50 protein-coding genes and 3 pseudogenes (2 of these 53 running past the window's edge) are annotated in these 56,990 nt (G+C 67.5%); 33 read left to right on the top strand and 20 right to left on the bottom strand.

What is annotated here, in order from left to right:
* The 4 genes from F0U60_RS50520 to F0U60_RS50505 form a co-directional block, all read left to right on the top strand.
* On the top strand, positions 1–3,917 hold the 3' portion of the coding sequence (locus F0U60_RS50520; RefSeq protein WP_395825803.1) for an AAA family ATPase. 1,390 nt of this gene lie to the left of the window's left edge; 3,917 of the gene's 5,307 nt are visible here — the last part of the coding sequence; its start codon lies beyond the left edge, outside the window; its stop codon occupies positions 3,915–3,917.
* Positions 3,918–4,046: 129 nt separating this feature from the next.
* The gene (locus F0U60_RS50515) at positions 4,047–4,538 is read left to right on the top strand and encodes a hypothetical protein (protein WP_395811706.1); all 492 of its coding nucleotides are present in this window, start codon (positions 4,047–4,049) and stop codon (positions 4,536–4,538) included.
* Positions 4,535–5,359 (top strand): hypothetical protein, encoded by an 825-nt coding sequence (locus F0U60_RS50510; protein ID WP_395811705.1) that lies wholly within the window; start codon positions 4,535–4,537, stop codon positions 5,357–5,359. The genes F0U60_RS50515 and F0U60_RS50510 overlap by 4 nt, the downstream gene beginning before the upstream one ends.
* A 50-nt stretch (positions 5,360–5,409) precedes the next feature.
* Positions 5,410–6,291, top strand: a complete 882-nt coding sequence (locus F0U60_RS50505) for a GNAT family N-acetyltransferase (RefSeq protein WP_395811704.1) — start codon at positions 5,410–5,412, stop codon at positions 6,289–6,291.
* Between the two features lie 15 nt (positions 6,292–6,306).
* On the opposite strand, the gene F0U60_RS50500 is transcribed toward F0U60_RS50505, so the two are convergent.
* Positions 6,307–6,957 (bottom strand): cytochrome P450, encoded by a 651-nt coding sequence (locus F0U60_RS50500; RefSeq protein WP_395811703.1) that lies wholly within the window; start codon positions 6,955–6,957, stop codon positions 6,307–6,309.
* A gap of 232 nt (positions 6,958–7,189) precedes the next feature.
* Here F0U60_RS50500 and F0U60_RS50495 point away from each other — a divergent pair, with 232 nt between their 5' ends.
* Positions 7,190–8,125 (top strand): class I SAM-dependent methyltransferase, encoded by a 936-nt coding sequence (locus F0U60_RS50495; RefSeq protein ID WP_395811702.1) that lies wholly within the window; start codon positions 7,190–7,192, stop codon positions 8,123–8,125.
* 297 nt (positions 8,126–8,422) lie between these two features.
* Positions 8,423–9,430, top strand: a complete 1,008-nt coding sequence (locus tag F0U60_RS50490; RefSeq protein ID WP_395811701.1) for an isoaspartyl peptidase/L-asparaginase family protein — start codon at positions 8,423–8,425, stop codon at positions 9,428–9,430.
* A gap of 22 nt (positions 9,431–9,452) precedes the next feature.
* On the opposite strand, the gene F0U60_RS50485 is transcribed toward F0U60_RS50490, so the two are convergent.
* A complete protein-coding gene (locus tag F0U60_RS50485; RefSeq protein ID WP_395811700.1) occupies positions 9,453–9,902 on the bottom strand; it encodes a thioredoxin family protein in 450 nt (149 codons plus the stop codon).
* Positions 9,903–10,180: 278 nt separating this feature from the next.
* Between F0U60_RS50485 and F0U60_RS50480 the strand changes: the two genes are divergently transcribed.
* From F0U60_RS50480 to F0U60_RS50455, 6 genes are all read left to right on the top strand, one after another.
* On the top strand, positions 10,181–11,479 hold the full coding sequence (locus F0U60_RS50480; protein WP_395811699.1) for a universal stress protein: 1,299 nt from the start codon (positions 10,181–10,183) through the stop codon (positions 11,477–11,479).
* Between the two features lie 19 nt (positions 11,480–11,498).
* Positions 11,499–12,350 carry a helix-turn-helix domain-containing protein gene (locus F0U60_RS50475; RefSeq protein WP_395811698.1) on the top strand — a complete coding sequence of 284 codons (852 nt, stop codon included), beginning with the start codon at positions 11,499–11,501 and terminating at the stop codon, positions 12,348–12,350.
* 51 nt (positions 12,351–12,401) lie between these two features.
* The gene (locus tag F0U60_RS50470) at positions 12,402–13,166 is read left to right on the top strand and encodes a hypothetical protein (protein ID WP_395811697.1); all 765 of its coding nucleotides are present in this window, start codon (positions 12,402–12,404) and stop codon (positions 13,164–13,166) included.
* A 1,842-nt stretch (positions 13,167–15,008) separates the two neighbouring features.
* Positions 15,009–15,242 (top strand): hypothetical protein, encoded by a 234-nt coding sequence (locus F0U60_RS50465; protein ID WP_395811696.1) that lies wholly within the window; start codon positions 15,009–15,011, stop codon positions 15,240–15,242.
* Positions 15,243–15,556: 314 nt separating this feature from the next.
* On the top strand, positions 15,557–16,270 hold the full coding sequence (locus tag F0U60_RS50460; protein WP_395811695.1) for a hypothetical protein: 714 nt from the start codon (positions 15,557–15,559) through the stop codon (positions 16,268–16,270).
* A gap of 225 nt (positions 16,271–16,495) precedes the next feature.
* Entirely contained in the window at positions 16,496–16,978 is a 483-nt protein-coding gene (locus F0U60_RS50455) for a VOC family protein (RefSeq protein WP_395811694.1), read from the top strand.
* Positions 16,979–17,218: 240 nt separating this feature from the next.
* On the opposite strand, the gene F0U60_RS50450 is transcribed toward F0U60_RS50455, so the two are convergent.
* Entirely contained in the window at positions 17,219–17,710 is a 492-nt protein-coding gene (locus F0U60_RS50450) for a hypothetical protein (protein ID WP_395811693.1), read from the bottom strand.
* Positions 17,711–18,047: 337 nt separating this feature from the next.
* Between F0U60_RS50450 and F0U60_RS50445 the strand changes: the two genes are divergently transcribed.
* Both F0U60_RS50445 and F0U60_RS50440 read left to right on the top strand, forming a co-directional pair.
* Positions 18,048–19,055 carry a hypothetical protein gene (locus F0U60_RS50445; protein ID WP_395811691.1) on the top strand — a complete coding sequence of 336 codons (1,008 nt, stop codon included), beginning with the start codon at positions 18,048–18,050 and terminating at the stop codon, positions 19,053–19,055.
* Between the two features lie 401 nt (positions 19,056–19,456).
* Positions 19,457–19,924, top strand: a complete 468-nt coding sequence (locus tag F0U60_RS50440) for a rhodanese-like domain-containing protein (protein WP_395811689.1) — start codon at positions 19,457–19,459, stop codon at positions 19,922–19,924.
* 25 nt (positions 19,925–19,949) lie between these two features.
* On the opposite strand, the pseudogene F0U60_RS50435 reads toward F0U60_RS50440, so the two are convergent.
* Positions 19,950–20,423: pseudogene (locus F0U60_RS50435) on the bottom strand (transposase); the annotation flags it as partial.
* A pseudogene (locus F0U60_RS50430) lies at positions 20,422–20,774 on the bottom strand (ISAzo13 family transposase); the annotation flags it as partial. The pseudogenes F0U60_RS50430 and F0U60_RS50435, both read right to left, overlap by 2 nt.
* On the opposite strand from F0U60_RS50430, the gene F0U60_RS50425 reads away from it, so the two are divergent.
* The 3 genes from F0U60_RS50425 (at position 20,717) to F0U60_RS50415 (ending at position 24,393) form a co-directional block, all read left to right on the top strand.
* A complete protein-coding gene (locus F0U60_RS50425; RefSeq protein ID WP_395811687.1) occupies positions 20,717–20,974 on the top strand; it encodes a hypothetical protein in 258 nt (85 codons plus the stop codon). The pseudogene F0U60_RS50430 and the gene F0U60_RS50425 overlap by 58 nt on opposite strands.
* Before the next feature lie 1,040 nt (positions 20,975–22,014).
* On the top strand, positions 22,015–22,605 hold the full coding sequence (locus tag F0U60_RS50420) for a hypothetical protein (protein ID WP_395811685.1): 591 nt from the start codon (positions 22,015–22,017) through the stop codon (positions 22,603–22,605).
* A gap of 657 nt (positions 22,606–23,262) precedes the next feature.
* The gene (locus F0U60_RS50415; protein ID WP_395811683.1) at positions 23,263–24,393 is read left to right on the top strand and encodes a hypothetical protein; all 1,131 of its coding nucleotides are present in this window, start codon (positions 23,263–23,265) and stop codon (positions 24,391–24,393) included.
* A gap of 247 nt (positions 24,394–24,640) precedes the next feature.
* Here F0U60_RS50415 and F0U60_RS50410 read toward each other — a convergent pair whose 3' ends face one another.
* The 7 genes and pseudogenes from F0U60_RS50410 to F0U60_RS50380 form a co-directional block, all read right to left on the bottom strand.
* Entirely contained in the window at positions 24,641–24,859 is a 219-nt protein-coding gene (locus F0U60_RS50410; protein ID WP_395811681.1) for an ATP-dependent helicase HrpA, read from the bottom strand.
* 46 nt (positions 24,860–24,905) lie between these two features.
* Positions 24,906–25,375: pseudogene (locus F0U60_RS50405) on the bottom strand (NUDIX hydrolase).
* Positions 25,376–25,418: 43 nt separating this feature from the next.
* The gene (locus tag F0U60_RS50400; protein ID WP_395811679.1) at positions 25,419–26,885 is read right to left on the bottom strand and encodes a DUF2380 domain-containing protein; all 1,467 of its coding nucleotides are present in this window, start codon (positions 26,883–26,885) and stop codon (positions 25,419–25,421) included.
* 180 nt (positions 26,886–27,065) lie between these two features.
* Positions 27,066–27,611, bottom strand: coding sequence for a hypothetical protein (locus F0U60_RS50395; RefSeq protein ID WP_395811677.1), 546 nt, complete (start codon positions 27,609–27,611; stop codon positions 27,066–27,068).
* A 9-nt stretch (positions 27,612–27,620) separates the two neighbouring features.
* Positions 27,621–28,238, bottom strand: coding sequence for a hypothetical protein (locus F0U60_RS50390; protein WP_395811675.1), 618 nt, complete (start codon positions 28,236–28,238; stop codon positions 27,621–27,623).
* 169 nt (positions 28,239–28,407) lie between these two features.
* Complete coding sequence (locus F0U60_RS50385) at positions 28,408–29,067, bottom strand: metallophosphoesterase (RefSeq protein ID WP_395811673.1); 660 nt, start codon at positions 29,065–29,067, stop codon at positions 28,408–28,410.
* A gap of 72 nt (positions 29,068–29,139) precedes the next feature.
* A complete protein-coding gene (locus F0U60_RS50380; RefSeq protein ID WP_395811671.1) occupies positions 29,140–30,138 on the bottom strand; it encodes a lysophospholipid acyltransferase family protein in 999 nt (332 codons plus the stop codon).
* 95 nt (positions 30,139–30,233) lie between these two features.
* On the opposite strand from F0U60_RS50380, the gene F0U60_RS50375 reads away from it, so the two are divergent.
* Positions 30,234–32,972, top strand: coding sequence for a M1 family metallopeptidase (locus F0U60_RS50375; protein ID WP_395811669.1), 2,739 nt, complete (start codon positions 30,234–30,236; stop codon positions 32,970–32,972).
* Between the two features lie 146 nt (positions 32,973–33,118).
* Positions 33,119–33,316 carry a hypothetical protein gene (locus F0U60_RS50370; RefSeq protein ID WP_395811667.1) on the top strand — a complete coding sequence of 66 codons (198 nt, stop codon included), beginning with the start codon at positions 33,119–33,121 and terminating at the stop codon, positions 33,314–33,316.
* Between the two features lie 13 nt (positions 33,317–33,329).
* Here the strand turns inward: F0U60_RS50370 and F0U60_RS50365 are convergent, their stop codons facing one another.
* Positions 33,330–34,079, bottom strand: coding sequence for an enoyl-CoA hydratase (locus tag F0U60_RS50365; RefSeq protein WP_395811665.1), 750 nt, complete (start codon positions 34,077–34,079; stop codon positions 33,330–33,332).
* 201 nt (positions 34,080–34,280) lie between these two features.
* Here F0U60_RS50365 and F0U60_RS50360 point away from each other — a divergent pair, with 201 nt between their 5' ends.
* Positions 34,281–34,979 carry a DUF1361 domain-containing protein gene (locus F0U60_RS50360; RefSeq protein ID WP_395811663.1) on the top strand — a complete coding sequence of 233 codons (699 nt, stop codon included), beginning with the start codon at positions 34,281–34,283 and terminating at the stop codon, positions 34,977–34,979.
* A gap of 75 nt (positions 34,980–35,054) precedes the next feature.
* Positions 35,055–36,554, top strand: a complete 1,500-nt coding sequence (locus F0U60_RS50355) for an ATP-binding protein (protein WP_395811661.1) — start codon at positions 35,055–35,057, stop codon at positions 36,552–36,554.
* A gap of 101 nt (positions 36,555–36,655) precedes the next feature.
* On the opposite strand, the gene F0U60_RS50350 is transcribed toward F0U60_RS50355, so the two are convergent.
* Positions 36,656–37,570: a ribose-phosphate diphosphokinase gene (locus F0U60_RS50350; RefSeq protein WP_395811658.1), complete on the bottom strand. Its 915-nt coding sequence runs from the start codon at positions 37,568–37,570 to the stop codon at positions 36,656–36,658.
* A gap of 166 nt (positions 37,571–37,736) precedes the next feature.
* Here F0U60_RS50350 and F0U60_RS50345 point away from each other — a divergent pair, with 166 nt between their 5' ends.
* From F0U60_RS50345 to orn, 4 genes are read left to right on the top strand one after another with little or no spacing between them, the layout of a single operon-like run.
* Positions 37,737–38,432 (top strand): phosphoribosyltransferase, encoded by a 696-nt coding sequence (locus F0U60_RS50345; RefSeq protein WP_395811656.1) that lies wholly within the window; start codon positions 37,737–37,739, stop codon positions 38,430–38,432.
* Between the two features lie 19 nt (positions 38,433–38,451).
* Complete coding sequence (locus tag F0U60_RS50340; protein WP_395811654.1) at positions 38,452–39,126, top strand: dienelactone hydrolase family protein; 675 nt, start codon at positions 38,452–38,454, stop codon at positions 39,124–39,126.
* Positions 39,127–39,163: 37 nt separating this feature from the next.
* Positions 39,164–40,420, top strand: coding sequence for an alpha/beta fold hydrolase (locus F0U60_RS50335; RefSeq protein ID WP_395811652.1), 1,257 nt, complete (start codon positions 39,164–39,166; stop codon positions 40,418–40,420).
* Positions 40,421–40,466: 46 nt separating this feature from the next.
* Complete coding sequence (gene orn, locus F0U60_RS50330) at positions 40,467–41,039, top strand: oligoribonuclease (protein WP_395811650.1); 573 nt, start codon at positions 40,467–40,469, stop codon at positions 41,037–41,039.
* Positions 41,040–41,102: 63 nt separating this feature from the next.
* Here orn and F0U60_RS50325 read toward each other — a convergent pair whose 3' ends face one another.
* The 3 genes from F0U60_RS50325 to F0U60_RS50315 all read right to left on the bottom strand — a co-directional run bounded on the left by F0U60_RS50325 (position 41,103) and on the right by F0U60_RS50315 (position 44,642).
* Positions 41,103–41,459 (bottom strand): PleD family two-component system response regulator, encoded by a 357-nt coding sequence (locus F0U60_RS50325; RefSeq protein WP_395811648.1) that lies wholly within the window; start codon positions 41,457–41,459, stop codon positions 41,103–41,105.
* Positions 41,456–42,988, bottom strand: coding sequence for an RAD55 family ATPase (locus F0U60_RS50320; protein WP_395811646.1), 1,533 nt, complete (start codon positions 42,986–42,988; stop codon positions 41,456–41,458). Before F0U60_RS50320 ends, F0U60_RS50325 begins: the two co-directional genes overlap by 4 nt.
* 91 nt (positions 42,989–43,079) lie before the next feature.
* Positions 43,080–44,642, bottom strand: a complete 1,563-nt coding sequence (locus F0U60_RS50315) for an AMP-binding protein (protein ID WP_395811644.1) — start codon at positions 44,640–44,642, stop codon at positions 43,080–43,082.
* A 96-nt stretch (positions 44,643–44,738) separates the two neighbouring features.
* Between F0U60_RS50315 and F0U60_RS50310 the strand changes: the two genes are divergently transcribed.
* The 4 genes from F0U60_RS50310 (at position 44,739) to F0U60_RS50295 (ending at position 47,189) form a co-directional block, all read left to right on the top strand.
* Complete coding sequence (locus F0U60_RS50310) at positions 44,739–44,954, top strand: DUF3185 family protein (RefSeq protein WP_395811642.1); 216 nt, start codon at positions 44,739–44,741, stop codon at positions 44,952–44,954.
* Between the two features lie 142 nt (positions 44,955–45,096).
* Positions 45,097–46,188, top strand: coding sequence for a GRAS family protein (locus tag F0U60_RS50305; RefSeq protein WP_395811640.1), 1,092 nt, complete (start codon positions 45,097–45,099; stop codon positions 46,186–46,188).
* Positions 46,185–46,679 (top strand): CinA family protein, encoded by a 495-nt coding sequence (locus F0U60_RS50300; RefSeq protein WP_395811638.1) that lies wholly within the window; start codon positions 46,185–46,187, stop codon positions 46,677–46,679. Before F0U60_RS50305 ends, F0U60_RS50300 begins: the two co-directional genes overlap by 4 nt.
* A 120-nt stretch (positions 46,680–46,799) precedes the next feature.
* Positions 46,800–47,189: a hypothetical protein gene (locus tag F0U60_RS50295; protein WP_395811636.1), complete on the top strand. Its 390-nt coding sequence runs from the start codon at positions 46,800–46,802 to the stop codon at positions 47,187–47,189.
* 78 nt (positions 47,190–47,267) lie between these two features.
* Here F0U60_RS50295 and F0U60_RS50290 read toward each other — a convergent pair whose 3' ends face one another.
* From F0U60_RS50290 to F0U60_RS50280, 3 genes are all read right to left on the bottom strand, one after another.
* Positions 47,268–48,839, bottom strand: coding sequence for a S8 family peptidase (locus F0U60_RS50290; RefSeq protein ID WP_395811634.1), 1,572 nt, complete (start codon positions 48,837–48,839; stop codon positions 47,268–47,270).
* A gap of 262 nt (positions 48,840–49,101) precedes the next feature.
* Positions 49,102–49,737, bottom strand: coding sequence for a hypothetical protein (locus F0U60_RS50285; protein WP_395825800.1), 636 nt, complete (start codon positions 49,735–49,737; stop codon positions 49,102–49,104).
* Positions 49,737–50,624 (bottom strand): fatty acid desaturase family protein, encoded by an 888-nt coding sequence (locus tag F0U60_RS50280; RefSeq protein WP_395811632.1) that lies wholly within the window; start codon positions 50,622–50,624, stop codon positions 49,737–49,739. The genes F0U60_RS50285 and F0U60_RS50280 overlap by 1 nt, the downstream gene beginning before the upstream one ends.
* 179 nt (positions 50,625–50,803) lie before the next feature.
* On the opposite strand from F0U60_RS50280, the gene F0U60_RS50275 reads away from it, so the two are divergent.
* The 4 genes from F0U60_RS50275 to F0U60_RS50260 form a co-directional block, all read left to right on the top strand.
* Entirely contained in the window at positions 50,804–53,656 is a 2,853-nt protein-coding gene (locus tag F0U60_RS50275) for an FG-GAP-like repeat-containing protein (RefSeq protein ID WP_395811630.1), read from the top strand.
* An 8-nt stretch (positions 53,657–53,664) separates the two neighbouring features.
* Positions 53,665–54,438 carry a hypothetical protein gene (locus F0U60_RS50270; protein WP_395811628.1) on the top strand — a complete coding sequence of 258 codons (774 nt, stop codon included), beginning with the start codon at positions 53,665–53,667 and terminating at the stop codon, positions 54,436–54,438.
* 79 nt (positions 54,439–54,517) lie between these two features.
* Positions 54,518–56,212 carry a GH3 auxin-responsive promoter family protein gene (locus F0U60_RS50265; protein ID WP_395811626.1) on the top strand — a complete coding sequence of 565 codons (1,695 nt, stop codon included), beginning with the start codon at positions 54,518–54,520 and terminating at the stop codon, positions 56,210–56,212.
* Positions 56,209–56,990: the 5' portion of a Rieske 2Fe-2S domain-containing protein gene (locus F0U60_RS50260; protein WP_395811624.1), read on the top strand. Its footprint extends 406 nt past the window's final position; the window shows 782 of its 1,188 coding nt (coding positions 1–782); its start codon is at positions 56,209–56,211; its stop codon lies off the right edge, out of view. Before F0U60_RS50265 ends, F0U60_RS50260 begins: the two co-directional genes overlap by 4 nt.

Here is a 56,990-nt window from a genome sequence, read left to right as displayed (position 1 = left end):
CGGCCAGTCTGCAATTGTTGCAGCACCTGCTCACTCACTCGGAGGCGCCGCCCCTGTTGCTCATTGGGGCCTACCGGGACAACGAGGTCAGCCTCTCCCATCCGCTGATGCTGTCCCTGGAGGCGGTGCGCAAGGCCGGCGCACAGGTGACGGACATCCTGCTGGAGCCGCTGAGCCAGGAGCAGGTGGAGCAGCTGGTGGCGGATACGCTGCCGGGAGCGGGACGGGAGGTGGTGGAGCCGTTGTCAGAGCTGGTGCGGGAGAAGACGGGCGGCAACCCGTTCTTCCTCAACCAGCTCCTGCTGGCGCTGGACCAGGACGGGCTGCTGGTGCGCACGGCGGAGGGAGGGTGGCGGTGGGACGCGGAGGGTGTCCGGGCGATGGGGTACTCGGACAACGTGGTGGACTTCCTGGTGGGCAAGCTGCGCCAACTCCCCAGGGAGGCGCAGCGCCTGCTGCACCTGGCCGCGTGCGTGGGCAACGTCTTCTCCCTGTCCATGTTGAGCACCCTCTCGGAGCTGGGGGACGTGGGGGCGGTGGAGCTGGGATTGGGGCCCGCGCTGCAGGAGGGCCTGGTGATGCGGGGAGGCCCGGAGCAGTACCGCTTCCTGCATGATCGCATCCATCAGGCGGCCCATGCGCTCATCTCGGAGGAGGAGCAGAAGGCCATCCACCTGCGCATCGGCCGGGTGATGCTGGAGAGCCTGACAGCCGAAGAGCTGAGGGAGAAGCTCTTCGACGTGGTGAGCCAGCTCAACGCCGGGGCGGAGCTGATGAAGGAGCCGGAGGAGCGCCACCGGCTGGCGAGGCTGAACGCGGAGGCGGGAGCGAAGGCGATGGCGTCCATCGCGCATCGGCCCGCCATCACCTACTTCACGAAGGCGTTCTCACTCATCCCAGGAGACCCGTGGGAGACGGACGAGGCCCTGGCCTTCAAGGTGAGGCTCGACCAGGCGACGTGCGAGCTGATGAGCGGCAATGCCCCCGAGGCGGGTCGTCTGGCCGAGGAGCTACGCCCCCGAGCCCGTACCCGCGCGGACATGGTGGCCGCCTACCGCCTGAAGAATGACATCTGCTTTGGAATGGGCCGGATCCTGGAGGCCCGCGACTGCTCGCTGGAATGCCTGGCGCTGCTGGGCATTCCGATTCCCGTGAATCCCTCGCAAGAGGAGGCGACGGCCGCCTATGAGGAGGTGCGGGCGCTGATCGGGGACCGGCCCATCGAGAGCTTCATCGACCTTCCGCCCATGACGGATCCGGACGTGAAGCTGGCGATGCTCACCCTGGCCGGACTCTACTCGTCGGCGTTCTTCACCAGTCCCCATCTGTTCACCATCGCCCTGTGCCGGATGGTGTCCCTCACCCTGCGTCATGGCTTCACGGCGGAATCCGTGACCGGCTTCGGCTGGCTGGGGGTGATGTTCGGCCCCTTCTTCAAGCGGTACCGGGAGGGCTATGCGCTGAGCCGGCTCGCTCGCGAGCTCGTCGAGCGTTACAACCTGACCCATCGGCGGCCCAACGCCCTCTACAGCATGCAGTACGTCTGTTATTGGAGCCAGCCCTTCTCCGTCACGCAGGAGGTCATCCTCAGCGCCTTCCACCATTCGGTGCAGATCAGTGACGTCCTGACGGCTTGTTACTGCGTCATGTCCATCATCCAGAACCGCATCGCCAAGGGGGATGACCTGGATGATGTCTACCGGGACACGGTGCAGCGAGCCGACTTCGCGCGCAGGGCTGGGAGCGTGGACGCGCCGGACATCATCCTCCTCCATCAGCGCTACGTGCAGCTGCTGCGCGGGTGCACGCTCTCGTTTGACACGCTGAACGGGGAGGGGTTCGACGAGCGCGCCTTCGAGGCGAGCCTGACGTCCGCGCGCATGAGCTCCCTGCGAAGCACCTATTGGCTCATCCGGCTCAAGTCCCGCTTCATGTGTGGCGCCTTCTCGGAGGCGATCGAGGCGGCGGACAAGGCGACCGGGATGATGTGGGTCATGAAGTTCAGCATCAGCATGCTGGACTTCCACTTCTACCGTGCCCTGGCGTTGGCCGCGTGCTGTGAGGGACAGGGGGCGGAGGCACGGGCGAAGTCGCTCGAGGCCCTCCAGCAGCACCACGCGCAGCTCGCGGAGTGGGCGGAGAGCTGTCCCGAGACCTTCCGCGCCCCGGAGCGGATGGTGTTCGCGGAGCGGGCCCGGCTCGAGGGGCGCTCGGAGGATGCGACCCGCGCGTATGAAGAGGCCATCCGTCTGGCCCGTGAGAATGGTTTCATCCATTTCGTCGGCATCGCGGCGGAGCTCGCGGCGAACTTCTGGCGGACGCGGCAGGCGCCGACGGTGGCCCTCGCCTTCGCGCGTGATGCCCGGGCGGCGTACCTGCAGTGGGGCGCCCGGGGCAAGGTCCAGCACCTGGAGGCCCGGTGGGAGGGTCTGGCACCCTCGCGAGACGCCGAGGAGCACTCGACCTCCACCACGGACTCGACGCAAATCGACGCGCTCTCGGTGGTGAAGGCGCAGCAGGCCATCTCCCGGGAGATCGTCCTGGAGCGGCTGGCGAACACCCTGATGCAGGTGGCCATTGAGAACGCCGGAGCCCAGCGGGGCGCCCTGCTGCTGCCGAGCGGGGACACGCTCTCGATCGCGGCCGTCTCGAGCGCCTCGCCGGAAGGTGCCGTCTTTCCGTTGGGAGAGGGCGCCCACGAGCTGCCGTGGACACTCATCGCCTACGTCAAACGGACCCAGGAGCACGTGCGCATCGACGATGCCTCCCAGCCTCATCCGTTCTCGTCCGACGAGTACCTGCAGCGCGGCGGAATCCGGTCCGTACTGTGTCTGCCATTGATGAGGCAGGAGGTGTTCTCCGGGGTGCTGTACCTGGAGAACAACCTGGCCACCAACGCCTTCAGTCCAGCGCGCTTCGCGTTGTTGAGTCACATCGCCTCGCAGGCGGCCATCTCCCTTGAGAACGCGCGGTTGTACGCGGATATCCAGAGGGGCGAGGCGGCCCTGCGTCGGGCCAACGATGAGCTGGAGCGGCGGGTGGACGAGCGCACGCGTGAGTTGAAGGAGGCGCAGGCCCGGATGGTGGACATGGCTCGCGAGGTGGGCATGACGGAGGTGGCCTCCAACGTGCTGCACAACGTGGGCAACGTCCTCACCAGCGCTGTCATCAACATCGAGCTGATGCGAAGGGCCGTGGGCTCCTCGCGTGTGAGTCGAGTGAAGCAGGCTGCGACCTTGATCCTGGAGAACCGAGGGACCCTGGCGGAGTTCCTTGTCCGGGATCCGCGAGGCAGCCAGCTCCCGGACTATCTGGCCGGACTCTCCGACGAGCTGCTGCGCGAGCAGGAGAAGTTGATGGGAGATGTGGAGGCGATGGCCCGGCACATCGATCACATCCGCGCCATTGTCCAGGTGCAGCAGACCTACGCCAAAACCTCGCTCATGGAGGTGGAGTGTGACCTGGCGCAGTTGGTGGATGACGCCCTGCGCATCCAGCTGGGCTCGCTCAAGCGCCACGGCGTCTCCATCATCCGCGAGCTGTCCGCGGTGCCGAAGGCGCAGGTGGACAAGCACAAGGTGTTGCAGATCCTCATCAACCTGCTGAGCAACGCGAAGAACGCGCTGGACGTGTTGCCAGAGGGGCAGCGGCTGCTGCGTGTGAAGCTCACCTCGGAGGAGGGGAGGGCGCGCATCCAGGTGACGGACAACGGCATGGGGATAGCGCCGGGGGTGCGCGAGAGGCTCTTCGCGCATGGCTTCACCACGCGCAAGGACGGCCACGGCTTCGGCCTGCACGCGAGCGCGCTGGCGGCTCAGTTGATGGGAGGGAGCCTCACGCTGGAGAGCGAGGGCCCCGGTAAGGGCGCCACGGCCACCCTGGATCTCCCCCTTCAACGAGAGCCAGGTCTGTCATGAGCGCGGAGCAGGAGCGTTGACCGCTTTGCTCCTTCTCCGCTCATCCGTGGCCGGGTATAGGGGGGGGATGCTTGGAGCCCCACATCGAGAACCCGACATGTCTGGAAGCCGCTCAAGGACCTCGAGCTGATGAAGTTCCAATACCCCATGCTCGGGAGGCGCTCGAATCGAAGCCTCGTGCGCGTCTCGTCCACGGGGCTGGAGGAGTATTGCGAAGGTCGGCGAGTCCAGTGTGAGGAGGATTGCCTCGCGAGTAGCAGGCCGGTCTGGGTCGGCCACTGGAAATATGAACATGTCAAGACACAGCCGTGGCGAGAAGCCAAGAAGTGGTGGTGCCCGGACCACTGCAGGAAGCAGGCAGACATGTGCAGGCGGCGAATGGGTAGCTGGGCCGAGGACTACGCAGCAGAGTTTGATGAGATAGAGCCTGCGGTTGATTGGATCAAGAATCATCGCGAGGAGATTCTTGTTGGCTCCGTCATTGTCATCGCTGGAGTTGTCTTCGTTGCAGCGGTCGCCGCCTCGGGTGGAGGTGCTCTCGTCCTGATGCCACTCGTGTTTGTCGCGGAAGCGTCCCCAGGGGGGCCCACCACCCCCTCCATTGTGGAGGCCGCCCTTTGAGCATCTACGACTCCCTCGTCAGCGCGTCACAATTTGCCACGGCTCAATGGCGAGTCGCGCAGCTCGAGGGGAGAGATGAAGAAAAGCGGCTCTGGTCTCTTGTGAACGAGTACAGGGCATTTATCGGTGAAACAGGTCAGGTCTATCTGTTTGAAGACTACCTCAAGGCGGGTTCTCCTACGTCACGCCCCCACGTGAGCACGACCCTCGAGGCGCATAAGGATGCGACCTCGCGAAGGGTCATGGAGCTTCTTGTGAAGGCCTTCAACGAGACTCCCGAGCCTGAACAGAAGCGGTCCGCGAGCGTTCTCATCCATCTGCTCAACTTCATCGCCGACACTGGGCAACTCGATGCCCTCGAGGACTACGTCAACAACCGCCTTGAGTATGCCCCGCTCGCCATCGCTTGTTTCACGAAGCGCGATGAGGCAGAGGCCTGGCTGAGGGGACTTGCTGAGCCACCCAGCCCGACACACATCCTCATTGGCGATGAGTACTATCGGGTCTGGTCTTCGCGTGAAGACAACACGCGCGGTATGTACCGCGACTTCGTCATAGAGCCGTACATCGAAGAGCTCGCCGCCAGGGGTATTCCTCCCTCGGCGCCATCCTTCAAAACCCATGAGGAAGCAGGGGCGTGGCTGAAGATCCACCCAGCCGCTCCCTTTGCGTTCGTATCAGTTGCAGGGGAGCACTACCTCGCGGTGCACCACAAGCGGCTGACGCACCACTCGCTTCACCCTGTGGCCTCCTCCCTGATGGAGTGGGAAGAGAAGAAGCGGGCTGCCGAACGAGAGACGGCCCCAGAGGATGCTGACTGAGGCCGTGCTCATTTCTTGGCGCTACACCCTCTCGAAGTTAGGGAGACCCCATGAAGCAGAAGATCTCTGGGTTCCATCTCGACGGTGAAGGCCACTGGGTCGCGGAGCTTGAGTGCGGCCACCGGCAGCACATGCGCCATGAGCCGCCGTGGATGGCGCGTCCCTGGGTCCTCACGGAGGAGGGACGGCGCAGTCGGCTGGGGATTGAGCTCGACTGCAAACGCTGCGATGAGGCTGGTCTCGCTGTCGCCGAGGCGGTGCGCAAAGCCTTGGTGTCAGCGGCGCTCGAGGCCTATGAGGATGCAGGTTTGAGCGGTCTTTGTGCCGAGGGGCGCTGGGAGTTCGCGATGGATGCGATCCGCGCGGCACGGCTCACTCCTTCCATCCAGCGCGCCCTCTCTCACGGTCACAAGGGGGCTGCCATCGAAAGTGCTCGCCTGATTCTCCGTCCCCTTCAACTGGAAGATGCGCGCGCCGTCCAGCGCCTGGCGGGCGACCGCGAGGTGGCGGAGAACGCGGCGGGAATCCCGTACCCCTTCGAAGACGGAATGGCAGAGGCCTGGATTTCCTCGCTGGATGCTCGCTCGCATGTCTTCGCGCTCTGCCTGCCTGACTCTGGCGAGATGATCGGCGCGGCCGGTCTGGTGGAGGCCGCGGAGGAGCGCCCCCGCACCGCCGAGCTCTCTTACTGGCTCGGGCGTGCCTATTGGGGGCAGGGATTCGGCACGGAAGCGGCTCAGGCCCTGGTCCGCTACGGTTTCGAGACCCTCGGCCTGGAGTCCATTCACGCCAACTGTTTTTCTCGTAACCCCGGCTCCCGGCGCGTGCTGGAGAAGGCCGGGTTCCGGCACATCGGTCGCGAGGAGAAAGCGCTCCACCACCTGGGACGGGACGAGGACCTCGAGCGTTTCATCCTGACCCGGCCCTCCTGAGACTCAAGATGCGGCTCAGCGCGCGGTGATGAGGACCGGGAGCGCTCTGGAGGGTCGCAGCGTGATGAGGGGCTCGGGCGTCGGTGTGTAGCCGGCCACCATCCTCGGACGGTGGTGCTGCGCGAGCGTCGCCAAGATGAGCGTGCCCTCCATCAGCGCGAAGTTGTTGCCGATGCACTGACGCGGACCTCCGAGGAACGGGAAGTACGCGTACCGGGGCCTCGCGGCGATCTTCTCGGGTGTGAAGCGGTCCGGGTCGAAGCGCTCGGGTTCCGGCCAGAACTCCTGCCCCGCCATGGCCGAGATGCGCGCCCGATGGAAGGCCGGTTGTGCGAGCCGGCGCTGCTTGAGCCACGTCTCGCCCTGGCTCGTGAGCAGGCCATCGCCGACGATCCGGCGGACCATGGCATAGCTGTAGTGGTCCTTCGTGTAGTTCTTCACGTGGTCCTGCAGCACGTGCTTGCGCCCGTCCGGGTGCGTCACGAGATAGGCGCGCCCGGGGCCGAAGCGGTACTGCGCCACGGGCCCGTGCTCCGCCGCCGTCCGCGTGAGCCAGCCCAGGACGTCCTTCCGGACGTCGCGAACGACTCCGATGAGGGGGAGCCCCCGCGGTCCGGTGGCAATGCGCGGCGCGGCAGGCGGTGGAGCCGGGGACGGGGCAGTCATCAGGAGACTTCGGGAAGGCTCGCTCGGTCTCCAGGGGAGCTGCCTGGCCCGAGCCTCTAGAGGCTAGTGGAACAGGGTGCAACACCGCGAGCCCCCTAGGGCGGACTTCTACCGGGACGGGTTGTCTGGCAACATCGGACAGGTTGACCGACAGATCGAACGAGCGCGGCCCTGACGTGGAGCTGCAACCACCGCTTGTTGCCTCGCCCGGTTTGCCGGGGGGAGCGTGCACGTGAATCAAGCGAAGCAAACGAAGCAGGAGCGGTACTCCTATTCATCGATGCCCGCCGGGCTCGTCAGCCGCGTACGTGAGGTCCAACACCTCTACCGCATGTGGCAGGAGGGCACGATCCAGCAAGTGGGCTTCACGATCGAAGCCGTCCGTCAGTGCGAGAAGCGGATTAAAGAGGCCTTCGGACGTGAGCTCGAGGGGCTGGACATCCTCGACGTCGGTCCCGGCCAGCAGCTCAAGCACATGAAGGTGCTCTCGGTGAAGAACCGGGTCACCGGCATCGACATGGACATCGTCCCCCAGGGCTTCGACCTACGCGAGTACGTGGCGATGCTCCGGTACAACTCGGTGCTCCGCACGGCGAAGACGCTCACGCGCAAGGTGCTCGGCTGGGATGAGCTCTTCGAGAAGACGCTCGCGAGAGATCTCTCCGTCCCGGGCTTCCGGCGCCTGCCCGTGTACCGCATGGACGCGAAGCAGATGTCCTTCCCCGACGCGACTTTCGATGTCGTCTGTTCGTGGTCGGCCTACGAGCACATTGCCCAGCCGCGCGCCTCCCTGCAGGAGGTGACCCGCGTGCTGCGTCCGGGCGGTGTTGCCTATATCGCCGTCCACCTCTACTCGAGCCACACCGGCAGCCACGATCCGCGCACCTATACGAACGGCGGGAGGGACCTGCCGTGGTGGCCGCACCTGCGCCCCGCCCACCGGGATGCCGTGAAGCCGAACTGCTACGTGAACGAGATCCGCATGGACGAGTGGAAGCGGATGTTCGAGGAGACGATGCCCGGCGTGCGCTTCGTCTACGAGCGTCAGGATGAGCTGGCGCCCGCGCTGCGCGAGCTGCGGGAGAAGGGCGAGCTCGCGGGTTACTCGGATGACGAGCTGCTCACGGTCGGCCTCATCGGCATGTGGCAGAAGCCGCATCGCAGCTAGCGGTGTAGGTCCCCTCTCCCTCTGGGAGAGGGCTAGGGTGAGGGTAGCCGAGTCCGTTCTTCAACCCGTGGCCCACCGTGTGGACCGGGGATTCAACCCGGGTTCACTCGATACCCTCACCCCGTCCCTCTCCCAGGGGGAGAGGGAATATTGGAGGGCAGACGCAGAGATTCTCCGAGGACTCAACGCATGCTCGTTCCGCTTCGTCGTGCTCTTGCCACCGCTACCCTGTCGGCCTTGCTGCTGCCGCTCGGGTGTTCTACGGCTCTCACCTCCAAACGGGAGGAAGAGAAACTCATGAGCGCTTCTGACGACGTCTCCAGGCCCGCCCCCCGGTGGGGCATCGTCATCCACGGCGGCGCAGGCGTCATCAAGCGAGAGTCCCTCTCCCCCGAGCGCGAGGCCGCTGTCCGCGCCGTGCTCAACGAGGCCCTCCAAGCCGGTCACTCCGTCCTCGCCCAGGGCGGCTCCAGCTTGGATGCCGTCACCGCTGCCATCCGCGTCATGGAGGACTCGCCCCTGTTCAACGCGGGCAAGGGCGCCGTCTTCACCCATGACGGCAAGAACGAGCTCGATGCCGCCATCATGAGCGGGAGCACGCGTGCGGCCGGTGCCGTCGCGGGCCTGCACCACGTGAAGAACCCCATCACGCTCGCGCGTGCCGTGATGGAGAAGTCTCCGCATGTGATGATGATCGGCGCGGGTGCCGAGGAGTTCGCGAAGCAGCAGGGCGTGGAGCTCGTCCCCGAGAGCTACTTCTACACCGAGGAGCGCTGGGAGTCCCTGCAGCGCGCCCTGGAAGCGGAGAAGAAGCAACAGCAGGCGCCCGCCGAGCAGGGTCAGCCCCAGGGGCCCTCGACCTTCTGGGAGCACCCCGCGGGCCGCGAGCACAAGTTCGGCACCGTGGGCGCGGTGGCGCTGGACCAGGCCGGCAACCTCGCGGCGGGCACCTCCACGGGTGGCATGACGAACAAGCGCTTCGGCCGCGTGGGCGACGTGCCTGTCATCGGTGCCGGCACGTATGCCAATGAGCGCTGCGCCGTCTCCGCCACCGGCCATGGCGAGTACTTCATCCGCTACACCGTCGCGCGCGACATCTGCTCCCGCATGGAGTACCTGGAGCTGCCGCTGCTCGAGGCCGCCAACCAGGTCGTCCTGGATGTCCTCGTGAAGGCGGGCGGCGAGGGCGGTGTGATCGCCATGGACGCGCAGGGCAACGTGGCCATGCCCTTCAACTCGGCGGGCATGTACCGCGGCTACGTGGGTCCGGACGGCGTCGCGTCCGTCGCCATCTTCAAGGAGTGACGCTCGGCTCCCCCTCGTGCGCTCATGCCGAAGCCCAGGGTCCTCCGCCCTGGGCGGCCGACAGGGCCCAGCGCTCCAACTCCGGCTGCGGCATCAACCCGCTGCGGCGCGCCACCTCGCGGCCACCGGAGAAGACGACGAAGGTGGGAATGCCCCGCACGCCGAGCTGGCTGGACGCCTGGGGATTCGCGTCCGTGTTCAGCTTGAGGACGAGGAGCCGGCCCGCCTGGGCGTGCCCCACGGCCGTGAGGATGGGGGCGGCGGCGCGACACGGGCCACACCAGGGCGCCCACAGGTCCAGCAGGATGGGCACGGGCGAGGCCCTCACCGCCCGCCACAGTGACTCTCCGTCCACTTCCTGAGGCGCACCCGACAAGTCGAGCGGACGCTGGCACCGGCCACAGGTGGGCTGGCCGGGGGGATGGGGCTCACGCACGCGGTTGAAGGCGCCACAGGACGAGCAGCGGTACATGGGGAACCTCCAGGGCTTCTCTGATGAAGGGGCTTCTCCGGTGAAAAGGTAGCGATGAGAGGGGGGGCGAGCGCGATGCCAGGAGGGCCGCTCGTGCGCCCTGGGAGCGGGCACGCAGGCTTTGCGGTGCGGTGCGTCGGGCGTGCAGCTTTTACACGGGGCACGAGGCGCGATTTTACCCCCGCTCGGAGGGGCCTCGGCTGGCTAGAGTGCCCGGCACGGGACGTGAACCGACCTTTACCCAAGACCCGGGCCCTAAGCCCGTGTGCGGAGCCGTTATGACCATCCTCTGTGCTACCCACTTCTCGGACGCCGCCCAGCGAGCGACCACGGCCGCGGCGGAGCTCGCGCGCAAGCTGAACGAGCCCCTCTTCCTGGTGCACGTGCTGCCAGGCGACCTGGCGCGTGCCTTCGGGCAGACGCTGCACGACACGGCGACGTCGGCGCTGCAGGACGAGGTGCGGCGGGTGGAGAAGCTGGGGGCGCGGGTGAGCCACCAGCTCCTGACGGGTGAGCCGGCCGAGGAGCTGGCGCGCTTCGCCCAGGAGAAGGGCGCGGGCCTGGTGGTGACGGCGGGGCCCACGAGCGCCTCGCCTTTCCTGGGCGTCGGTGGCACGGTGGACCGGCTGGCCACGGCGTTGTCGGTGCCGCTGCTGGTGGTGCGCGACGTGGAGCCCTTCGAGGCGTGGGTGGCCGGGAAGCGTCCGCTGAAGGTGATGTTGGGCGTGGACCGCTCGCAGCCCTTCGAGGCGGCGCGGGACTGGCTGCGCGGGCTGCGGCGCTATGGCGAGGTGGAGGTGGTGGCTGGGCGCGTCTACTGGCCGCACGAGGAGTACCAGCGGATGGGCCTGGCGCACCCCCATGTCTTCCAGGACGTGTCGCCCGAGCTGCGTCGCTCGCTGGAGCACGAGGTGCGCACGCTGGTGTCGCCGCTGGAGACGCAGGACCAGCCGCCGGTGCGCCTGCGGCTGGAGGCCGGGGTGGGGCGCATCGCGGACCACCTGGTGGCGCTGGCGGCGGACGAGAAGGTGGACCTGCTGGTGGTGGGCTCGCACCAGCGGCGGGCCATGGGCAAGCTGTGGAGCGTGTCGCACCACGCGCTGCGGCTGGCGAAGATGTCGGTGGTGAGCGTGCCGGTGACGGTGGCCGCGCGCGGCTCGGCGGTGCCCATTCCCGAGCTGCGCTCGGTGCTGGTGGCCACGGACTTCTCGGACGCGGCCAATCGGGCCATTCCGTATGCCTTCTCGCTGCTGCCCAACGGTGGCTCGGTGTACGTGGTGACCGTGGGCGAGGCGCCGCAGGTGACGGAGTCCGAGCGGGATTTGCGGCAGCGGCTGCACCAGCTCATGCCTCGGGACGCGGACGCCCACGGGCGCAAGGTGCAGGTGGAGGTGCTGGCGGGCCAGGATGTGGCGACGGCCATCCTCCAGGCCGCGCAGCGCTTCGACGCGGACGTCATCTGCGTGGGCACGCACGGGCGCACGGGGTTGAAGACGTCGCTGATGGGCTCGGTGGCCAAGGCGGTGATGTCGCACGCCGACAGGCCCGTGATGGTGGTGCGTCCGTTCCAAGGGTGACGCGCGAGCCAGTGGTCTCATGCTGCACTCGCACTCCCTTCCCGCCCCCGCCCCGCTCGCTCGCCACGTGGAGTGTGTGTGGCGTCTGACGGGGCAGGCGGAGAAGGACCTGCGCGTCCCCATCCTGCCGGACGTGGCGGGGGCGGATGTGGTGCTGCAGCTCGGTGAGCCCGGGCGGCTCGTGGAGGAGGGCCAGGTTCGCCCCCTCCCCGAGCGCTTCGTGGTGGGCGGGCTGGGGCGTGCGCTGCTGCTCGAGCCCGTGGGCGCGGTGGACGTCCTGGGCATCCACCTGCCTCCCGCGTGCGCGTGCCTGCTGGGGTCGTCCGCGGCTGCGCTGCGCGAGCGTGTGTTGCCTCTTGCGCAGGTGGCTCCGGGGCTCGATGCCGCGCTTGCCGAGTGGGCTCGCCAGCGCCCTGGAGGGGAGGTTGCTCTCGAGGGGCTGTGGCCTTTGATCTCCGAGCACCTGCGCCCGTGCTGTGACGCGCTCGTGTGCGAGGCCGCGCGGGCCTTGGCGGGTGCCGACAGCCCGCCCGTGGCAGAGTTGGCGGAGACGTTGGGAGTGTCTCGGAGGCAGCTCACGCGGCGGTTTCAGGATGCGGTCGGGGTGCCACCGCGTGACTTTGTGCGCTTCGCGCGGATGGCTCGGGCGTGGCGCGGGGCGGCCACCACGCCGGACAGGAAGCTCGCGGAGCTCGCGGCCGAGGCGGGGTACGCGGATCAGCCGCACCTGGACAGGGACTTCCGGGAGCTCGCGGGAGCGCCGCCGTCGCGTGCCCTCGGGAAGGGCCAGCGCGTCGTCGCCACAGTCGAGGAGGAGGCGCCTTCCGCCGTGTCCCCTCCGTACAAGTCCCGCCCCCCTCCGAGGGGATAGACCTCCCGTCATGACGAGGCGGACGACTCCGCCTCACTCGTGGAGGACTTCATGGACATCGCTCTCTCGACCCCTGCTCGGCTGCCTGCCCTGGAGCGTGGACGTTCTTTCCCCTGGGTGTCGTTGGTGAGCCGGACGCTGCTGTTTGCTGCGTTCCAGGCGGTCATCGCCGCCGGGTTCGCGCTGTCGGGCCGGGAGGATGCGTGGAGGGCCTCGGCGGCCTGGTGGCCGGTGACGGCCGTGCTGACCAACATTGTCTCCATCGCGCGGCTCTGGAGCCAGACGTGGTGCGAGGGCAGGAGCCTGCGTTCGCTCTACCAGGTGGACGGGCGCCACGTGGGGATGGACCTGCTCGCGCTGCTGGGGGTCCTGGTGGTCGCGGCGCCGATGGCACAGCTTCCGAACATCGCGCTCGCGACGCTGCTCTTCGGGGACCCGCAGCGCGCGCTCGAGATGTTCGTCCTGCCCCTGCCCACGTGGGCGGCGGTGGCGGCGCTGGTGCTCTTCCCGCTGACGATTCCGTTCTCGGAGCTGCCCACCTACTACGCGGATGCGATGCCCCGGCTGGAGGCGTGGGGCCTGGGTCGCATCCAGGCGCTCGCGGTGGCCGCGTTCTTCCACTCCGCGCAGCACGCCACGCTGCCGCTGCTCTTTGACGCGCGCTTCCTCTCGTGGCGGCTGTTCATGTTCCTGCCCTTCGCGCTCACCGTGGGCGCGGCGGTGCGGTGGCGTCCCAGCCTGCTGCCGTGGTTGATGGTGGTGCACGGACTGCTCGACGTGTCCGCGGCCTGGCTGGTGTTCGCCGCGTCGCGGTGAGGCAGCTACGGCACTCCTGAAGAACCTCGAAACCGAACGTCCTCTTGAGCAGCTCGGCCCAGTCCACTCGCGGCGTCCTCTCCTTCTTCGGCTCCTTCCTGGCCGCTGCCTCAGGTGCCACGCTCGCCCCCTCCTCACCTGCTTGGGGGAGCAGAAATGGCCGCAATTTCGAGCCTGGAGCGAAGACACCGTGGAACCTCGTGAGGTTTGCCCGAGGCGGAGGCACCAAACCAAGGGGGGTCAACGTTAGTGGCGCGAGGGGGTTCGTTTCTGCTGTCGCTCTACACTCGTGGAGCGGCGTGGAGGCTCCATTCACCCCCCTGGTGACAACTGTTACCACCCCCGCGGAAGCGGTGAGCGCCCCTGGCACGGGCATCGAACCGACCTGTTTATGGGGGGATCCATGGGGGACGACCTTCCTCCATCGGTCTGTGGAGGCCTCCCGGGTAATGACTGGAGTCACCAGGGGGACCGGGCCTCGGACTCGCCCGGATTCGGCCCTGGTGATGGCTCCGGGATGCCGAGGTTCAAGAACATCCGGCACTTGGGATTTCCAGGGAGCACCCCACGGTCCTGGCATGTCTCCTGCTGTAGACAGGACTCGCGCAACCTGACTCCCGAAGGTGGGCCCATGAAGGCCTGCCGGTCATCGGTATTCATACGTACAATCCCCCAAGCAGGACGTTCCTGGCACCCGGTTCGACCACATCAACCCGGTGCAGCAGCACGTCAGTAATCAGATCGTTCAGCAGAAGCTCGATTCCTGGAAGGCGAGTGGGGTGACTCAGCCGATCTCCGTGCCGGTGTACGTCGCGCCGAACACGGGCAAGCTGACGCTCGCCGGTGACAAACCATTCATCTTGCCGGGACCGGCCTGGCGGTGAAGTGTACGACGCTCAGTGGGCGGAGTAGAACGCCGGCAGGGTGCGACCCTTCCGCTCATCCGGGTCCAGCTTGTGCCGCTCCAACCCTTCATCCGGCACGCTGTCCATGGCTTCCCATATCTGCATAGGTTCCTCCTGAAGTCTTTTCGTCCTGCGCAGCATCATCGTGAATATGGGACTGGCATGACTACCGAAGCTGCGCGCGCCCGAGTGCCGGCGCAGGCTCGAGCAGGGCTGGAAGCTCAAGGCACCGCAGATACAGAACCTGGAGGATGGCTTCTCGCTCGCGGCCCTCAACTACCGCCAGATGGCGCTGATTGCCGCCGCCTTCACCTTCCAGGCCGCCCACCAGCAGTTCCCCCAAGCAGCAGGAGCGGGGGAGGCGAGCGTGGCGCGCGAGGCAGCGGCCAGGAAGGAGCCGCAGAAGGAGAGGACGCCGCGAGTGGACTTTCGGGGAACGCCAAAGGAAGACGTTCGACTTCGACGTGTTCGCCTGCGTGAGGTGTGGAGGCAGGCGCCGGGTGTTGGCGTACGTGAAGGGACCGGCGGGCTTGGGCAGGTGGGGGGCAAACGATGGATTGGTGCTTCGGCGACGTCATGCGACTCCTCCTCGAACCAGCAGGACCGGGAGACAGACTCGCACGGCACGCTCACGCGGGGAGCGGCACCCGGGGCAATGCGTATTTCACCAGAAACTGGAGTGTGGACTCCGGGCCATGAGAAACCAAGAACAACCTGGATGTATTGGCCCAGATTGACAAATCATACAGTTTCAGGAATAAATACTAAGACGGGAATTCAGCAGGACTCCCGGCATCCAGGACCCCCTGACTGCTGCTCGGGAGCGCCTCGCCTGGCGGAACAGGGAGTCGCAAGGTGGCCGTCTGGCGTCAAGACCAAGAAGAGCTGAACCCGTCGTCGCAACCAGTAGCACACAATCAACAAAAGGAGTTGAACCGTGCTCAAGGCATTGAAGGCTGGATTGTTCGGACTGGCCCTGGGAGCGTTGGGCGCCGTGGCGCTTCCCACACAGGAGGCCGAGGCGCAGATCCAACCGATGTTTCCCTGCTGTTCGAGCTGCAACCCCAACTATCAGAACTGCGTGAACAGCGCTGGAAACAACCCGTCGATCATCGCGGAATGTGTGCAGACCCGCAGCATGTGTGAGAGACTCTGTCGCCACACCTGCTGAGCCCCCGCCAGGAGCGGCCACGGTGCGGCTCCGGATGTACCGGGTCACAATGAGCAGCCGCTTCGCCTGAGCGCACGCGCCGGGCGGAAGCCCAGCCTCGTCTGCTTTCGCGCAGGGAATCCGACAGACATTGGCGAACTCAGACAGGCAGCGGGGGCAGCCGGCGCGTGGTCGCTCCAGCGTGTACGCCGGGACGAAGGAGTTGGGGCGGCGCGTGAAGCGCTGCTCCAGCCCGTCAGCTTCGCCAATGCGAAGCAGGGCCAGGACCGGGGGGCTGGTTGACGTTGGGCTCCTTCGGGCTGGGCCTGCTGGGGATGGCCGAGCCGCTGCCAGTAAACATGGGCCTCGGTGGCCAGTTCCCGGACGCGCGGGCGCCGGGTGTCGAGGCTCCAGAGCGTCTGGCCAGTTCGAGCTGCACCGCGGCGCGTCGAGTCCCTCGTATCGATTCCTTTGACACCCTCTCCGGCTCCGCTCATCGTGGTGGCGGCGAATTCGTCGCCATCACTGTCCACCCAGCGCCTCACCTCAATCCTATGAAACGAACCTTCCTTGCCGCATCACTCGTGCTGCTCCCCTTGACGTTTGCCTGCCAGCCGGAACTCGAGGCGACGGCGGTCCCGTCCACCGCTCAGAGCCCGGATGAGACCATCACGCTGGAGAAGAAGAGTTTGGCCGGGGTGCCCTTCGTCACCCTGGAGGCGGTCGAAACCGCGCGGTCTGAAAGCCCATGGTACGTCTACGTGGCGACGGACTACTACGTCACCTTCTGGGCCGATCGCGCCCGTACCAACCCCGTCAATCTGGGCGCCGCCATCCAGCTGAACTACGTCTCCACGTACTCTGACTACAAGTACAACACCTCGATGAGGTCCAACCTCAGCACCAACCTCCAGCCTGGCAGTCACAGCTATTACATTGGAAGTGGCACCTATGAATGCGACTACGATGCGAATGGCAATCCTGATCATCGTTGCGGTGAGACCTGGTTCTCCCTCAGGAACGGCGTTGGCTATGACGGGAGCTACTGAGCGCTAACGACTCATGAAGCGAGGGGGCACCCTGAGGACCCTCTCGGGGCCCCTGAGAGGGTGTCAAGCCCAAGTCCTCGATGCGTGGAGTGGGGACGGGTCCACTCCTGGAGGCAGCGGGAAGCGAATTCGCAACAATCGTGGTTCAGCGCAGAACGTCATCGAACAGCGGCTCGCGTTCGGATGTTTGAATGCTCGAAGCCCTGCGCGGTATGCGTTTCGACCATGGAAACCAACATGCTTCATCGGGGCCGTCTCATCGACCATCTCCAGTTGGTCGTGCGAGATCTTGCGGCCAGTAAACGCTTCTACTCGGCTGTTCTCGGAGCGCTGGGCATTCCTCTCGGCGGAGAAGGCGCGGACTACTTCTGGGCAGACGAACTGTTCGTCTCCTCTGAGAATTCGCGTGCGGCGGCCGGAGCACTGACCGGTCGAATGCACTTCGCCTTTCAGGCGACATCTCGTGAGGCTGTCGAGCGCTTCCACGTCGCCGGGCTGGAGAACGGCGGCCGGGACAACGGAGTTCCGGGCGTCCGTCCCTACCATCCCGGCTACTACGCGGCCTTCCTGCTCGACCCTGACGGGAACAACGTGGAGGCGGTGTTCCATGGGCCCGCGAGCCCTCCCCTCCCTCCCCGGAACACGTCGAAGTCGAACGTCTTCTCAGCAGTTGAGCATAAGAAAAGCTGGGCCTGTGGGTTGTCTTGAGCGCCTCAACACCACGCGGCCTGGGGTGGCCCTCGCGCCGGGGCTCGCCTCGCACCTGCAGTGGCCAGGCCCAGGTGCTTCACAATCGCGCGGGCTCAATAGATGAACAGAATGGGCTGCTGCTGGTTCGGCGCGAAGAAGCCGGGATAGAAGGCGGCGAAGCGAGTGCCCTCACCGAACCGATAGGGTGAGTAGCCTGGAACCACGGCGAACAGGTTCCCGTCCCGCGTGCCCGTCACTTCAACGTGGGATGGATGGATGGATGGTGAGTTGATCTACCTCCGCGGTCCCCGGCCCCCCTGCGGTTCCAGGGGCCGACGTCCAATCCGCCGCGAGCCTCGTGGTTTGCAGCGTGCTCGGGTTCAAGCGGTGAATATAGGTGTGGACCCATCTTCCGCCCATGGCCCGAACATATTCGCCTCCGGAATAGGCGGCCACGAGTCCCTGGTCATTGACCGCGATCGCGATTTTCGGTTCGAGTAGCGAGGTTCCCAGCTCGACGGTCGTGGGCACCAACGAGCACGTATCGGACGAAACGACCGCACTCTGAACGGAGACTCTGTAGAGGGGCAGCGGGAAGGTCCCACCCGTATCAACGTCCTGCAACACCTTGATCGTATAATCGCAGCCCTGCCAGGACGCCTGCGCCGTCTTGATGACGGGCAGCTCCGCATGAGCCGCTGAACCCAGCAACGTGACCATTCCAAAAGCAATCGTTCCGAGGATGCGCATGAACGAAACCTCACATGTGAGCCCGAAAGGTGTCCGCGAGGGTGGGCCGGTGAGCGGATGTCAAAGAACTCAAGTTCTGAGAGGGGACAAAGAGGCACCCGGTGGGCTCCCGCCGTGCCTAGTGACAGCAGTCACCACTGATGACTGCGCTCTCCAGGGAGAGCCGGTGACGGCGGTCACCATTCGGGCCTGCGTGCGGCCCCACCTCCACGTAAACCCTCGTAATCACGTTCATCTCCGGACTCATCAGCCCTGGCACGAGCGCTGCACCAACGCCTTCACGTCAAGGCGTTCCCCTCTCGCGGCAACAACCCCCTTCCATTCCGGAGACAAGTCCATGCGTATCGACAAGAGCATCCCGATGACCTCGATCCCCGATTTCAAGGGTCCCTCCAAGAAGCCCGACATCAGCCTCTCGCCCCGCCCGGACATCAACGGCAAACTCCCGGACAAGAAGCCCGACATCAAGCTGTGCGGCCGCAGCATCGCAGACATCGGCAGCTCCTTTGCTCCCCTCCCGGACAAGAAGACCGACATCAAGCTCGACAGCGGGCCCAATCTCTCGCCCCGCCCGGACATCAAGGGCAAACTCCCGGACAAGATGCCCGACATCAAGGACATCAAGGACATCATCTCCGACTGCGGGATCAAGCCCCCCGACCTCGAGCTCGACAGAGGGCCCAAGCTCTCGCCCCGCCCGGACATCAACGGCAAACTCCCGGACAAGATGCCCGAGCTCAAGGGCAAACTCCTGGACAAGATGTCCGAGCTCAAGGGCAAACTCCCGGACAAGATGCCCGAGCTCAAGGACATCATCCCCGACTGCGGGATCAAGCCCCCCGACCTCGAGCTCGGCAGAGGGCCCAAGCTCTCGCCCCGCCCGGACATCAAGGGCAAACTCCCGGACAAGATGCCGGACTTCAACCTCGACGGGTTCAAGCCGGGTGCGCCGAAGATGAACAGCAAGCCCGAGGATCTGGTGCTCGACCTCAGGACCCCGCCTCCCGCGTCCTCGAGGGAGAAGAGCATCAACCTCAAGCCCGAGGATCTGGTGCTCGACCTCAGGACCCCGCCTCCCGCGTCCTCGAGAGAGAAGAGCATCAACCTCAAGCCCGAGGATCTGGTGCTCGACCTCAGGACCCGCCTCCCGCGTCCTCGAGGGAGAAGAGCATCAACCTCAAGCCCGAGGATCTGGTGCTCGACCTCAGGACCCCGCCTCCCGCGTCCTCGACCATTGACTGATGCTCGACACCTCGTCTCCCGGGAAGGGCCCCAACTTGCCCCGCGACATCATAGTCGATTGATGCCGAGTCCTTTCTGGCGACGGCTCGGCTCGGAACCGTGAGCGCCGGCGAGATTCAGTAGCGCAAGCTCGGCGCCCATGGAGGCCTGAGCGCCTGGGCCAAAGCACCGAGCAAGGGGGCCGCCGGGCTGACCCGGCGGCCCGTGCCTGGTGACAGCAGACATCACCGGTGACCGCGCTCTCCAGGCGGTTCCGGTGACGGCGGATCCCCCTGACCAAGCTCCTGGCACGACTGGCGGACCTGCCCCTGCGTCTGATGATGGAAGCCCATCTGTACGCCCCCAGGAGTGGAGCACGAGGCGCGGTACGCTCGACGCGCGTAGGCCACCAACGCTCTCTTATGCGTAAATGGTACCTGCCGCCGTGAGGGAATGGCTCTTTCGAGGGGACCACTTCGTCCCCATACTCCGTGACGTTCCCTCCTTCCGCCACGGAGCCCCGTCATGCGTCCTGCGTCCCCATCCACCGAGCCACACTTCTCCTTTGTCCTCGAGACGCCCGCCGCCACGCCCGAGGCCGCCCGGCAGCACTTCCTCGCGAAGCTGTCGGTGGAGACGGACCCCGCCGACCTGAAGCTCGACCTGGAGCGCGGCCGCAAGGGCTTCGTCGTGGTGGACACCCGCTCACCCGAGGCCTACGCGCGCCGCCACATCCCCGGCGCGCTCAACATCCCGGGCCGCACCGTCACCGCCGAGACGACGGCCTCCCTCTCCAAGGACGACGTCATCATCGTCTACTGCTGGAGCCCCGGCTGTAATGGCGCCACCAAGGCCGCGGTCCGCTTCGCCGCGCTGGGCTTCCGGGTGAAGGAGTTGATCGGCGGCATCGAGTATTGGGTGAAGGAGGGTTTCCCCACCGAGGGCACGCTCCCGCTCGGCACCCCCGTCTTTGGCATGACGGGCGAGCTCTAGAACACCGACCAGTTTGATGCGCACGTCATCCCACCTTCGGCGGGGATGACTCCACGCGCCGCTGCCATGCTTCAAGGTTCTGAATGAAAGCGGCACGCCGCAGGTCAAAGACATTCTTGCGCACTCCGCGGTAGCGCGCACGAGGTCCCTGTCGGCGTGCCAGGTGGGCTTGCCTGTGCTCCACTCCGACTCGTTCGCGGAGCCGCTGCCGGCCAGCGGGCGTCTTCACCTGTTTGCGGAGCCGATGCTGGAGAGCCTCATCCTCGCCAATTGCGACAGTTCGCCCATGACCCGGCCTCGCCTCCGTACACTGCGCACGCAGAGGGCAGCGGTCACACTCCTCTGCTTCAAACTCGACGGTCGTCCCGAGGGTGAAGCGCTGCGTTTGTCCTCCCGGGCAGGCGATTGTCCGGCTGCGCATGTCCAGCTTGAAAGCAGATTTGGGGAACTGCTCCCCATTCTTCGGCTTCCACGGCTTGCAGAGCACCTCTCCGCCTTGGTGTATCATGATCGCGCCCGACACTGACCCAAGCCTCGTTTCGGCTCATGTCGAAGATGCCATAGGGATCGTCTTGCCCAAGGCCTCTTCGGGAAAGTCGTGGACATTGACTTCTTCCGGTCGGCCCTTCGATTGCCACTCCCGTCCTGCATTTCTGAAGGGGCCGACAAGCACATGGCTGACCCGATAGCCTTCGAGCCGCAACTCTGTTGCCAGATTCCGGGTACTTTTGCAGGTCCACCGCAGGGGCGACATGGGATCGCCTCTCGTCATCGGCGACACCAGTTGCTCAAGTGCCTCAACCCATCCCCCCGGAGCTGGGTGCCGCGATGTCGCCGGAGGCCTCCCTGCAGTCGGGCCTTGGGAACATCCTCAACTCGGTGGCCAACGCCATCAACACCGCGACCCAGGCCCTCGAGACCGTGAAGGGGCTCGTGAACGAGGGCACCGCCACGGCGACCAAGACCCTGAACCAGCTGGAGACCGAGCACGTTGCGCCGAAGATGGACAGCAAGCCCGAGGTCTGCGATCTGGAGCTCGACCACGTATAGGAAGGACAGGAGCCCAGTTGTGGGTAGAGGGCGGGAGCAGAGCGGGAGGTGAGGGCCGCAGACGGGGAGCCCATGAACCGCACGCCGGGCCGGGGCAGAACCGATTCATCTCCGGGGGACACACGCCTGCCTGGCCCAGGCCACCTTCCTTGGCGGTGCGGGGCTCCGGATGAGGACTGCAGTGGTGACCGCACGGTGCTCGTGCGTGGAAAACTCTAAGAGGCGCGCTGCTCGTCCATCCACGCAACAAGTGAAGAGAGCGGGCGCCGTCAAGGGGGCCGAGTCATTTCTCTGCCCCTCATGAGGGTCTTCCCCTCCCCTGTATGGTTGGCCGTCCCGCATCCTATCTTCCAGGGTTGTTCTACCTGGGGTGAGGCCAGCTCCATGTCGAATGAGTACCGAAGTCCTGGGGCGGGGGAGGGCCCGAAAAGGGTGTCAAACGACTCGTGGGGGATTCGGAGAGCACGAGGTTTCGAAACGATTCCTTTGACACTTTCTCTGCTCCTTGTTGATTGAGAAAGCGGCTCCACAGGGGAGCCTCAACCGGGTAGGCGCATGGCGTCTTCGCTCCAGGCGCGAAACTCCGGCCATTTCTGCTCCTCCTGACGGAGGCAGAGCCGAAAGAAGAAGAGGCGAGAGCACCGACCGAGGCAGTGGCGAAGGAGGAAGCGAAGAAGGAGCGAACGCGGCGACAGGATGGGGCCGGGCAGCAGCGCATGAAGTTTGTTTTGGACGTCTTCGACTGTGCCGGGAGTGGAGGCAGGCGACGGGTGTTGGAGTACGTGACAGCACTCAGGGGGGGGCGCTCCATTCAGGAGCACCTGGGACGGCCCACGCGGCATGCGATGCGGGCCCCTGCGCCGGGGCCAGCTGTGCAGGCCGCGAGGGCAGTGCCAGCGCTTCGATGCGTTGACCCAATTCACCTGAGGCCACTTGAAATCCAGTGGTAGTCCGCGCTCATGACTGATGAGCGTGAAGCCGCGGGCGAGAAGGTTCTGGCGAAGCTTGCTGCGGAGGCTGACCGTCAGGACTGGGATGCCGTGCTTCAGGCCTTCCAGACTGTCGATGCCGTGGTGAAGCATCCAGCAGGCTACTTCAGCCAGAGTGCGAGCGAGTTGCTGGCCCAGGTTGCGGCTCGAGCGGTGGAGGCGGGCCGCCTCGAGGTTGCTGCCACCCTCTGCGTCGAAGACGAGCAAGCGTTGCTGGGTGGGCCACGAGAAGTGATACGGGCCTTGCGCGAAGGTGATGCCGAGCTGGCCCTGGGACTCCTGAAGGAGCATGCTGTGCTTGGGTCCATGGTGGGGGTCACCCATGGCAACGACCTCGTCACCAGGGCGCCCAGGCTCTTCGACGAGGCAGCGAAGGTGGCGCGGCGCAGAGTTGAGAAGGGCTCGAAGGCTCATGGAGATTTGCAGATCCTGGCGCTTCACACCTTGCTGGAAGGCCGTGAGGCCGAGGCGCGCCAGCACCTGAATACTCTTTTGCGAGAAATGTCACCCAGCCGGGCGAAGAGGATGGCCTCCTCCTTCGAGAAGTGGGTGGAGGATGCGCACGACCTCACCGAAGCGAGGCGTGAGCTGGCTGGGCGATCGTTGCTTCGCCATATTGAATACGCCAAGGTGGCGCGTTGAGCAGGGACTGGACCAGGGGCCTGTCAATCTTCCGCACGCCGTTCACCACCACGGTGGGCTTGAGTGTTACCGCGCACGCTTGTTGATGGAAATTTGGACCGGCTGGTTGATGGGCATCGATGAAGATGAGCGGGCCTGGAGCAGGCCCGGTGATGGAGGCCTCATCTTCCATGCGCGCGCGGACGCCCTTCGCCGTCGAGGCGGATGCGATTGCCGCGTGGGCTCGCGAGCCGCTCCTGCTCGCTACGAAGCTGGAGGCATATGGCCGCTTCGAATGACGTCTCTCCGCGTGCGTGGCACGTCTCAGCACTTCTTCGTGGGAGCGCGCTCCTGGCTGTCGCGGACCTGGCGTCGCACGCGGTGCCGGGTTCGACCATTCATACGAGCGGGTAGAGGTGGAGCCGGAAGAGGCAAGCGGATCCACCGTCCCGGTCGGAGCCGGGGTGCATCGGGCTCGGGGTGGTGGCAGTTGTCTCCCGGCTGGTGACTGCTCTCACCACCCCCTTGCTCCTAACTCGAGTCCCTTCCCGTAACCCCCTGAAACCATCGAGGCTTTCTTTCCACGGAGAGCGACCTGTGGATGGCATGTCGGGTGCAAAGGGACAGGACATCACTCTTCCGTACCAACCTCCGCCGCACCTCCCGAGGAGAGCTCCCATGCCCCGCATCCGCCCCACGCTGCCCCGCCGCTCCGCCACCCTCCCCACGCCCACGGCGTCCCAGCCCAAGCCTCTGGGTCGCGCCTCCACGCTGCCGGCCTCGCTGCCTTCCTCGACGGCGACCACTCCCGCGGCCAGGCCCGCCGCGCGCCCGCCGATCGCCACGGAGCCCAAGCCCGTGAAGCACCCGGGCCTGCCCGAGGGCGGCCCCACGTACAGCCCCTGGGAGAAGAGCACGGGCGAGGCCTCGAACCTGATGGTGAGCGGCGGCGGCAACAAGCTCACGCTTCCCCCGGGCGCCAAGCAGAACATGCTCATCGACAGGCCGGGCAACCCCTTCCAGAAGGATGCTTTCGGGGGCAAGGTGAGCGGCGGCCTGGGCTCGATGCAGGCCTCCACCGCGAGCTACAACGGCGGGGGTTTGCACCATTACTCGGCTCAGGCCGAGCTCAACGGGCCCCATGCCTCCTATGAGCTGCAGAAGGTTCACGCGGGCCGTCTGGGCGTGACCAGCGCTCAGCTCACCGCCGAGGCCAACGCTTTCAAGGCGCAAGCCCAGGCGGGCGTCTCGGCGGATACGAAGGGCCACGCGTACACGGCCGCGCTGACGGGCAAGGCGGAGACGGGCGTGGGCGTCGGGGCGAGCGTGAGCCACGACTTCAACCGGCACGTGGGCGGTTACCTCAAGGGAGAGGGCAAGGCCTCGGCCACCGCCTACGCTGAGGGGGTGGCGACCCTGGACCCGAGGACTGCTACGGCGATGCTCTCGGGCCAGGTGGGCGCGGCCGCCACGGCGGGTGCGTATGGCACGGCGGGCGGACACCTGGGCCGGCTGCACGGCTCGGTCACCGCGGGCGCGGTGGCGGGCGTGGCCGCCCAGGCGGGCGGGAAGCTCGGTCTGGAGAACGGCTTCCTCAAGCACTCCGCGGACGTCAACGCCGCGATGGGCGTGGGCACCCACATCAAGACCGACGCCGCCCTGGACCTGCGCCACCACGTCAAGCCCGGCATCGCGGCGGGCCTGCGCCCCAGCCTCGCCGGCGCGACCGCCGTGGCCTCGCCCGCGGGCACGGTGCAGCCCGAGAAGTCGCGGCTCGAGAACTTCTTCGCGAAGGCGTTCGGCCACTGACGGCCCGCTCCTGGGTTCCAGCACTCCGGGCAACGAGGGGAGCGTATAGGCGGGATAGAGGCCATGTGGAGGGAGAGGGCTGGAGCGCCCAGGGGCCGAGGAGGGCCGCGGACGGGGCCGGCAGAGCAGAGCGCCAGGCGGGTGGAGAAGCCGCGAAGCCCCTTGGGGTACACGCCACCCCAGGCCGCCCTCCAATAATGAGGTGCGCGGCAGGGGCCAGGCTCTCTGGGCTGGGGCGGCTTGAGCCTCAACACCACGCGCTCTGGGGGGGCCCTCGCGCCGGGGCCAGCCTCGCACCTGCAGTGGCCAGACCCAGGTGCTCCAGAATCGCTCGCACTCCACCCCCTGCCTTCAGGTACGCCAGCACCCGCCGCCTGCCTCCACACCTCACGCAGGCGAACACCTCGAAGTCGAACGTCTTCCTCAGGAGTTCCGCCCAGTCCACTCGCGGCGTCCTCTTCTTCACCCGCTCCTTCCTGGCCGCTGCGGCCCGGCTCGACCAAAGCTTGGGGCTAGACTGTTTCGTCGGGCAGGAGCGTGAGCAGTAGTTCGTCGTCGGGCCCGAGCGGGCGCCAACCGGGCGGCGGTGGCGTGGCAAGGAGTGCATCACCAGCCCTGTCGGCGCGTTCCTTGTGGGTTTCTGGGGTGTACGCAAACCAGCGACCAATTGCCTTGGCAACCTTGAAGCGGTTGGCATCGTCCAGCACAGTCGGCCACCCATCGGGAAGACTCTGGGACAACATGCGCACGAGCACATCTCGCACGAAGCGAGTGACCTGCTTGCGCTGCTCCGCCTCGGCGAGCAACCCGCTCAGCACCTGCACCCCTGCGATGTCGTCCGGGCCCAACTCGTCGGCCAACGCCACCAAGGACGCAGTGGGGCGGGCGTTCGCGAAGGCCGTGACCGACTCGTAACCCCTCTCGCGAACCCGCTCATACAGGCGGGCCTTCCGTTGCCCTCCCAGGAACGATCCTCGCTCATCTTCCACGGCAGCGAACGAAATTCATTGGAATCTTATAGTCGCTCATATTCTCCGCGACGATGTCTGAACCTCGTTCCGCGTCAACATCCGGCCCGCCTTGGACTCGGCCTTGCGCAGAGCGTCCATGATCATCCGGTTCCATTCACGGGACCATTGGCGCCCCAGCTTCCAGTTTCCACCACCGTGAATTGCCTGGTGGTGGGTCTGCTGAAGCGAGACACAGAACCAGTCGATTCTCATCTTGTCGGTGAAGCCGCGCCTCTCGAACCACTCGCGGAACTCCTTCGGCAGGACGTGGTGACGTGGGGGCTCGGCCATTCCGGCGCCCGTTTTGCCCGTCACGCGCATGGCCCGCACCTCGGGCGCATCGCCAAGCGCATTGCGCACACCCTGCGGGAGGTCGCCATGTCCCTGTGCCATCATCACGTGGCCGGCCTGAATCCGCACTGCGGTGCTGACGGCGGGTAGGGAGAGGACGCCCACGCGCACCAACTGGCGCATCATCTCCACCCACTCGGAGGACACCACAATCCGCGTCCCCATCATCACGCCGCTGGGGCCCACCATGAGGCCCACACCGAGCATGGCGGGAGGAGCCGCGCGCGGCGCGGGCAACGTGAACTTCAGCACTGACATTGTGGTGAGCGCCTCTATGGACTCCTTCAGCACCAGTGCCGTCTCGAGGACTTTCGCCCCCTTGTTGATGGCCTCGAGGAGTGCGGCGAACTCGCCCGTGAGGTGGACTACCAGGGCGGGCATGTCCTCCGCCGCTGACTCCACCTGTTCTGGCTCCAGGGACGAGAGGGCCGTCATGGGAGGCTCCATCCTCTTCTGCCAGCCGTCCATCCTCATGAAGAGCGTCTCCATGCCGTAGAGGCGTCGGGAGAGCGTCACGTTGGTGAGGTTGAGGAAGTCAAACCACACGGCCAGCAGCATGGAGCCCATCATGGCGGCCTCCAGCCGTGGGCCAGCGAGGCGCAGCAGGGCGAGCTGCATGTTCGGGTCCTCCACCTCCGACGCCTCGGTGGCAAGCTCCGTGGCGGTGGCAAGCTCGGCGTCAATCCACCGCAACTGAGCTTCGCCATAGTCGACGTAGCGGACAAAGATGCCGTTGCCCGCGCCAGCAATGCCCGAGTCGCTGGCCTTGAGTCTGGAGAGCTCGCCGGAAATGCGGCGGGTGGAGTCGGACACCTCGCCCACGCTCTTGCGAAGGGCCAGGTGGGCAGCGAGGGCGCTCTGCCACACAGTCGCGTCGACGCCGCCTGGGTCTGCCCCCGTCACCGCCTCCCGGGAGCCGCGGCGACGGTGCAGCCGCTCCAGTGCCTCGGGTGCAGGAGGGGAGAGCGGCTGGGAGTCGAGGACGAGCGGCGACTCCTCGTCCGTCCCTCCGGATATGGCGGGCCCGGTGGCGCCTTGCAGGATGTAGCGCGGGCTCCGTCCCGGGCCTGGCGGTGGCGTCAGCGACACACAAGCGTTGGACAGGAGGGCCAGGGCAAGCAACAGTCCCATCCCCTTCGCCCCTGACGAGTCAGCGCGCATTGTCCACCCCCAGGCCCAGAAGCGAAGGCACCCGGGCGCAGCGCGCCCATGCTTTCCGGAAACAGCAGCGTGCCACCTGTGCTCAACACGTACAGGTGATCGTCTTGTTGCCCGTGTAGTAATTCAGATGTCTTGAGGGCGCCTCACCGATCATGACTCACGCAGGCCAACCCGTCCATCTGGAGTCGAGGGGGAAACAGGCGCATCGCCACTCGGGACACCCGGCTTCGCTGGAACCCACTGGTCACCAGCATCGGGACTCACTGGGCCGAAGGGCTCCTCGGGCTGACCATCGATGATTCGCTGGAGAATACGGCCATCCGTGCTGATCGCGTACTTGGCTCCTGAATCCAGCGGCATGGGGTTGCCGCAGTATTCGTAGTCCTCGTAGATGTAGACAAAGAGGATGTCCCCCCGGCGAATGACGCGATAACGCTGTGCCTCTTGCCTGTTCTCACAAGGCGGATTCTTGGCCCCTATGGGGAGGAAGTCGTTCGCGGCAATCGTGATGGCCCGGAGCGTCACACCATCCAGTTCATACGGCTCATCCTTCGCGCCAATCTCGACGGCCTCCTGCTCGAAGAATCGTGGAAAGACAATGGAGTTGTCGTACTGCGGTGGCGCTGGGGGTTGAAACAGGTTGCGGAGTATGCAGCCCGAGAGGCAGACGACGAGCACGAGAGGCAGGTTTCTCATCCGAGTCCTCTACTCCGGATCGACACGATAGGTTCTGTCACTGAGCCAGGTCACGGTTCCCATCTTTCTCCGTCGCCACCCCTCTTGTGTGTTGGCCCATTGATCCAGCGTGCGAGTCTCTGGAGTGTATTGATAGAAGCCGTCACACGTGGGGTTTTCAGGATCGGTTGTGTTCGAGAAGAACGCGATGACTGCGAGCGGAATCCTCCCCTCTTTCGTGTCCACGACCCATTCGTGAGTTTTGGCGAGATCAATGATCTTCCGCATGTCGAAATAGGACAGCGGACCCCCGAAAGGGTGATTGTGAAGAGCGAAGACGTACTTGAGGCTGCCTGGTGGGTATCGTTGGTCATCCACGAAGGCAGGAATTCTGCAGCTTTTCTTCCCGGTCAGAGCAGCGCCTGGCTCTGCCTGGTCCGTTAGCATACTCAACTCATATTTGTGGTCCGGCGTGTAGTACAGCCAGGCGCAATATTCGGTTGAGGTGCGTAAAGCCAGCTCTGGGTCTTTGATGTGACGAGCCGTTGCGTTTGGCTTGGACAGAATAAGCGAGCAGGCCGCGAGTAGCGCATCCGAGGAAGTATCGAATGACCCGAAGCCTGCCATTGGTCCCGGAAGGCTTTCCAAGAACCTCTCTTCGGGGCCAAGCCGTACAACGCCTGGAATAGGCTGAGGCTGTGAGCACCCCAAGCCCATGAGGATCAGGAGAAGCTGCCACGTGTGCGCTCCGTGAGCCATAGGGCGCGGAGCATATCGGAAGTGGAATGCAACTCAAGGGACTCATCACGGAGCCTCGTCAGAGCTCCATGTACTCTCGCTTCGCTTTCACCGAGTAGAAGCGACCTTCCGGCAGTACGTACGCGGTGAGGCTCTGGCCGTAGACGCAGCCTGAGTCCAGGCCAATGGCATACGGGTGGCGCTGCACGCCTCGCAGCGCGTCGTGGCCGAAGATGACGAGCTCCGGCCCCTTCCACAGGCTCGCCCAGGGGGCTCCGTCGTCCACCTTCTTCGAGGGCTCTCCGTCCGGCGTGATGCTGCGCAGGTTGAGCATCAGCTCCGGCTTCTGTTCCTCCAGCGGAACCCCGGGGACCAGGCCCCCGTGCACCACGCGCACGTTCAGCTCGGGGAAATGCAGGTGCAGGGGCAGTGATTCCAGGTACGCCCAGTCCTCGTCCTTCAACGTGTCCAGCACCTGCTTGTGCTCGCGCTTGAGCTTCTTTCCCTCGGGCATCTTCCCCGTGTGCCAGCGCAGCACGTGCTCGTCGTGGTTTCCCCGCACCGCGAGCAGCCCGTGCTCCCTCGCCAGGCGCACCACGCCCGCCGAGTCCGGACCCTTCGCCACCAGGTCTCCCACCAGCACCACCCGGTCTTCCCGGCGCCAGTCGCACTCGCGCAGGAGCGCCTCGAGCTCCTCCCTGCAGCCGTGCACGTCTCCGATGAAGAGGGTTCGCGTCATGGTGCTCACGGTGCTCACAGTGGGTTGGGAAATACCCTCACCCCAGCCCTCTCCCAGAGGGAGAGGGGGCATTCACGGATTCAACCCCTGGAGCGGGGTCGCTCCTTCCGACGGTGGCTGCACCTTCCAGCGCCGGTGCAGCCACAGCCACTGCTCCGGGTAGCGCCGCACGTACTTCTCCAGCACCGCCGTCACCGCCGCGGTGTGTGCCGTCACGGCGTCTTGCTCGCCCACGCCCTCCGGTGGAGCAATGGGCCCCTCTATCTCCAGCCGCATCTTCCGCCCGCTCGCGTCTCGTATCCCCATCACCACGAACACGGGCGCCCCCGTGCGCTGGGCCACCACCGCCATCGCCGGTGTGGTGGACGCTGGCCTGCCGAAGAAGGGCACGAACACCGCCGCCTTCGCTGGCAGGGACTGGTCGAGCAGCATCAGCACCGTCTCGCCCAGTTGCACCGCCTCCTGGGCCTGTGCGATGGCCCCCTTGGGGTAGATGAGCCCCGCGCCCGCGGCGACCCGGTTGTCCACGATGCGCATGTTGAGCGCCCCATTCAGTGGGCGCACCAGCGCGTTCAACGGAATGCCGCGCCGCAGAATCATCTTCCCCGCGCGCTCCCAGTTGCCGAAGTGCGCCGTCACCAGCAGCGCGCCCTGGCCCTTCGCGATGGTCGCCTTCAGCGTCTCCCACGCCGCGCCCTGGACTTCCGGTACCTCCCACTCGGGCTCCACATGGTCCTTCGGGTCGATGGACTCGATGACCACTCGGGCCATGGTGATGTAGGCCCCGAGCGCGATGGCACGCCGCGTAGCCTCGCTCTTCTCCGGGTATGCGTGCGCCAGGTTCTCCAGGGCCACCCGGCGGCGGATGCCCAGGGTGAAGGCCAGCCACCCCACGAAGCGGGCGAGTGCATCCCTCATGGCCGCGGGCAGCGCGCACACGGCGTCCATCACCCGGTTGGCGAGCCACCCCACCACGGGCGACGGACGCTTGCCGAGCACCTGGGTGAGCCGGGTGGGCGGCAGCGGGAGGGGGAGACGCTGGGACTCGGGGGAGGGGGCGGGGGCGGACACGGCGGCGCACTCCACCTGGAAGTGGGATGTCAGGCAAGAGGCCTCGCACCTCCCGCCGCTACCCTGCCCGCCCGACCTGGGCTAGACCCCCGCCCATGCCCAAGACCACCCGACGTGCCTCACTCGTCTTGCTGGCCACGCTGACAGCCTGTGGTGCTCGTCAGCCCGTGCCCACGCCGGACTCCAGTGCTTCCGCGCCCCAGGCGCAGGCTCCGGCCACTCCGGCCCGGCCCGGCCCCGTGTCGCCCACGCTGCGCCTGCCGACCCAGGTGCGCCCCACCGGCTACACCGCCGCGCTCACCCTGGACCCCGCCCAGCCCACCTTCCAGGGCGTGGTGGACATCGACCTGGAGGTGAAGGAAGCCGCCGACGCCATCTGGCTGCTCGGCCGTCACCTCAAGCTGAAGGAGGCGACCCTCACCGTCGACGGCAAGCCCGTGGCCGTCACCCAGACGAAGGGCAACGGGGACTTCCTCGGCTTCATCCCCGAGCGCACGCTCCAGCCCGGCACCGCGCACCTGCGCATCGCCTACGAGGGCCAGATCTCCGAGCGGGAGACGCTTGGCACCTTCCGCGCCCAGGACGACGGGGCGTGGTACGCGTACACCCAGTTCGAGGCGCTCGGCGCGCGGCGCGTCTTCCCGTGCTTCGACGAGCCGGGCTTCAAGGTGCCCTGGCAGCTCACCTTCCACGTGCCCGCGGGGAACGTGGCCGTCACCAACACGCCGCTGGTGAGCGAGGAGCCGAACGCCAACGGTGGCACCACCTGGCGCTTCGCGCGCACCCAGCCGCTGCCCAGCTACCTCATCGCGTTTGGCGTGGGCCCCTTCGACTTCCTCGAGGCGAAGCCCTCGGGCGAGAAGGGGGTGCGCACCCGCATCGTCACCCCGAAGGGCCGCGCCGTGGAGGGCACCTACGCGGCGAAGGTGACGCCGGAGATTCTCAGCCACCTGGAGCAGTACTTCGGCATTCCCTACCCGTACGAGAAGCTGGACGTGCTGTCCGTGCCGCTCTTCGGGGGCGCCATGGAGCACCCGGGCCTGGTGACGTTCAACTCGGGGCTCATCCTCGCCAAGCCCGGCGAGGACGCCATCAACCGCCAGCGCGGCTTCTACGAGACGCAGATGCATGAGCTGGGGCACCAGTGGTTCGGCGACCTGGTCACCATGGCGTGGTGGGACGACCTGTGGCTCAACGAGGCCTTCGCCACCTGGATAACGCCGCGCACCGTCGAGCACGCCCAGCCCACGTGGGACGCGCCCGTCGAGCGCGTGCGCGACCGCTCGCGTGCGCTGGACACGGACAGCATGGTGTCGGCACGCCGCATCCGCCAGCCCATCGAGAGCGAGGATGACATCCTCAACGCCTTCGACGGCATCACCTACGGCAAGGGCGCGGCGGTGCTGGCCATGACGGAGAGCTGGCTGGGCCGGGACGTCTTCCAGCGCGGCGTGCGGCGCTACCTGCGCGCCCATGCCCATGGCAACGCCACCGCGAAGGACTTCCTCGACACCCTGTCCGCCGAGGCCGGCAAGGACGTGTCCGGCGTGCTGGGCTCCTTCCTGGACCAGGGGGGCGCGCCGCTTGTCTCCATGCGGCTGGACTGCTCGAACAAGGTGCCCGTGGTGAAGCTCTCGCAGAGCCGCTTCCTGCCGGTGGGCTCCAAGGGCGAGGCGAAGCAGACGTGGAAGGTGCCCCTGTGCGTGCGCTACGGCTCGGGCTCGGTGGTGGACCGCGCCTGCACCGTCATGGAGGGCGAGACGGCCGAGCTGCCGCTGACCCAAGCCAAGAGCTGCCCCTCCTGGCTGCTGCCCAACGCGGACGGCGCTGGCTATTACCGCTCCGCCCTGGACGCGCAGATGCTGGGCCGGCTGCTCTCCCCCGAGAGCCGCGGCATCTCGCGCGCCGAGCGCGTGGCCCTGCTCGGTGACGTGCAGGCCCTGGTGAGCGCTGGCCAGATGCAGGCCGCGGACGCGCTCGGGCTGCTGCCGGGCCTGGCCGGGGAGAAGGATCGCCAGGTGTTCGAGGCGTCGCTGGAGCTGTTGGATCTGCTGCGGCCCTCGACGCTCTCCGAGGCGCGCCTGGCGGACCGGGAGCGCTTCCTGCGCGACACCTACGGGGCTCGGGCCCGGGCGCTCGGCTTCACCCCGCGCGCCAACGAGGACGAGGACACCCGGCTGATGCGCGCCAGTCTGCTGCGCCTCGCTGGTCATCAGGGCGCAGACCCGAAGCTGGTGGCCGAGGCGCGCAAGCTGGCGGAGAAGTGGCTGGGGGACAGCAAGGCCATCGCTCCGGAGCTGGTGGGCATCACGCTGAGCATCGCCGCCGCCCATGGGGACGCGGCCCTGCACACGAAGCTGATGACGGCCATGCGCGCGGAGAAGGCGCGCAAGAAGCGTGAGCAGATCCTCGGCGCGCTGGGGAGCTTCCGGGAGCCCTCGCTGGTGCGGGAGAACCTGAAGCTGTTGCTGGAGCCTGGCGTGGACATGCGCGAGGTGTTCAGGCTGCTCTTCGCGGCTGGCTGGGACGTGCGCACGCGGGACGTGGCCTACGCCTTCGTGAAGGAGAACTACGACGCGCTTGCCGCGCGGCTGCCCGAGGCGGGCGTGGAGATGCTGGCGTGGTCGGCCAGCGCGTACTGCGATCCGGTGCACCGCCAGGATGCCGCCGCCTTCTTCACCGAGCGCATGGCGCGTGCTCCCGGTGGCCCCCGCACGCTCGCCCAGGTGCTGGAAGGGGTGGACCTGTGCATCGCCTTCAAGGCTGCCCAGGGCCCCGGCATTGAGTCCTTCCTCGCCTCGCCCAAGAAGGCGTCGACGGCGCCCGGACGCTGAGCGCTGTCGGCGGAGCGACAGTCGGGAGTTTCCGGGCTTTGGCTGGAAAACACATTCTACAGTCAGGGCCCGGCTGCCTTGACCCTCTCGGAGGGGGACCTTTAGCCTTTTCACCCAGAGTAACGGTTCCCACTTCGGAGGCGAAGATGGCGCACGTGAAGGACGAGGGCCTGGCTCCCCGGGCGAATGGCTCGTCGCGTCCGAGTCTCCCGAGGACACCGCCTCGGGTCTGGCCGCCGGTGTCCCCGGGGGACATGGGGCGGGTGGTACGGCGGCTGAAGGTGACGGCGGAGCGCCCGCGTCCGCCGGAGCCCGAGGTGCCGCTGCTGGAAGGGGCGGCGTAGGCCGCTGGCCGGACTACTTCTTCTTGGAGAGGAAGGCGTTGAAGGCCTCGCGGGCCTCGGTGGAGCTGAGCCGCTGGATGAAGTGGGCGCCCTCGCGAGAGAGGGCCTCGTCCACGGTGGCGCGCAGGGGCTCGCGCAGCAGGCGCTTGGTGAGGCGCAGCGACTCCACGGGCTTGGCGGCGAGCGCGGCAGCGCGCTTGTGCAGCACCTCGGCGAGGCTCGCCTCGGGCACCACCTGGTTGATGATGCCAGCGCGCAGGGCGGTGGTCGCGTCGAAGGGGTCGCCGAACATGAGCAGCTCGGAGGCGAGCGCCAGGCCGGCCACGCGGGGCAGCAGCACGCTGGAGGCGCCCTCGGGGCTCAGTCCCAGGTTGATGAAGGGCATGCTGAAGACGGCGCGCTCGGTGGCCACCACGTAGTCACAGTGCAGCAGCATGGTGGTGCCGATGCCCACCGCGACGCCCTCCACGCCGGCCACCACGGGGCGCGAGAGGTGCGACAGGGCGCGCAGGAAGCGGAAGACGGGGCTGTCCTCGCCGGAGGGCGGGTGCTCGAGGAAGTCCTTGAGATCGTTTCCCGCGGTGAAGGTGTTACCCGCGCCGGTGAGCACCACCACGCGCACGGCCTCGTTCTGATCGGCGTCGAGCAGGGCCTGGGCGGCGGCCTCGTACATCTCGCCGGTGAAGGCGTTCTTCTTCTGCGCCCGGTTGAAGGTGAGGGTGAGGACTCCGGCTTGCAGGTTCGTGAGCAACGTGTCGGACATGGCGGGGAGATTAACCGGAGGACGGGGGAATGGCCCGGGGCTTGCTCTGCTCCTCGGGTGGATGCCTTCCAGCCCCTGCCAACATGACACCCTGTCCTCCCGTGGCCACGCTCGCCGTGTCATTGCGTCAGCCTGGGGACGGCGGGGGTGTTGGGGGGCCGGACACACCCGTGGCTCTCGGGCCACAACACGGTGCTCGCCATGATGACCCTGCGCTCCCGATGGATGTCCCTCCTGCGTCAACATGGACTGCTGCCGGTGCTGCTCAGCAGCGCGGTGGCCGTCGTCATGCTCCACCTGCGGCTCGAGTGGAGCGGGAAGCGGAGCTTCCTCTTCCTGGTGTGGAACCTGTTCCTCGCGTGGGTGCCGTATGGCCTCGCGTTGCTGGCGGGCCTGCTGCACGCGCGCGGGAAGGGGCGGTGGTGGAACCTGCTACCGCTGGGCGGGGCGTGGCTGCTGGCGTTCCCCAACGCGCCGTACCTGCTCACGGACTTCATCCACCTCAAGCCGAGGCCGGGCGTGCCGATGTGGTTCGACGCGGCGATGCTGGCGAGCTTCGCGGCCACGGGGTGGCTGTTGGGGCTGCTCTCGCTGGAGGTATGGAAGCGGCTGTTGGAGGAGCGGTGGGGACGGGTCGTTGCGTGGGGTGGGGTGCTGGCGGCGTCGGTGCTGTGCGGCTACGGCATCTACCTGGGGCGCTTCGAGCGGTGGAACAGCTGGAACGTGCTGAACCGGCCCGGGTCGCTCTTCGAGGCCGTGCTCGGGCATCTGAGCGAGCCCCTGACGTACCGGTGGCTGGTGGGGACGACGGCGGTGTTCGCGGGGCTGGTGCTGCTCTCGTACCTGGTGTTCGAGATTCTGGTGCCGCGGCGCCGGAGGCAGGAGCGGGCGAGCGCGTGAGCGGGATGGTGTTACCTTCTCTGCATGCCTCGCTGGTTCAACACCGCTGGTCCCTGCCGAGCGGATCATCATTATATGCTCCCGGCCCTGCGGCGCTTGCCCGAGGTGCTTCCCCTCATCGGCCAGGAGAGCTACTTCGTTCTCCACGCTCCCCGGCAGGTGGGCAAGACGACGGCGCTGCGGGCCCTGGCCGAGGAGCTCACGGCCTCGGGTCGCTACGCCGCGCTCCATGTCTCCTGTGAGGAGGGTGAGGCGGCGGGCGATGATTTCGCCGAGGCGCAGCGTGCCATTCTGTCGCGCATCCGCCGTAGCGCGGAGATCTACCTGCCCGCGGAGCTGCACCCGCCGCCCTTCCCCCCCTCGCCCGACATCTCGCTGTTGGGCACGGCGCTCGCGGCCTGGGCGCGTGTCTGCCCTCGGCCCCTGGTGCTCTTCTTTGACGAGATTGATGCCCTGCGCGGTCAGAGTCTCCTCAACGTGTTGCGACAGTTGCGCTCTGGCTACTCCGATCGCCCCACTGCCTTTCCCGCCTCCGTCGTCCTGTGTGGCCTGCGTGACGTGCGCGACTACAAGGTGACCACGGACTCGCGCGGCCACCTGGGCACCTCGAGCCCCTTCAACATCAAGGTTGAGTCGCTCACCCTGCGCAACTTCACCCGCGATGAGGTGGAGGAGCTGTACCAGCAGCACACCCATGATACCGGCCAGGTGTTCCTCCCGGAGGCCATCGACAGGGCCTTCTATTGGACGCAAGGCCAGCCCTGGCTGGTCAACGCTCTGGCTCGGCAGATGGTGGAGAAGCTGGTGCCCGACAGGGGGCAGGCCCTCACCGCCGCTCACGTGGACGCCGCCAAGGAGATTCTGCTGCGCCGCCAGGACACCCACCTGGACAGCCTCGCCGAGCGGCTGCGCGAGCCACGTGTGCGCCGCATCCTCGAGCCTCTTCTCGCGGGGCTCGCCCTGGGCGAAGTGCCCGCTGATGATCTGCGCTTCGTCCAGGATTTGGGACTGGTGCGCCTGGCGCCCGCGGGGGGCCTGGAGGTGGCCAATCCCCTGTACCGGGAAGTCATCCCCCGGGTGCTGGCGAACACCGCCTTCGCCTCGCTGCCACCCCAGTCCATCACCTGGCTGCGGGCTGACGGGCGCCTGGACACCGAGCGCCTCATGGAGGCGTTCCTCGCCTTCTGGCGGCAGCACGGCCAGCCGCTCTTGGGCACCGCGCCCTACCATGAGATTGCGCCCCACCTGGTGCTCATGGCCTTCCTGCACCGGGTTGCCAACGGGGGTGGCACGCTGGAGCGCGAGTACGCCATCGGCACGGGACGCATGGACCTCTGCCTGCGCCATGGGCCGGACACGCTCGCCCTGGAGCTCAAGGTGTGGCGCGATGGAGAGAAGGATCCGCTGGAGGACGGGCTGGTCCAGCTCGACGGCTATCTGGCGGGCCTGGGGCTCGACAGCGGGTGGCTCGTCATCTTCGACCGGCGCACGGGTCAGCCCCCCATCGCGGAGCGTACCCGCGCCGTCGCCGCCACCACCTCCACGGGTCGCCGGGTGACCGTGGTACGGGCCTGAGCGCGGTAGAGAGGCAGCTCCTCTGGTCGTGGTTGGCGCGGACCTGTCCGACAGTCGGACAAGTCGGCGAAGAATGAGCCCGGGAGGGGGGTCTCCCGTCGTCAGGCTCTGTTGGACGTGACGCGGCAGATGGCGTCGGCGAGCAGGGGGGCGAGGCCCACCACCTCGTGGTGGAAGGGCAGCCCCTGGCGAGGCACCACGCTGTCGGTGGAGATGAGGCGGCGGATGGGCACCTGGGCCAGCCGCTCCACCGCGGGGCCCACCAGCAGCGTGTGGGTGGCCACCACGGTGATGTCATCGGCGCAGCCCGCCTCCCGTACGGCCTCCGCCGTTGCCGCGATGGTGCCCGCGGTGGAGATGAGGTCGTCCACGATGATGGGCCGCAGCCCGCGCACCTCGCCCACCAGCCCGCGGACGTTCACCTCGGAGCCACTCGTCCGGCTCTTGTGCACGATGGCCAGCGGCAGCCCGAGTTGTCGCGCATAGCGCTCGGCCAGCTTCACCGCGCCCAGGTCCGGGGACACCACCACCGCACCCGGGCCCGCGTAGGGCCGCACGGCCTCGGCCAGCAGGGTGCCCGCGTTGAGGTGCTCGAGTGGCATGGCGAAGCACCCCTCCAGCGAGGCCGTGTGCAGATTCACCGCCACCAGCCGCTCGAAGTGCCCGCGCTCCAGCAGGTCTGCCATCAGCTTGCCGCCGAGCGCCTCGCCAGAGCCCGTTCGCCGATCCTGCCGCGCGTAGCCGAAGTAGGGCAGCACCGCCATGAGCCGAGCCGCGCCACCGCGCCAGCACGCGTCCGCCATCAGCAGCAGCTCCAGCAGGTTCTCTCCCACGGGAGGCACGGTGGGCTGAATCAGGCACACGTTGCGCCCGCGCACATCCTCCAGGAGCTCCACGTGCTGCTCACCATCCGGGAAGCGCTCGAGGTTGCACCTGCCCAGGGGGCGTCCGAGTGCCCGGGCGAGGGACTCCCCCAAGGGGCGGTTGGCGGTGCCACTGAAGACGGTCAGGTCCATGCTCCCCTCCACATCGTGGCGCGCATCATCCCTCATTCCAGCCGGGCAGGGGGGCGGGATTCGTGCACCCGCGCCGAGTGGGTGACCGGGCCCTCGGTAGGGCGTCGGGAGCCAATGACGTGCGCCGTGCTTCTCCTAAACAAAAGACCTTCGCCCCGGGGGGAGCATGCGCTTTCGAAACAGGACGGATGCGGGCCAGCAACTGGCGGCCCTGCTGATGGGATACCGGGCCGAGTCGCCCCTGGTGCTCGGCCTGCCACGCGGTGGCATTCCCGTGGCTTTCGAGGTCGCCCGGTCGCTGGGGGCGCCATTGGACGTGTGGGTGGTGCGCAAGGTGGGGGCTCCGGGGCAGCCGGAGTTGGGCCTGGGAGCGGTGGCCGAGGGAGGAGCGCTCTTCCTGGACCGGGGGATGATCCGCTCGCTGGGCTTCTCCGAGACGGAGGTGCTGCAAACGGCCGAGCGGGAAGCGGAGGAGGTGTCGGCCCGCGTCGCCCGCTTCCGGGGCTCGCATCCCGCGCCGGAGCTTGCCGGCCGCACGGTCATCCTGGTGGACGACGGCGTGGCCACGGGAGGCACGGTGCGGGCCGCCATCCGGGCGCTGAGGGAGCGGCGGCCGAGGCGCATCATCCTCGCGGTACCGGTGGGCGCGGTGGAGTCCCTGGACTCGCTGCGCGCCGAGGTGGACGACCTGGTCTGCGTCCATCCCGCCGAGTTCATGCTGGCGGTGGGCGAGTTCTACGAGGACTTCAGCCAGACATCCGACGAGGAGGTGCAGGAGTTGCTGGCGCGGGTGCGCGGGCCGCGCCGGGAGGCGGGGAGTCCCGAGGCGGCGATGGACGCCGGGGATAACTGGTGGGTTTGAGCGCACGAGGAGGAGCGACATGGCGGTGGAACGGGAAGTCGAGGTGATTGCGGGGCAGGCGAGGCTGGGCGGGACGCTCGCGGTGCCGGACGGGGCGCAGGGGCTGGTCATCTTCGCGCACGGCAGTGGGAGCAGCCGGCACAGCCCGCGCAACCGCTACGTGGCGTACACGCTGCGGATGGCGGGGCTGGGGACGCTGCTCTTCGACTTGCTGACGGAGGACGAGGAGGCGGAGGACGAGGTGACGGCGGCGTTGCGCTTCGACATCGACTTCCTGGCGAGGCGGTTGGGCGAGGTGACGGACTGGGTGTTCGCGCATCCGGAGCTGAGCCGGCTGAGGGTGGGCTACTTCGGCTCGAGCACAGGGGCGGCGGCGGCGCTGGTGGCGGCGGCGGACCGGCCGGAGGCGATCGCCTCGGTGGTGTCCCGGGGCGGGAGGCCGGACCTGGCGGGGGGTGCACTGGAGCGGGTGCTGGCACCGACGCTGCTCATCGTGGGCGGGGCGGACGACATCGTGCTGGACCTGAACCAGCAGGCGCTGGAGCGGCTGCGTGCGCCGAAGGCACTCGAGGTCATCGCGGGGGCGACGCACCTGTTCCCGGAGCAGGGCGCGCTGGAGCGGGTGGCGGAGCTGGCGGCGGGCTGGTTCACGCGCTTCCTCGGTTCGCCGCAGGAACTCGAGGTGAGGCCCTGACGCGCCCCGACGTCCGATGGAGACCCGTACCGAAAGAGTGACCTTCCCAGGAGCCCGGGGCCGGAAGCTGGAGGCGCACCTGGACCTGCCGGCGAGGCGCCCGGTGGCCTACGCCCTGTTCGCGCATTGCTTCACGTGCGGGGGCGACGCCTTCCCAGCCAAGGCCATCAGCCAGGCGCTGGCGGGGCATGGGTTGGCGGTGCTGCGCTTCGACTTCACGGAGGCCGGGGCGGACGCTCCCGTCACGCACGACTTCTCGGACCTCGCGGATGTGCTGGCGGCGGTGGCGTACCTGCGGGCGACACGGGAAGCCCCACGGCTGCTCATCGGCCACAGCCTGGGAGGCACGACGGTGCTTCACGTGGCAAGCGAGGTGCCCGAGGCGAGGGCGGTGGCGACGCTCGGAGCGCCCTTCGAGACGGGCCAGGTGCACGGCCTGTTGGCGCCGGTGCTGAAGCAGGCGGGCGAGCAGGGGGAGGCGCGGGTGCGACTGGGGGTGGGGGCGGTGCGCATCTCCCGGCACTTCCTGGAGGCGCTCACCCGGTCGCCGATGGAGGACGTGCTGCACCGACTGGGCCGGGCCCTGCTGGTGCTGCACGCGCCGGGGGACGGGGTGGTGGGGATGGGGGAGGCACAGCGCCTCTACGCAGCGGCGCGCCAGCCCAAGAGCATCCTGGCGCTGGAGGGAGCGGACCACCTGTTAAGCCGGCCGGAGGACGCGCGCTTTGCGGCGGCGATGCTGGGCGCATGGGCGGGGCGGTACGTGGGCTCGCGGGAGGTGGAGGCGCAGCGTGAGGACGGGCCGGAGTTGGCCCAGGGCGTGGTGGAGGTGCGCGAGGCGGGGGAGGGCCCGTTCGCGCAGGACATCCGAGTGGGGCGGCACCGGCTGAGAGCGGACGAGCCCACGTCCTTCGGAGGCGGGGATACAGGCCCCTCGCCTTACGGCTTGCTGGCGGCGGCGCTGGGGGCGTGCACGGCGATGACACTTCGCCTGTACGCGCGCAACAAGGGCTGGCCCTTGGAGCACGTCTCGGTGCGGCTGCGCCACACGAAGGTGCACGCCGAGGACTGCCAGCACTGCGAGACGAAGGAGGGCAAGGTGGACCGCATCGAGCGGGTGGTGACGCTCGAGGGGCCACTGGGCGCGGAGCAGCGGCAGCGGCTGGTGCAGATAGCGGACCGCTGTCCGGTGCACCGCACCCTGGAGTCCGAAATCGACGTGAACACATTCCTGGAGGATGAGGAGGACCGCGGAGAACAACCCCCCTCGCCCTCCGGGAGAGGGCTGGGGTGAGGGTATCCGTCCCCGTTCTGGAAACCCGGGTTACACTGAGCGCCTCATGCCAGCACCCCATGCCTCCCCCTGTTTCGTTTGGCTCGACCTGGAGATGACCGGGTTGGACCCCGACGAGTCGGCCATCATCGAGATTGGCGTCATCATCACGGGCCCGGACCTGGTGCCGAAGGCGGAGATGGAGCGAGTCGTCTGGCAGCCGGACGAGGTGTTGGGGCGGATGGAGCCGGTGGTGCGGGAGATGCACACGCGCAACGGGCTGTTGAAGAAGGTGCGGGACTCGTCGACGTCGCTGCGGATGGCGGAGAAGGACGTCACAGGCCTGGTGGCGCAGTACTGCGGGCTGGGGGAGGGCATCCTCTGTGGCAACTCCATCCACACGGATCGCCGCTTCCTGGTGAAGTACATGCCGATGCTCGACCGGTACCTGCACTACCGGCAGGTGGACGTGACGAGCCTGAAGGTGCTGGGCAATGCGTGGTTCCCAGACATGGTGCCGCTGAAGAAGACGACGTCGGGGCACACGGCGCTGGCGGACCTGCGCGCCAGCATCGCCGAGCTGACGCACTACCGCACGCACCTCTTCCGCGCGGCTACGGGCGGCGGCCAGGGCACCTGAGGGAACCCGGGTCTACCCGATACCCTCACCCCAGCCCTCTCCCAGAGGGAGAGGGAGGGGGCCTCAGTGCCCCTTGTTGAGCTCTGCGGACACGGTGTCCAGCAGGTCATCCAGCTCGAAGGGCTTGGCCAGGAAGCGGCTGCCCTGCAGCTCTGACTTGGACACGCGCCCGGCGCTCATCACCACCACGGGAATGGTGCGCAGGTCCGGGTCCTCCTTGAGCCGGCGCAGCATCTCCTGGCCGTCCATGACGGGCATCATCAAGTCCAACAGGATGAGGTCCGGCCGAGCCTTGCGCGTGTGCTCGAGCCCCTCGGCCCCATTGGCGGCCGTGGCCACCTCGTACCCCTCCACCGAGAGGATGTCCGTGAGGGCCTCCAGGATGGCCACCTCGTCGTCCACGATGAGGAGCTTGCTCATGAGCGGCTCCGTCTCCGGGAGGAGGGCATGCGCCGTTCCACTTTCTTGCGCAGCGAGCGCTTCTGCTTCTTGCGCAGCGGCCGGGCCTGGCCGGTGAGGATGGCCTCGGCGCTCTCGAAGGTCTCGGCCACGTCGATGCCTCGCGTCGAGATGGAGAACTCGCGCAGGGCCGATTCGTAATCGCTCTCGCGCATTTTGAGGATGGACAGCATCCGGTACAGCTGGGATCGCAGCTCCACATACCGGAGGAACACGATGTTGTCGACGATGGCTTCCAGGCCCTCCAGCCTCGCCTCCAGTTGGGGTCCGAAGAAGACGTGGGTCTGCTGGGTCATCAGCGAGGTGACGCCGCGTGCGCGCAGCGCGTTGGTGAGGGCGGTGAGGAAGCCGGGGGTTCGCCGCGGGCCCAGCGTTTCTTGGAGGAGCGGCTCCAACCCATCGAGGACGAGCCGTCGCGCCTTGTGGCGATCCACCAAGACCAGCAGCTCGTGGGCCAGGGCGTCCGGGAGCGCTTCCACGGCTGCACGCGTCTCCACCACCAGAGTGCCCGAGTCCACCCACGGCCGAAGCTCCAGGCCCACGTTCGCTGCCTTCGCGAGCAGCCGGGGGGTCGACTCCATGAAGCCGTAGTAGAGGCCGGGCTCCTCCTGGCGGGCGCCGCTGGCCAGGAAGTGCAGCCCCAGCAGCGTCTTGCCGCTGCCCGGCGAGCCGAACAGCATCGTGGCCGATTGGGGCAGCAGCCCTCCGCCGATCATCTCGTCCAGCCGCGGCACGCCGAAGCCCATCCGCCGCTCGGGGCCCGGCTCCTCCCGAGGCTGTTCGGGATAGAGCGTCTCCAGGCGCGGGTAGACGCAAATCCCGCCGCTGTTGATTTCGAAGGTGTGCTGGCCGATGAGCTGGGCCTCACCGCGCAGCTTCGTCACCTCGACGGTGCGCACCACCTTGAGCCCATGGCGTTGCATCTCCAGGACCATCACCCCGTCCACCATGGCGAACTGGGGCGCCGCGGCGTTCTCCTGCCGGTTGGTGAGCACCAGCGTGGTGCAGCCGGCCAGCGCGTTGTGCACCCCCAACGCGTGGAGGAACTCGCGGAAGTTCAGCTCCGAGCCCGCGCTCTCCTGCACCGCCAGCAGCCCGTCCACCACCAGCACGGACGCCTGGTGCTCGCGCACGGAGCGGTAGAGCAAGCGCGCCAGCCCGTCGAGCCCCTCGCCCTTGAGTGTGGCGTAGCCGCTCACGTAGTGCAGCGACTGGCCGATGACGTCGCGCTGGAAGAAGTCCATGCGGTGCAGGTGCGTCATCATCCGCCCGTGGGACTCGGACAGCATGGTGATGAACACGGCCCGGCCGCCGCCCGCCACGTGCGAGAAGCACAGCTGGTTGCCGAGGATTGTCTTCCCCGTCCCGGGGGCGCCGGTGACCATGTAGGTGCCACCGTGGATCCACCCGCCATTCAAGATGGTGTCCAGGCCCGAGGACCCGGTCGACACCCGGCGAACGGGCTCCTCGGACAGCTCGGCTTCGTTCACGCTCCCCACTCCTCTCGCCCCGAGGACACTAGCGATCCCCGCCCGGCCCCGAGGAGTTTTCCGCTCCGAGTGTCGGAAGGTGCCCGAACGTTCAGGTGACTGTTGGCTTCTGGACGGTGGTGTCGGACTGGAGGCGCTCGCGCAGCACATGCTTTTGAACCTTGCCGAGCGCGTTGCGGGGCAAGGCCTCCACGAAGACGACGCGGCGGGGCTTCTTGAAGCTGGCGAGCCTGTCCTTGCAGAAGTCCACCAGCACCTGGGCCTCGGGCGCGGGAGCGCGGGGGACGATGACAGCCACCACCTGCTCGCCGAAGTCCGGATCCGGCAGGCCGAGCACCGCCACCTCGGCGACGCCAGGGTGGGTGGCGAGCACCTCCTCCACCTCGCGCGGGTAGACGTTGAAGCCGCCGCTGATGATGAGCTCGCGCGCGCGGCCCGTAATATGGAAGTAGCCGTCGGCGTCCCTCAGGCCGAGGTCCCCGGTGCGGAACCAGCCCGCGGGGTCGAAGGCCTCGGTGGTGGCGTCCGGGCGCTGCCAGTAGCCGGCGAAGACGTGGGGGCCCCGGACCTCGATTTCACCCGTCTCTCCGTCCGGCAGCGGCTGGCGGGTGCGCACGTCCACCACGCGCGCCTCCTGGCCAGGGTAGGGCATGCCCACGGTGCCGGGACGCCGCTCGCCCTCGTAGGGGTTGGTGGTGTTCATGAGGGTCTCCGTCATGCCGTAGCGCTCGAGGATGCGCTGGCCGAACGTCTCCTCCACATCGTGGAAGAGCTGGGGGCTGAGCGGAGCGGAGCCGGAGGCGAGCAGCCGGAGGGGACGGGGGCGCACGCCGGTGCGGCGGGCCTCCTCGACGAGCCGGCCGTACATGGTGGGCACGCCGAAGAACATCGTGAGCGAGGCGTCCTCACGCAGGGCGGCGAGCACCTCGGGGGCGGCGAAGCGGCGGCGCAAGTCCACGCTGCCACCGGAGTAGAGCGTGCCGTGGAGGCCCACCATGAGGCCGTGGGTATGGAAGAGAGGAAGGGTGAGCAGGAGCCTGTCGCTCTCCGTCCAGCGCCAGGCCTCGGTGACGGCGCGCACGTTGGCGAGCAGGTTGCGGTGCAGCAGCATGGCGCCTTTGGAGCGGCCGGTGGTGCCAGAGGTGTAGCCGAGCACCGCGAGCTGCTCTCCCTGAGGCAGGGGGAGGGAGGCGGAGGCGTCGCCCTCGGCGAGGAGCGCGTCGAAGTCGACGACGGGCCACGGAACGGGGGCGCCAGGGGGCTCCACGGTGACGAGCCACTCGAGCGAGGGGAGCTGTGGCCTCAAGGGCGCGAGCTCGGCGGCGCCCGCGGCTCCGGTGACGCAGACGCGAGCCCCAGCGTCGGAGAGGATGTGGCTGAGCTCCACCAGGCGGTACTGGGTGTTGACGAGGACGACGACGCCCCCGGCGTACTGAGTGCCCAGGTAGGAGATGACGAAGGCGGGGCTGTTCTCCAAGAAGAGGGCCACGCGCTCCCCGGGCTTCACTCCGCGGCGCTGGAGGGCGCTGGCGAAGGCGGCGACGTGACCGGCGAGCTGGCCGGCGGTGAAGCGCTGCTGCTCGAAGTCCAGGACGGGCCGCCCGGGTTCTTGTCGGGCGCGGGTGAGGAAGGTCTCGAGGAGGGAGGTCGCCATGCGCGCGGAAGCTACCCCCGGGGCGCCCATTCCGCATTAACCTGCGCGCCGTGCCGGGAGGTCCCGGCTCGTCTCAATGCCATCGAGAGGTAAGCCGTGGGGATCGCCCGCATCGTGGGATTCGTTCTCGTCATCGCAGGCACCGTGCTCCTGGTGAGTGCCTACCGCGCCACCGACTCCCTCGCGGAGCGTGCCGTGGAGAAGCTCACCGGGCGCTACACCGAGCGCACCCAGCGTGATCTCCTCATCGGCGGTGGGTGCGTGGCCGGTGGTGTCCTGCTCATCGCCCTGGGCGGACGTCGGCGCCGTTGACCCGCCTGGGTCGGATCGTACCTCTTGCACTTCAACGGTTTTCCGGGAAGACAGTGACACCGGAAATTAACCGGGATGGACGAACTCCGAGGAGAGCGGGGATAATCCTGATCGCTCCTGGAGGGGCTCTGGAGGTCGTGAAGTGCATTCGGAAAAATTCGCATTGTTGTTGCGTGCGTTGGAGGAGCTCCAGGGAGGGCAGGCGTCCGCGGCCCGGCGCGCATTGGCGGCGCTCACACGGATGTTGGACGTCGACGCGGTGGACGAGGACATGCAGTACTTCCTCTTCGCCACGGCGCTGGCGCGGCGGTTGGGAGTCGGCGAGGCGCAGCAGATGAACCTGTACCTGCGGCGCTTCGAGCTGCCGCAGATCTCCCTCTTCAACCTGGTGGCCGAGCGGTTGCCGATGGTGGGCCTGGCCGGGCAGATCGCCAATGATGTGCTGTGCCGTCTGCTCTCGGGCCATGAGGAGGCCACGCTGCTGGACGTGGGGCTGGGCACGGGGCGGCAGGAGGTGGCGCTGCTGCGGACGCTGAAGGCGAGCGGCGCGGCGCCCCGGCGGCTCACCGTGGTGGGCGTGGAGCCGGACACGGACAGCCTGCGGCGAGCGGAAGTCAGCCTCCTGGAGACGGCCCAGGAGCTCGGCATCAAGCTGCGCTTCCGGGGTATCCCCAAGGTCATCGAGGCGCTCGACGCGAGCGACTGGGGCCTGCTGCGCGACTGCCCCGGGCCTCGCGTGGTGCACTCGGCCTTTGCGCTGCACCACATGGCCGCGGGCGTGGACAGACAGGACATCTTCCACCGGCTGCGTGCGGTGGAGCCCACCGCCGTGGTGCTGTGCGAGCCGAACTCGGACCACGTCACCGACTCGCTGTCCCAGCGCTTCCACAACGTCTGGAATCACTTCTCCCACAACTTCGACATGGTGGACGAGCTGGGCCTGCCCGCGCGCGAGCGCAACGGCATCAAGCTCTTCTTCGGCCGCGAGCTGGAGGACATCCTCGGCGTGGTGGACGACTCGCAGCGCTACGAGCGGCACGAGCGGGTGGAGACGTGGGTGGAGCGGCTGAGCAACGCGGGCTTCTCTCCGGCACCGGCTCGGCTGCTCGAGGGCTCCTGGTCCTTCCCGCACCCCACGGTGCACATCCGCCAGGGTCCGGGCTACGTGGGCGTGGGCCACCGGGAGGAGATGCTGGTCCCGGTCATCTGCGCCACCCTGGACACGAGTGCGTGACGCAACCTGAGCTGGAAGAGCGGGCGCGCCGCGTATTGGAGGCCTGCCGGCGCGCGGGCGTACGGCTGGCGTTGGCCGAGGCCAGCACAGGGGGACTCGTGTCCGCGTGCCTGACGGACATCCCCGGCGCCTCCGCCGTGGTGGAGCGTGGCTTTGTCCCGTACTCGAACGAAGCCAAGACAGAGCAGCTCGGCGTGCCAGTGGAGCTGATGGTGGCCCACGGGGCCGTCAGCGAGGAAGTGGCCCGCGCCCTGGCCGAGGGCGCACTGGCGCGCTCTCATGCGGACCTGGGGCTCGGCGAGACAGGCATTGCAGGCCCTTCGGGTGGCTCGGCAGCCAAGCCCGTGGGGCTTGTTTACCTGGCTGTGGCACGCCGCGGGGGCACCGTCCTCCACGAGCGTCACCTCTTCTCGGGCGATCGGACGGAGATCCGTCGGGCTGCTGCGGCGCGCGCCTTGGAGTTGTTACTCTCCGTCTTAGAAAGGGGCTGACTACCTGACACCCTGAGTGGTAGGGCATCTGTCCCAAGGGAGTGCGGTATAGACTTGTACCTCTCCATCTCCCCTTTAACCCCCCGTGCCGTGTTCCCCCAACACGGAAGGAGAGTGGTCGTGTACAGAGTCGATGTCGACAAGCAGCACGCGATCATCGATCTCGTTCTGGACGGCCTGATCCGGCCGGACGAGATGTCGAAGTTCGTCGAGGAGTTGAAGGTGGCGACGCTCGGCCTGGCTGGGCGAAGCATCAAGATCAAGGCGGACATGCGCACCTTCCGTCCCTCCGCGCCGCAGGTGGCGGAGGCGCTTCGGGACGTGCAGCAGTTCGGCATCAACCACGGTGTGCAGCGCGTGGCCGAGATGGTGGAGAGCCAGCTGGCCGTGCTGCAGCTCAACCGCGTGGCGCGCGAGAGCGGGACGGACAAGATTCTCCGCCGCTTCACGGACGACAGCTCGGCGCGGCGCTGGCTCATCTACGGTGAGGAGGAATCGCTGTCGGTGTAGGCCCGGAGCCCGCGTGGGCTCCGGTACCGGGTGTTGCGACCCCGCGGCCCGAGTGGGCGCCACGGGGCACGGGCGTGCTCACTTCGCGAGCAGCTGGGGAATGGCGGCGCGCAGGTTGGGCAGCGGGCCGATCTGCTTCGTTCCAGCGGCCTGCGGCGTGCCGGTGGCGCGCAGCAGCTCACGCAGGGCGCGGGGGTTGATGGGACCCTTGCCGGCGGCGTTGGCAATGCCCTGGAGGTTGGCCACCGTGCCCACCACCATGGGGGCCGCGCTGGAGGTGCCGCCGAAGCTGGCCGTGTACCACCGGTTCTCGGTGGTGGAGGCCAGGTCGCCGTAGCCGAGCGTCACGACGTTCTCGCCCCAGCCATGCACGTCCACGCGGCTGCCGTAGTTACTCCAGCACATGGGCGTGCGGGAGATGGCGCTGCTGGCGCCCACGAAGATGGCGCCCGAGTCTCGCACCGCGCGATTGAAGGCACCGTGATACTCCGGCGCATCCAGGTTCACGCTGCCGTTACCGGCGGCCTCCACCACGTGCACGCCGTTGGCGGTGGCCTGGGCGATGGCGTCGAAGTTGGCCTGCCAGTATTCCAGGGGGATTTCATTGCACTGGCTCACGTTGCAGGCGCAGTTCTTGGTGCTGCGAGGCCCCGGGGCCTGGAGCTGCAGCAGCACGACACCGCCTGGGCCCGCGGCGAGCGCCGCACGGGTGATGGCGCTCGCGATGCTCTGGTTGGCGATGCCCTCGCGTCCCACCTGGGCTCCGTGGGAGACGCCGGTGACGCCGTAGCCGTTGGCCTTGCCCACCATGATTCCCATCACCGCGGTGCCGTGGTTGCGCCAGGCCGTGCTGCCGTACTGAATGCCTCCCTCATGGAAGAAGGGCGGCAGATCCTCATGCGAGCCGTTCCAGGCGCCCTCCACGTCGACGATCTTCACGCCCGTGCCCGTGCCCCCCGGCACCGTCCAGGCGTAGCGCGCGTCGATGCCGTACGGGGCCTGTTCCAGGTAGCCCTGCTGGCTCTCGTACGTCACCGGGGTGGCCGGCACCTCGCCATCCGCGGCGATGCCGAATACGACCGGCTGGGTGGCCGCCTCGGCGTAGGCGATCTCCACGCTGTCGAGCGCGTTGAGCTGCATCACCAGCCCGTTCACCTCACCGGCGAGCGTTCCGGGCCGCAGCGGCACCTCGAAGTACAAATCCAGGTCCGCCATCTCCCTGCCACTGTGCTCCTCGGCGAGGTGCTTGCGCTCGGACAGGGTGAACTCGTCCTCGCGGAAGAGCCGCTGCGGTGGGCCCATGCGCGGGGCGCGCAGCATCAGCTTGAGGGCGATCTCCACATCCGACTGGAGCCGATTCTCGGAGAGGCCGAAGCGCACCATCCGCTGGTGCTCGCCCTGGCTGCGCTCGGAGCCCATCGCCCGGATCATCCCGCCCCGCAGGCGCACCCGAGTGCCCTCCTGGAACTTCACCACCAGGCGCTGCACCGGCGTCTCCGGGTCGAGCTCGGGGCTGGTGGGCTTCACGGTGGACAGCCGCGGCTCTAGCACCTTGATGCCGCTGGCCTGCACGGCGGGAGCCGCCATGAGGCACAAGCCCATCATCAAGGTACGAGTCACGCGGGATTTGAGAGAAGTGGCCTTCATCATCCGTCCTTCCTACAGAGTGGAGGGGGAGGTACGGCCGTGACGACGGGCTACGGGTGGGGGATGCCCGGAGCCTCCCCACTGCCGTCACGTCACAAGTCTGCCACACGGGTTTGACCCCTCTGGGCGGACCCTCATGTTACTAGAAAATTACATTATTGTCATCATTAGCCTGCATTCTGGATTAAGGGAATAAGGCCCCGAAATCCAGCTTTGCCGTGTTGGACGGCTGTTCCAGGTCTTCAGTTCCCGAGAAGAACAGCTTCTAGTTGCCGACTCCGAGGCCCACCGCGAGCAGCACGCCCAGGCCTGCGTACAGGGGGATGTTGCAGGCGAAGGTGATGCGGTTGATGCGGCGGAAGCGGGCCTGCTCCTCGTCGGCGAACCAGATGCCATCTTCACCCACGGTGTGTCCCTCCACGGCCTGGAAGAAGAGTGTGGCGTAGAGGACTTCGATGAAGAGGCTCACCAGGACGAGGGCGATGAGCGACAACGCCCACACGTCCATGTGCGAGAGCGGACCCTCCTGGTGGAGCCAGTAGCCGGAGAGGCCACCGAGCACGAGGAGGATGCACAGCACGTCGTGGGCGATGCCGTAGGGAGGCCGCCAGTTGTGGGAGATGTAGAGCATGTAGAGCTCGGCCACGCCGCGCACCCACATGAAGGCGCCGAAGCTTCCGAGCACCCCGCGCAGGTACGGACTCACGGCGGAGTCGAGCGCAACGAGGGGGCAGAGGAGGAACCAGAGGAAGACGGCGTAGAGGAGCCAGGCGAGCTTGGGCGGGGAGATGCGACCGCCGCGGGAGCGCTGCACGTTCTGCTTTCGCCAGAAGAGGACGCCGAGCAGCACGGACAGGCCCAGCAGGGCGAGGATGAGGACGCGGGAGAGCGGGGAGAGCATCAAGGACGACGCGGGCGGGGGTAGAGCGCAGGGTAGCGCAGCAGGTACCAGGCGCGCAGACGGGGCAGGTGGTGCAGGGACACCTGGGGATGCAGGTGGTGCACCACGTGACAGCCCACGTTGAGCGGAGCGGTGAGGAGCCGGCCCACGAGGCCCAGCCCATGGTCCGACGTGCAGGCGAGCACGTCGTGCAGGGTACGCCCCTGGACCGAGCGGGGCGTGTGCTCCGCGAGCAGTCGCCACGCACAGAGCCCCGAGGCGATCAGGAAGGGCAGCCCGTAGCCGAGACCCACCGCCGTGGGCCAGCGCAGGGCGGCTGCGAGCACGACGAGGTGGAAGAGGACCTGGCCGGCTTCGGCGCGGGCGCAGGCGAGCACCTCGGCGTCGTGGGTGAGGTCCTTCCCGGAACGATCCTGGAGGAAGAGCCGCGCATAGGGGGTGCGCAGTGGAGGCAGCAGCCACGCGAGCAACCCGAGCGGTCCGCGCAGTACCCAGAAGGGGAGGATGGGGCAGACGCGGAACCACACGAGCAGCTGGCGCCAGGGGCTCGCGGGAGGACGACGGTAGGGGTCGCTCGGCAGGCCCGCGTCGCGGTGGTGGCGCAGGTGGTGGTAGCGCATGGCCTCGAGCGTGGTGGCGACGGGGTAGCCAGTGAAGAGCTCCAGCAACCGGAGGCCAGGGCCCTTGTGGCGCCAGGGCAGGTGGATGGCGTCATGGAGAATGACGCCGAGCGCGTGCAGCCGGCCGGCGACGAGCAGCGCGAGCAGCGGAGCCATCTTGGGCACCAGGCTCATGCCCACCCAGCACAGGCCTATCCACCCCCACTGCGCGACGGCGAGTCGAGCCAGGCCCGGCAGGCTGGCGCGCGCGAGCAGCTCCTTCGGCACAGGATCGCGAAGGGAGAGGGTGTGCTCGGAGTTTGCAACCGGGGCCGCGCAAGAGGAGAGAGACCTGGACATCAGCGAGATGGTGGGCAGGCATCCGGGGGGACATGCAAGCCCCCCACCCGTCCTGGACAGGGGAGCGGGGGCGCGGCACTCTCGGCGCGCGCTCGGAGGCGCATCCCATGAAAGCAGAGCAGGCGATGACACACCCGGTGCCCGTGGGCAACGTGGTGCAGAGGGGACCCCGTGTCGAGCGCTGGGGCTGGGTGTGGCCCCGGTGGAGCGATCCTCGCATCCCCTTCGCCGCCATCCTCACGCTCTACGGGGTGCTGGGCTTCTCCTTCTTCGGCTTCAACCGCAGTCCGTGGCAGATGGCGGCCATCGTTGTCAGCGGCAGCGTGCTGGACGCGGGGCTGGGGTGGCTGCTGCGTCGCGAGAAGGTGGTGCCCCTGAGCGGCTACATCTCGTGCTGCTCGCTGGCATTGCTGCTCAACTACTCGCACTCGAGCTGGCTGTTGCTGCTGCCGGTGTGGCTCACCATCGGCTCCAAGTACGTGCTCACCTTCGAGGGCCGCCACGTCTTCAACCCGTCCATGTTCGGCGTGGCCACCTCACTGCTCTTCACCCGCGAGCTCATCACCGCCGCGCCGGCCTACCAGTGGGCCAACGGGGAGATCGCCCTGTCAGCCTTCATCGTCATGGCGGCGCTGGTGCTCTTCTTCTTCCGCGTGGGCCGCACGTGGCTGGTGCTGAGCTTCCTCTTCTTCTACGCGCTGCAGACGGCCCTGCGCGCGTACATCCTGCGCTACCACCTGCCGCCCGAGGTGCTCTTCTTGGGCACGCTGGGAGCGCCGGCCTTCTTCATCTTCACCTTCTACATGATTACGGACCCTGGCACGTCGCCGGGGACGCCGAAGGCACAGGTGCTGCTTGCGCTCGCCCTCACGCTGGTGGACCTGGTGCTCCACCTGAAGGAGAGCGTCTTCACCTTCTTCTACGCGGCGCTCACGTGCGCCACGGCGCGCTTTCTCTTCCTGCACGGGCGCGCCCTGTGGAAGCGCGGGCCTCGCGCGTATGTGGCGGGCCTGTTGTCGCCGGGGCCGCTGAAGCGCCTGGCGGCGGTGGGAGGACTTGGGGCCGTGCTGGCTGGGGGCTACTTCCTTGTCGTGGCGCCCACGGTGATGTCCCGGCCGCTGCCCTTCCGCATGGAGCGAATGGAGGCCGCGCACTCGGGGCTCGGCTCCACCATGGGGGATGTGCTGACGCACGTGGACCCGCGCGTGCTGCACGTGTCCAAGTGGGTGCTGAGCGTGGGCGACGCGGTGGCCACCGGGGACTTCGATGGCGACGGGATGCTGGACCTCTTCCTCGCGAACGCGCTCAAGTCAGACGCGTACCGTGCCGCGCTCTACCGCAACCTGGGCGACCTCTGCTTCGAGCGCGTGAAGGTGCCCGCGCTGGAGCACATCGCCGCGAACTACACCACCGAGGGCGCTGCCGCCGGAGGCACCTTCGTGGACTACGACGGCGATGGGGACCAGGACCTGGCCATCGCCGTGGCCTTCGGACCCTCGAAGCTGCTGCGCAACCAGCTGCGCGAGACGGGCACGGCCTCCTTCGAGGACGTCACCACCCAGGCGGGGGTGGGGGACCACTCGGTGAGCATCGCCGTGACGATGCTCGACTTCGATCGTGACGGGCACCTGGACCTCTTCGTGGCCAATGCGCTGACCACACACCTGCCGGACTACACCACGCCCACGCCGTTCAACTTCTTCCGGCTGCCGCCGCCCGAGTATCCCGGGGACCGGCGCATGCTCCGCTTCATGCACAACGGCTGGCACGACGCCGACAACGGCGGCCTCAACGTGCTCTACCGCGCTCGAGGGGATGGCACCTTCGAAAAGCTGGACTCCGTGGCGATGGGGCTGAAGGAGACACGGTGGTCGCTCGCCGTCAGCACCGTGGACCTGAACCAGGACGGCTGGACGGATCTCTACATCGCCAACGACTTTGGCCCGGACGAGGTCTACCTCAACGAGCAGGGCAAGCACTTCCGCCGCGTGGTGGGGAAGCTCTTTGGGGAGATTGGGAAAGACACATACAAGGGGATGAACGCCAGCGTGGCGGACTTCGATCGCAACGGGTGGCTGGATGTCTATGTCTCCAACGTGCACCACTCGTTGCAGGCGGAAGGCAGCCTCTTGTGGATGGTGTCGCGAGGCGAGGAGCCGTTCGTCCCCGAGTTCAAGGACGAGGCCACTTTCCGCGGCGCGCTCAACGAGCGGCGCTTCGGATGGGGCGCGGCGGCGGGGGACCTGGACAACGACGGGTGGCCGGACATCCTGCAGGCCAATGGCCACATCGATGACCGGTTGGATCACCTGTACGACTCAGGCCGCAAGGACTACTGGTACGTCAACCACAAGCTGATGCAGTCCGGTCCGGAGGTGCACACCTACGCGGACAAGTGGGGCGACATTCGGGGGCGCACGGTCTACCCGAACGAGGCACGGCGCGCGTATCTGAACCTCGGAGACGAGGACCCCGGTCACTTCGTGGACGTGGCGAAGGAACTGGGCCTGGACGAGCCCGACAACTCGCGAGGCGTGCTGCTGGCGGACCTGGACAATGATGGGGACCTGGATGCGGTCATCACCAACCAGCACGGGCCTGTGTCCGTCTACCGCAACTCGCTGCGCGAAGGGGCGGGCCGGGACGCGGCGCACTTCGTAGGCCTCTCGCTCGTGGGGGACGGGCAGCACACGGCCCGGAGCGCGGTGGGCACGCGCGTCGTCGTGTCCTACGAGGAGGGGGGGCGGCGTGAGGAGCAGGTGCAAGAGGTGGGGCTGATGGGGGGACTGAGCGCCTCGGCGGATCCGCGCCTGCACTTCGGGCTCGGTCGCCACGCGGGTCCCGTGACGGCCACGCTCCACTGGTACGGAGGCGAGGTTCAGACCGTGCAGCTCGAGGCCGATCGCTACCACGTCATCCGGCAGGGCGCCGTCACGGCGGGCCTGCAGGGCAGCCACTAGGGACGCCGATGTTCTCCGCACTAAAGGGGGCCACCGTCCCGTGCGAGTCGCTCACCGAGCACCAGCGGGCGCAGATGCTCGCATTGATGCAGGTGTGCTACGCGGGCGTCAGCGCCGAGCGCTTCACGAGGGACCTGGCCGAGAAACAGTATGTGATTCTCCTGTCCGCGAGGCGTACGGGCGAGCTGGTGGGCTTCAGCACCTTACGCGTCGCCGAGGAGCAGGTGGGGGGCCGAGCGGTGGAGGTCGTCTTCTCGGGCGACACGGTCATCCACCCGGACTACTGGGGACAGAAGGAGCTGCAGGTGCGTTTCGGGCGCTTCATGCTCGCGCGCAAGCTGCGCCGTCCACTGCGCCCACTGCTGTGGCTGCTGCTGAGCGCGGGCTACAAGACGTACCTGCTGGCGGTGAACCACTTCCCGCGCACCGTGCCGCGCCACGATTGGGAGGCGCCATCGGAGCGCGTGTCGTTCCTGCGTGCACTGGCCGAGCGCTGGTTTGGGGAGCAGTACGACGCGGAGCGTGGGACGGTACGCTTCACGGGCGCGCACTACCGGGTGAGGGACGGGGTGTCGCCGATCGACCGGAAGGCAGCGGCGCATGCAGACATCGCCTTCTTCGCGATGAGCAATCCTGGGCACGTGGATGGGGAGGAGCTGGTGTGCCTGGCGGAGATTCGCGCGAGGGACCTGATAGGGGCCCTGATGGAGCTGACGATGAAGCAGCTGCGCATATGGACGCGCCGGGGCCTGAAGCTGATCGGTGTAAGGGCGGGGGCATGAAGTGGAAGCCGGTTGTCGTCCCCCCTCTCCCTTCGGGAGAGGGCCGGGGTGAGGGTATCGAGCACCCCAGATTGAACCCATGCTGACCTCGCGCCGGATGCTGTCGGGCCTGATGGCGGCCCAAGCCCCCTCGGCGCTCCTGTTCCACCGAGCGCTCCATCATCCCGCTCAAGCCCAGGCCGAGAGCCTGTCACGGATTCTCCAGGCCACGAGGGACACCACGCAGGCCACGAGGGCTCAAGGCTTCTCCCTCATCCGCACCGCACGAGAGTTCCAGGACGCCGTGCCAGTCTCCACGCCGGACTTGGTGCTCGGGGACATCGAGGCACTCAAGGGGGGCGCGCCACGTGTTCTCACCCGAGAGCCGGTGGTCCGCTTCGAGCTCTCGGGAGGTTCCTCTGGGGCGTCCAAGTACGTCCCCGTGACCCGAGGGCTGCTAAACGAGTTTCACCGAGCGCTCGCGCCCATGCTGTTCGACCTGCTGCACTCGCGTCGCGCAGTCCGCGAGGGGCCGAGCTACTGGTCCATCTCGCCCATTGGGCGCAAGAAGGGGCGCACTGCGGGGGGCATTCCCGTGGGCAGCGTGGAGGACTCGGCGTACTTTCCGCGGTTTCTGCAACCGTTGCTCTCGTGTGTATTTGCCGTGCCGGGCGCAGTGGCGCACCTGCCCGATGTCGAGTCATGCCGGTATGTGACGCTGTGGTTCCTTGTGGCGTGTGAGGACCTCGCGCTGCTGAGCGTGTGGAACCCGAGCTTCCTCACGTTGCTAATGGATGCCCTGGAGCGGCATGGGGAACGGCTGGCGGAGGACTTGGAGCGCGGGGTGTGCCGACCTCCCGTAGACCCTCACCCCGACCCTCTCCCAGGGGGAGAGGGAGGAGTAGACGCGGTGCTCGCACGGATGCGGTTTACCCCCCAACCCGGGCGCGCTCGCTTGCTTCGCGAGGTGCTTCGTTCTGGGTTTCAGGGACGTGCGCTATGGCCCCGGCTCGCACTGCTCAGCATGTGGACCGATGCCCAGGCTGCTCACTCTGTCGCTCCCGCGTACCGACGCTTCCAGGGAGTCGAGGTCCAGGGCAAGGGGCTGCTCGCCACCGAGGGTGTCGTCACGCTACCCCTCTTCGGAGCCCCCGCGCCCGTGCTCGCCGTTCGGAGCCACTTCTTCGAGTTCCTCGACCCCGAGCACCCCGAGGCGCGCCCCCTGCTTGCCCAGGAGCTCGAGGTGGGGCGCACCTACTCCGTGCTCCTGTCCACCTCGGGTGGCCTGTTGCGCTACAGCATTGGAGACCTCGTCCGCGTTGAGGGCTTCCACCACGCCACGCCCTGTCTGCGTTTCATGGGCCGAGCCGATGCCGTGAGCGACCTTGTTGGCGAGAAGCTCGCTGCGACTCGCGTCTCCACCGTGCTCGAGTCGCTGTTGCCCGGGGAGCTCGGAGGCCAGCGTCCTTCCTTCGCGATGGTGGCTCCCGAGTGGGAAGCCCACGCTCCGCCGGCCTACCGGCTCTTCCTCGAGACTGACGCGAGCGACGCGCGGCTCGAGGAGGCTGCCCACGCCCTTGAGCGCGCCCTCTGCGAGGGCTTCCACTATCGGTATGCCCGTGAGCTCGGCCAGCTCGGGCCCGTGCGCGCCATCCGTGTCACCGAGGGCACTCGCGGCTACGAGGCCCGCTGCATTGCGCTCGGTCAGCGTGCCGGGGACATCAAGCCGATGGACCTTCATCGCCAGGCAGGCTGGACCGCCTGGTTCTCCCAGCGAGGAACGAAGCACCCATGAGGAACCCCAACGACGCCCAGAACCTCGCGCTTGTCACGACGCCCGCCGTGGACCTCGAGGCCGAGGCGGACCTCACCCGCTGCGGTGCCCTCAAGGACTTCTGGTACGTGGCCTGCCTCTCCACCGAGCTCACTCCAGGCAAGCCGTTGGCGCGCACCCTCTTTGGGACGAATGTCGTCCTCTTCCGCGACGAGCACGGCCGGCCCGTGGCCCTGCGCGACCGCTGCCTGCATCGCAACGCGCGCCTGTCCGCCGGAGCCGTCTTTCATGGCCGCATTGGCTGCCCGTACCACGGCTGGGTGTATGACGCCTCGGGAGCGGTGGTGGAGGTGCCCTCGCTCGGACCCAAGCAGTGTGGCGAGGCGCTTGATGCACGAGGCCACGCGAGCGCAGGGCTCCAGGTACGCCCGTGTGACCTCGGGAAGCTGCAGCGCTTCGACACGCTGGAGCAGGACGGGCTCGTCTTCATTTTTATGGGAGGGGACGCAAAGCGAGCGCGCCGGCCGGCCTTCCGAGTGCCGTACTGGGATGACCCGAAGTGGACCGTGTACTTCATGGTGACGCGCTTTCCCAACGGGGTGACCAACCTTGTCGAGAACTTCATGGACGTGCCGCACACCGTCTTCGTCCACGAGGGCTGGTTTCGCCGCGTGGCAAGCAAGCGGGTGCCCGCGACGGTGAAGCGCTCTGAGGGAAGCGTGCTCGTCACCTACAAACAGGGGGAGGACACCGTGATGGGACTGGGCCGCATCTTCAACCCGGGAGGGGAGGCCATGGT

Source organism: Archangium minus (assembly GCF_044360475.1).
GTDB classification, from domain to species: domain Bacteria; phylum Myxococcota; class Myxococcia; order Myxococcales; family Myxococcaceae; genus Archangium; species Archangium minus.
Note: the sequence above shows the minus strand (reverse complement) of the source record. Positions and strands in the feature narration are given on the sequence as shown.

Excerpts from the sequence above, each read along its gene's own strand:
- F0U60_RS50515 (WP_395811706.1), top strand. The coding sequence starts at position 4,047 with ATGAAGTTCCAATACCCCATGCTCGGGAGGCGCTCGAATCGAAGCCTC.
- F0U60_RS50505 (WP_395811704.1), top strand. The coding sequence starts at position 5,410 with ATGAAGCAGAAGATCTCTGGGTTCCATCTCGACGGTGAAGGCCACTGG.
- F0U60_RS50500 (WP_395811703.1), bottom strand. The coding sequence starts at position 6,957 with ATGACTGCCCCGTCCCCGGCTCCACCGCCTGCCGCGCCGCGCATTGCC.
- F0U60_RS50490 (WP_395811701.1), top strand. The coding sequence starts at position 8,423 with ATGAGCGCTTCTGACGACGTCTCCAGGCCCGCCCCCCGGTGGGGCATC.
- F0U60_RS50485 (WP_395811700.1), bottom strand. The coding sequence starts at position 9,902 with ATGTACCGCTGCTCGTCCTGTGGCGCCTTCAACCGCGTGCGTGAGCCC.
- F0U60_RS50480 (WP_395811699.1), top strand. The coding sequence starts at position 10,181 with ATGACCATCCTCTGTGCTACCCACTTCTCGGACGCCGCCCAGCGAGCG.
- F0U60_RS50475 (WP_395811698.1), top strand. The coding sequence starts at position 11,499 with ATGCTGCACTCGCACTCCCTTCCCGCCCCCGCCCCGCTCGCTCGCCAC.
- F0U60_RS50470 (WP_395811697.1), top strand. The coding sequence starts at position 12,402 with ATGGACATCGCTCTCTCGACCCCTGCTCGGCTGCCTGCCCTGGAGCGT.
- F0U60_RS50460 (WP_395811695.1), top strand. The coding sequence starts at position 15,557 with ATGGCCGAGCCGCTGCCAGTAAACATGGGCCTCGGTGGCCAGTTCCCG.
- F0U60_RS50455 (WP_395811694.1), top strand. The coding sequence starts at position 16,496 with ATGGAAACCAACATGCTTCATCGGGGCCGTCTCATCGACCATCTCCAG.
- F0U60_RS50450 (WP_395811693.1), bottom strand. The coding sequence starts at position 17,710 with ATGCGCATCCTCGGAACGATTGCTTTTGGAATGGTCACGTTGCTGGGT.
- F0U60_RS50445 (WP_395811691.1), top strand. The coding sequence starts at position 18,048 with ATGCGTATCGACAAGAGCATCCCGATGACCTCGATCCCCGATTTCAAG.
- F0U60_RS50440 (WP_395811689.1), top strand. The coding sequence starts at position 19,457 with ATGCGTCCTGCGTCCCCATCCACCGAGCCACACTTCTCCTTTGTCCTC.
- F0U60_RS50415 (WP_395811683.1), top strand. The coding sequence starts at position 23,263 with ATGCCCCGCATCCGCCCCACGCTGCCCCGCCGCTCCGCCACCCTCCCC.
- F0U60_RS50400 (WP_395811679.1), bottom strand. The coding sequence starts at position 26,885 with ATGGGACTGTTGCTTGCCCTGGCCCTCCTGTCCAACGCTTGTGTGTCG.
- F0U60_RS50395 (WP_395811677.1), bottom strand. The coding sequence starts at position 27,611 with ATGAGAAACCTGCCTCTCGTGCTCGTCGTCTGCCTCTCGGGCTGCATA.
- F0U60_RS50385 (WP_395811673.1), bottom strand. The coding sequence starts at position 29,067 with ATGACGCGAACCCTCTTCATCGGAGACGTGCACGGCTGCAGGGAGGAG.
- F0U60_RS50375 (WP_395811669.1), top strand. The coding sequence starts at position 30,234 with ATGCCCAAGACCACCCGACGTGCCTCACTCGTCTTGCTGGCCACGCTG.
- F0U60_RS50370 (WP_395811667.1), top strand. The coding sequence starts at position 33,119 with ATGGCGCACGTGAAGGACGAGGGCCTGGCTCCCCGGGCGAATGGCTCG.
- F0U60_RS50365 (WP_395811665.1), bottom strand. The coding sequence starts at position 34,079 with ATGTCCGACACGTTGCTCACGAACCTGCAAGCCGGAGTCCTCACCCTC.
- F0U60_RS50360 (WP_395811663.1), top strand. The coding sequence starts at position 34,281 with ATGATGACCCTGCGCTCCCGATGGATGTCCCTCCTGCGTCAACATGGA.
- F0U60_RS50355 (WP_395811661.1), top strand. The coding sequence starts at position 35,055 with ATGCTCCCGGCCCTGCGGCGCTTGCCCGAGGTGCTTCCCCTCATCGGC.
- F0U60_RS50350 (WP_395811658.1), bottom strand. The coding sequence starts at position 37,570 with ATGGACCTGACCGTCTTCAGTGGCACCGCCAACCGCCCCTTGGGGGAG.
- F0U60_RS50345 (WP_395811656.1), top strand. The coding sequence starts at position 37,737 with ATGCGCTTTCGAAACAGGACGGATGCGGGCCAGCAACTGGCGGCCCTG.
- F0U60_RS50340 (WP_395811654.1), top strand. The coding sequence starts at position 38,452 with ATGGCGGTGGAACGGGAAGTCGAGGTGATTGCGGGGCAGGCGAGGCTG.
- orn (WP_395811650.1), top strand. The coding sequence starts at position 40,467 with ATGCCAGCACCCCATGCCTCCCCCTGTTTCGTTTGGCTCGACCTGGAG.
- F0U60_RS50325 (WP_395811648.1), bottom strand. The coding sequence starts at position 41,459 with ATGAGCAAGCTCCTCATCGTGGACGACGAGGTGGCCATCCTGGAGGCC.
- F0U60_RS50315 (WP_395811644.1), bottom strand. The coding sequence starts at position 44,642 with ATGGCGACCTCCCTCCTCGAGACCTTCCTCACCCGCGCCCGACAAGAA.
- F0U60_RS50290 (WP_395811634.1), bottom strand. The coding sequence starts at position 48,839 with ATGATGAAGGCCACTTCTCTCAAATCCCGCGTGACTCGTACCTTGATG.
- F0U60_RS50285 (WP_395825800.1), bottom strand. The coding sequence starts at position 49,737 with ATGCTCTCCCCGCTCTCCCGCGTCCTCATCCTCGCCCTGCTGGGCCTG.
- F0U60_RS50275 (WP_395811630.1), top strand. The coding sequence starts at position 50,804 with ATGAAAGCAGAGCAGGCGATGACACACCCGGTGCCCGTGGGCAACGTG.
- F0U60_RS50270 (WP_395811628.1), top strand. The coding sequence starts at position 53,665 with ATGTTCTCCGCACTAAAGGGGGCCACCGTCCCGTGCGAGTCGCTCACC.
- F0U60_RS50265 (WP_395811626.1), top strand. The coding sequence starts at position 54,518 with ATGCTGACCTCGCGCCGGATGCTGTCGGGCCTGATGGCGGCCCAAGCC.